The sequence below is a fragment of the Acinetobacter sp. SFA genome (assembly GCF_001647535.1).
Taxonomy (GTDB): Bacteria; Pseudomonadota; Gammaproteobacteria; order Pseudomonadales; family Moraxellaceae; genus Acinetobacter; species Acinetobacter pecorum.
In genome coordinates, this window is sequence record NZ_LSZI01000005.1 from 1 (window position 1) to 57,671 (window position 57,671).

Here is a 57,671-nt window from a genome sequence, read left to right on the forward strand (position 1 = left end):
GCAATCGCAGCTGTTAAAGTTGTTTTACCATGGTCAACGTGACCAATTGTGCCCACGTTAACGTGTGGCTTATTACGTTCGAACTTAGCCTTAGCCATGAGATCTTCCTTTTTGAACTGCTCATGCAGGATCACTGCATGAGCGCTTGGTTTTAACTATGAATTAGTTTGGGCTTATAGTAATCGAAAGATTACTCGTCGTCACCTTTTTTACCGCCAGACTGGAATTTAGAAATAATGCCTTCAGCCACGTTACGTGGAGTTTCAGCATATTTAGCAAATTCCATAGAGTAAGTCGCACGACCTTGAGACATAGAACGCATTTGAGTTGCGTAACCAAACATCTCAGCCAATGGAACTTCAGCACGGATTGCTTTAGTACCACCAGGTAAATCGTCCATACCCTGAACCATACCACGACGACGGTTTAAGTCACCCATGATATCGCCCATGTAGTCTTCTGGAGTTTCTACTTCAACTTTCATGATTGGTTCAAGAAGGATAGGATCCGCTTTCATGAAACCATCACGGAAGGCATAAGAACCCGCCATTTTGAACGATAATTCGTCAGAGTCGACATCATGGTAAGAACCATCAAATAGTGTCGCTTTGATACCCACAACAGGGTAACCAGCCAATACACCATTCTTCATGCGTTCTTGAATACCTTTATCAACCGCACCGAAGAATTCTTTAGGTACAACACCACCTACAACTTCTTCAGCAAACTCGTAGTCTTTACCAGCTTCTTCAACGTCCATAGGTTCTAAACGAACATATACGTGACCGAATTTACCTTTACCACCAGTTTGACGTACGAATTTACCTTCTTGCTCAACAGTCTTTTTGATTGTCTCGCGGTAAGCAACCATTGGTTTACCAATGTTCGCTTCAACGTTAAATTCACGTTTCATACGGTCAACAAGGATATCAAGGTGAAGCTCACCCATACCCGCGATGATTGTTTGACCAGATTCTTCGTCAGTGCGTACACGGAACGATGGATCTTCTTTAGCCAAACGACCAAGTGCGATAGACATTTTCTCTTGGTCAGCTTTAGTCTTAGGCTCTACAGCTAAAGAAATTACTGGCTCAGGGAATTCCATACGCTCAAGTGTAATGATGTTTTTCTCATCACAAAGTGTATCACCAGTAGTTACGTCTTTAAGACCTACACATGCTGCGATATCACCCGCACGGATTTCGTCAACGTCTTGACGTTCGTTCGCGTGCATTTGCACGATACGGCCGATACGCTCACGCTTAGATTTCACTGGGTTATATACTGGGTCGCCTTGTTTAAGAACACCAGAATAAACACGTACGAAGGTTAAGTTACCTACGAATTTGTCGTTCATGATTTTGAACGCTAACGCAGAGAACGGTGCTTCGTCAGATGCTTCACGAGTCGCTTTAGTTTCAGCTTTGTCATCAAGGATACCCTCGATCGCTTTAACTTCAGTCGGTGATGGCAGGAAGTCAATCACAGCATCCAACATACGTTGAACACCTTTGTTCTTGAACGCCGAACCACAAAGCATTGGTTGAATTTCACAAGCCAAGGTTTGAGCACGAAGACCAGCAATGATTTGTTCTTTCGACAAGTCACCATTGTTTAAGTATTCGTCCATTAACTCTTCAGATGCTTCAGCCGCAGCCTCAACCATGTTAGTACGCCATTCATTAGCCGTATCAACAAGGTCAGCAGGGATGTCGCCATATTCGAACTTCATACCTTGAGATGCTTCATCCCAGATAATCGCTTTCATTTCGATTAGGTCAACAACACCCTGGAAGTTTTCTTCTGCACCAACTGGAATAACCACTGGTACAGGGTGTGCACCAAGACGTGTTTTCATTTGTTCAACAACACGGAAGAAGTTTGCACCAGTACGGTCCATCTTGTTCACGAATGCTAAACGAGGCACTTGGTATTTGTTTGCTTGACGCCATACAGTTTCTGACTGAGGTTGAACACCACCTACAGCACAGTAAACCATACATGCACCATCAAGAACACGCATAGAACGTTCAACTTCGATTGTGAAGTCTACGTGTCCCGGGGTATCAATTACGTTGATACGGTGTTCTGGGAACTGTTTAGCCATACCAGACCAGAAACAAGTTGTAGCAGCTGAAGTGATTGTAATACCACGTTCTTGCTCTTGTTCCATCCAGTCCATTGTTGCTGCACCATCATGTACTTCACCAAGTTTGTGAGATACACCTGTGTAGAACAAAATACGTTCTGAAGTTGTGGTTTTACCAGCATCAATGTGAGCCGAGATACCAATGTTACGGTAACGAGAAATTGGGGTTTGACGAGCCATGATCTCTTGCATTCCTAAATTTTGTTGTTTAAAACAGGACGCTTTAAGCTGCTAGCAACTTAAAGCGTTTTGATGACAGTCTGGGCAAAACCCAAACCATCACTGTCCTGATAAGGGCCTGTTTTATTTGCTTAGAAACGGTAGTGAGAGAATGCTTTGTTGGCTTCAGCCATACGGTGCACATCTTCACGTTTTTTAACCGCTGCGCCTTTACCTTCAGATGCATCAAGCAACTCGCCAGCAAGACGTAAAGCCATAGTTTTTTCAGAACGCTTAGCAGCAGCATCTACTAACCAACGCATCGCTAGGGCAGTACGACGGGATGGGCGCACTTCCATAGGAACTTGGTATGTAGCACCACCAACACGGCGTGCTTTAACTTCGACCATAGGACGAACTTTTTCAAGCGTAGCTTCAAAGAATTCAACCGGGTCTACTTTAGATTTTTCTTGAACGCGGTCTAAAGCACCGTAAACGATACTTTCAGCAATAGATTTTTTACCATCTTGCATTACGTGGTTCATGAATTTAGCGATTGTTTGGCTGCTGAACTTAGGATCCGGAAGGATTTCACGAGCAGCGACTACGCGACGTCTTGGCATTTTAAAACTACCTATAAATATGACACTTCAGGTTTATCCAGCAGTAGCACAAAGTGTCATGTGCTTTCGCTGGCCTTACTACACGTCGCTTGAATTTCACAAAATTAAATGCAGAAATCAGACAAGCGAGACGATAAAGGATTGCAGTTCTAGCGAACTAAGAAGTTGATCTTGAAAGATTATTTCTTAGGACGTTTAGTACCGTATTTAGAACGAGCTTGGTTACGATCTTTAACACCAGCACAGTCTAAAGAACCACGAACGGTATGGTAACGTACACCTGGTAAATCTTTAACACGACCACCACGGATAAGAACAACACTGTGCTCTTGAAGGTTATGACCTTCACCACCGATGTAGCTAGAAACTTCGAAACCTGAAGTTAAGCGAACACGGCAAACTTTACGCATTGCTGAGTTAGGTTTTTTAGGTGTAGTTGTGTAAACACGTGTACAAACACCACGACGCTGTGGACAAGCCTTCAACGCAGGAACTTTAGATTTTTCAACTAAAGTCGTACGACCCTTGCGGATCAACTGATTTGTTGTTGCCATGTGGCAATTCTCCCGTTAATAAAAAGCCCCAAAAAACTACTACTTTTTGAGGGCATGCAATTGTAAGTCAAGATGCAAAATTGGTCAACCTAATCAAGTTAAGCAAATGCCGATTCTCACGACATTGCTTGCTTTTATAGCTTGATTAAAATCCGGTTATTTTTTCGAATTTTTTCCGGCTTTTTTTGTAACATTTTGGACTTCAGATTGAGGGTCGGATTTTTCCTGATTGTCTGCCTCAAGCTCTGGAGTTTCTGCAGCAGATTCTGTCTCGGCAGCTGCATCTGGATGCAGTTCAGCTTCAATTTCCGGATTAAATGAAGTTTTAGTTAAAGCCGGTTGCTGTGACTGCTTGTCTGCGGCAGGTTCAACCAATTCCTCGCTGAGCGCTTCCAGCCCTTCACTGACTTTTTCATCTTTCTTCACTTCAGCATCTTGAGCGCTTAAATCATTCTGCTCTTTTTTGACCAGTTTAACCTGACTGATCGTGCTATTACCCTCAAGTGGAATCTCTTTATCCATGATTGGCTTATCTTTTGGAGCTTCAACCGATGGAGAAGTACTTTCTAGCAGCTTGGGACTCGCCTGTTGCAACAAACTGACTGCTTTCTTATAGGCAGCATAAGGTGAAAGTTGTGAATCCTGGTGCTGAATCAGATATTGACGGGCATGGGAAAATGCTTCCTGAGCTTTCTGATTCACGTCCTCAACGAAGCGATGACTATATACAGCACCAATACCTGCACTTGCTAGAGGAGTCAGCCTGGTTAACTGCTCCAGTATCGAACTTTTCGGCAGATGATTCAGCCATTGCCATTTCGTTTCTCCCTCATGACGACTGAGCCATTGCTTGATAACACTGATATCGTTACCAGAACCTAGCATCGCCTGTAACTGGGAAATATCATGGCTTTTAAGGGTATTGCTTAACGCTTTTAAACCCAACAACAAAGTTTGCTTTTCTGCAATCAGACCGAGGTCGATCTGTTTAAAGATATGCTGGACGATTTCCTGGTCTTCTTCTTTACTCAAGTCAAAACCATAAGAACGACCAACTTGATAGATGGTACGTAATGCCATAAGTAAAGAAGCCGGAATATCGATCGCGGTACCAATCACCCCTGAAGCACCACTGACCGCCCCCTGTACAGTTGCAATCCATTTATTTTGCTCCCCCAAAGCTTGAGAAATCCGTTTGGAACGATCAACATCCTGAGTGAGTTCCTCTAAATCTTTTACGCCAGCTTCATCAAGAATGGCATCGACCGAACTGGTTTGATTACTGAATTGATTGAGACGCTCATAAAAATAATTCGATACTTTTTCGGTCAGGTCTGGCGCAACAAAGTGCGCAACATTATTTACGGTATTAAAACGGTTCCCAAGAAGTTGACGGGATACATTGGGAAGATGCTCACGGAGCATTTGCTGAGGATTGTCATATTTTTTTGAGGAAAAAACACTTTTCACCTTCGCTGAACCGTCAATCACCTGATCAGAGCCTGAAGGCTTCAGTGCTTTAGTCACTGAATCCGGTGCAACATGATTCAATAAATCCAATCCAGTTGAACTGAACTTTTTCGCCACTCCAAAGGCATTCGAAATCAGACCATTAGATTGTTTATTATTAGCATTTACCATTTTTTACCTCAGCATTCATGTGCTTGTATTTGGTATAAATACTAGGTGTAGTCAGCATTTATCTCAACTTTATTCTGTTTCATTTAGTAAAACCCGTACACGCCGACTCACAAAGTCAACCGACTGTCACACGGCATAACATTTGCCATAAGATTTCAAAAGTCTTTCTGCTATCATGTTCCCCATCATGAAATTAAGGCTGAGCGCTGGATTGGGCGATTTAAAAGCCCCTATATCTGCCGTTGAGCATAGAGCAAACTATAAGGATCTGTAGATGAAACGTGTTGTCATCACTGGCATGGGTATTAACTCGTGTATTGGTAATACATTAGAGGATGTAAACCATTCTTTACAAAACGGGATTTCAGGAACACGTTTTAATCCGACTTATGCTGAACTCAATTTCAAAAGTCATGTCAGTGCTGCAGCCGAGCAGGATTTCGACGGGATCGACCGCAAACTAAAACGCTTTATGGGTGTATGTGCGATGTATGCATATAACTCAGCGTTGGCTGCGGTTGAACATGCAGGTTTAAAGGCTGAAGACCTAGCTGGCAACCCACGCTATGGTATCGCGGGTGGTTCAGGTGGGGGTTCAACTGCTTCCGTTATTGAAATGAACGAATTATTGCAAACCAAAGGTGCGCGTAAAGTTGGTCCTTTCTTTGTACCACGTAATATGACCAACACCATTACGGCTAACGTCGGTGTCGCTTTTAAACTGCAAGGTGTAGCACATACCATTACCAGCGCATGTGCAACCTCTGCGGATGCGATTGGTTATGCCTATAATCTGATTCAACTCGGCAAACAAGATTTAATGCTGGCAGGTGGCGGTGAAGAAGATCACTGGTCACAAAGCTTGTTGTTTGATGCCATGGGCGCACTTTGCTCTAAATACAATGATAACCCGGAAACAGCCTCACGCCCTTATTCTGCAGACCGTGACGGTTTCGTGATTGCCGGTGGTGGTGGTTTCGTGGTGCTCGAGTCTTTGGAACATGCGCAAGCGCGTGGTGCCAATATTCTTGCCGAAGTCGTAGGCTATGCAGCTAATTCGGATGGTGCCGACATGGTTGCACCAAGTGGTGAAGGTGCAACGCGTTGCGTACTGATGGCTTTAGAAGAAGCAAAACAACACGGTGTCGATAAAATTGACTATGTGAATACACATGGTACTTCTACTCCAGCGGGTGACATTACAGAACTTAAAGCGATGGAACGTGCTTTCGGTGAAGGTCAGGTTCCTCCACTCAGCTCAACCAAGTCAATGACGGGTCACAGTCTTGGTGCTGCTGGTGTTCAGGAAGCGATTTATTCGGTTCTAATGATGCAAAATGACTTTATTGCGCCAAATATCAATGTAACTGAGCTAGATGAAGGCGCGAAACCGTTTGATATCGTGCTTGAAAAACGTGACGCAAAATTGAATACTGTAATGAGTAACAGTTTCGGTTTCGGCGGCGTAAATGCTTGTCTCATTTTCAAAAAATGGGAAGGCTAAGCCGCCCAATTTAGGGTGACTTGATGGATGCTCCTTCTGATGCTTTCTTGTGGGTAAAAGCATTACATATTATTGCGGTGGTATGCTGGTTCGCAGCTTTGTTCTACTTGCCACGGCTGTATGTCTACCATGCCATGAGTGAAGATGCCGTGAGTCATCAACGCTTTGAAGTCATGGAACGTAAGTTGTATCGTGGCATCATGTGGCCGGCCATGCTGGCCACTCTGATTACGGCGCACTTTCTGGTGGATTGGGGGGATGCAACGCAGCATTACCATGAAGCTTTATGGTTTTATCTGAAAGTAGGTCTGGTCGGTTTACTGGTGATTTACCATCTGGTATGTGGTTATTACCGCAAGAAGCTGATTGATAATGCACATTACAAGTCGCACAAGTTCTGGCGTTATTTTAATGAGATGCCTACCCTGATCTTATTTGCCGTGGTCATTCTGGTTGTGGTGAAACCGCAGTTTTAATGTATTCAATTTAAAAAAAAACCTCCTATTGGAGGTTTTTTTTAAATCTTTTTTTATTCAATACTTCAAAATCCTGCTTAAGCCGAATTTCCTATAAGCCCCAAGCAAGCATCTAATAAATCCTACTTTTCTAACTGAGAAATACGGAGAGAATGCCTAAAAATCACTTTAAATTAATCTTAAGCAGCGTAAAAAAGCAGAAACCTTCCAGATGACTTTAAAGAAAAATTCCAATCCGTAAATCACGGTTAATCTCATACTCTAACGTGCAATTCGAACTTCCCCTTCTAAACCATTTGGACTGAATACGATTTGCCATAATTGTAATTCTCGTGCTCGAAATGCACCAGCACAGGCATTTAAATAATAATTAAACATTCTTTTAAAGCGAGCACTATAATTGGCTTCAATTTCTGGCCACGCTTGAAGGAATCTTTCCGACCAGGCCCGAAGTGTTAAGTCATAATCGGTACCAAAATTATGCCAATCTTCCATAATAAATTTGCCACTACTAAAATGAGCAATTTTTTCAATTGAGGGTATATAACCATTCGGGAAGATATATTTCGTTATCCATGGATCAGCTCCCTTCCTTATGGTATTAGAACCAATGGTATGCAATAAAAACAATCCATCTGCATTTAAATTACGTTGTACGACTTGAAAATAGGTATCGTAATTTTTCAATCCTACATGCTCAAACATGCCTATAGATGCAATACGATCGAATCTCTCATTTAAGTTACGATAATCCATAAGCAAGATTTCAACATCAAGTCCTTTACATCGCTCAACGGCTAGTTTTTGTTGTTCTTTAGAAATGGTAATACCTACTACAGAAACTTGATAATTTTTGGCCGCATATTCGGCTAACCCGCCCCATCCGCAGCCAATATCCAGCAATCGCATACCTGGCTGCAAGTCAAGTTTGCGACAGATCAAATCGAGTTTTTGTTGCTGGGCTTGAAAAAGGTTATCGGCATTTTTCCAGTAGGCACAAGAATATTGCATATATGGATCAAGCATATGATTAAAAAGATCATTACCAAGATCATAATGTTCTTCACCCACCTGCCAGGCTCTTTTTTGAGTCTGTAAATTTTGAATTCGAGAAATTGCAATTCTAATAATATCTTTTAAATTATAGGGTATTTTTTTATCTAACTTGGCACGTAAAATTTTATAGAATAAAATATCCAGCCGATCACAGTCCCACCAGCCATCCATATAGCTTTCACCTAGACCTAATGAACCTTGCTGTAAGATACGGTTATAAAAATCATCATTATGTACCTGTATGTCATAAGGCTTGTCACCATTAACCTGAATGCCAGCTTCATCCAATAATTTTTCCAAGATCTCTCTTAGACCATCATTTTTATGCTCAACATAGATATTCATATCTACTCCTACATCTTCTATTTTTTTAGTTTTATTAAATAATTATATAATTCCAGATAACTCTACCTCTTATGGATTTCACTCCAAGCGCCAGATTATGCTTATTTTTTAGCAGCACTTCATCAGCTACTCGAGTCTCTGGACTTTGTCCTTTGAAGAGATTAGCTAATCATTGCAAAATTTTGGCTGTTAGACTGTTTTTCTAGTGTTAAGAGATAAGCTTCTATTGTAGGCAGGTCATTGTAAAAAGACCTTTATTATGAGATTCAGCATCCGCTGAAACAGGCATTCATTTTTCAAATTATTTTTTATCCATGATTCATGGTTAACTCAAATTTCAATCACCATTTAAATAGACCCTCATAAAAAAGAGAGGGGTTTCTTCCCCTCTCTTTTTAATTATTTGAACTCATAGTTACCGTATATCTAAAGACTGGATGCGCTTCTTCATCCTTGGTTTATACAACATATGGTAGGTGGCAAACAGAATAATCAACCAGAGTGGACTAATCATCAATGCTTTCATGGTATCTGCTTCCAGACTCAAAATAACCAATGCAAAGAACAAAAAGATCAGTACAAGATATGACATCCAAATACCACCTGGCATTTTGAAGGTAGAAGCTGCATGCTTTTCAGGCTGCTGTTTACGGTAACGGATATAGCACACCATAATCAGCCCCCAAATACTGATAAACAGGATCACACACAGCGAACTTGCCAGCGTAAAAGCTTCCATGGTGTTGGGTACGAAATACTGAAAAGCTGCGCCTGCCATGATAAAGGCACAGGAAAACAGCAAGCCTTTGGCTGGAACCGCACGACTCGAAAGTTCAGCTAGCGCCTGGGGTGCCTGAGAATCACGAGCCAAGCCAAAGAGCATCCGGCTGGTCGAGAATACTCCGCTATTCATTGATGACATCACAGAAGACAGCACCACCAGATTCATGATAATGGCCGAAACCGGAATCCCTGCATGCAGGAAAAGTGTCACGAAAGGACTTTGATCTGCGGGAATTTCCACCCATGGTGTTACAGACATAATCACCAGCAGAGACAGCACATAGAACAGGATAATTCGGGTCGGAATCGCATTCACTGCTTTTGGCAGGTTCTTTTCAGGATCCTTGGTTTCAGCCGCCATGGTACCGAGCAGCTCTACCCCTACGAAGGCAAACATCGCAATCTGAAAGCCTGCGAGAAAGCCCATAGTTCCTTTAGGAAACATGCCATCATAAGCCCAGACATTACTAAGACTGGCAGCAGATCCATCTGGCGTCTGGAAATTGCTGAAAATCATATATCCGCCAATTGCAATCAGGCCCAGAATGGCCAGAATTTTAATCAGGGCAAACCAGAACTCAATTTCACCGAACAGTTTGACGGTCAGCAGGTTAATTCCAAGTACCAGCAATACACAGCCAGCACTGATCATCGCCTGCCCCAATGGGGTAAAGGTCATATCCGGTGGCAACCAGAAATTCAGATAATTGATAATTGCCGCCAGATCCGCAATACCCACCAGAATCCAGCCTAGCCAATAGGACCAGCCAATATAATAGCCCGCACCCGGGCCAATCAGGTCATGCGCCATATCAATAAAAGATTTATAGTGCAGATTGGACAGCAAAATTTCGCCTAATGCACGCATCAGAAAAAAGAACATTGCACCAATAATCATATAGATAAATAAGATTGACGGTCCTGCTAATGCAATGGTTTTACCGGAGCCCATAAACAGGCCTGTACCAATGGCGCCACCAATGGCGATTAACTGCAAATGCCGGTTAGAGAGCTTACGCTGCAATTCATGGGGAGCAGACGCTGCGTCATCCTTAGAGGAGGCGGTATTCATAATCGGTTCCTTTTCTTAGCTCAGACTTTCGCTCATCTAATCGGATATCTTCCTGAAATCCTGATTGCAGATGCAGTTTCATTTAAATAACTAAATGATCAAGTCTGATGTCCTTATAAAATCAAAATAGGGAGATGTAAAAATATTCTTTAAATCAAGGTAATGCTGCTATCACTGCAATTTCAATCAGCCAGTCAGGGTTCACCAGATCCGCCTGAATCGTAGCGCGTGCGGGCGTGCCATGACCTTGCAGCCATTCCACCCAAAGCTGATTCACGGTTTGAAAATCGTCCAGATTTTTCACGAATAGCTGTGCAGAAAGCAGACGGCTTTTATCAGTATTTGCCAGTGCCAGCAACTCCTCAATCTTGGCGAACACTTCCAGTGTCTGTTTGCGTATGTCCAGATCGCTGCTGTCGGGTATTTGACCCGATAAATACACGGTTTGATGATGAATCGTTACAGCACTCATAATTCCATTGCTCTTGAGCCGCTGAATAGCTGTATTGTCCTGTGTCATGTTGATCTTCCTTGTTTGGGATATGAAATAAAAAATTAGATTAAAAATTTAAGCATCAATCTGAAAATTAACCCGGGCGGTTACCGCACACATGAGCTCATAGCCGATCGTGCCAGAACTGGCCGCCACCTCATCAATTGGCAAAAGCACACCTTCGGAAGATTGCCCCCAAAGTACCACTTCACTGCCTACATCCGCCTGCGGCAGTGCAGTGACATCCACAGCGAGCATATCCATACTGATCCGGCCCAATGTATGTGTTTTAACTGAATCCACCAGCACAGGCGTACCGGTCGCCGATAGCCGCTGATAGCCATCGGCATAGCCACAGGCCACCACTCCGATCCGCATCTGTTGCGTGGCAATAAATTTGGAGCCATAGCCAATACTATCGCCTGCCTGTACTGTCTGAATGGCGATAATCTCACTGCGCAGGCTCATCGTAGGACGTAAATTCCAGTCTTGAATACTATGTGCAGGATAATCCGGGGAACTGCCATACAGCATGATGCCGCTACGCACAATATCGCAATGAAGGGTTTGATGATGCCGCAAAATGGCCGCACTGTTACTCAGCGAGGTTTTACCCGCAAGTCCCTGAATCGTTTTATTAAAAATAAAATGTTGATGTTCAATTCCATCCAATCCAAAACGCTCGCCATCCGCATCGGAGAAATGGGTCATATGCGTGATTGAACGGACAGTATTCAGCTGATGCAGCTCCTGCCAGATTTCTGCATATTGCTGTGGCTCAAAACCCAGCCGGTTCATGCCACTGTTCATTTTTGAATACACATCAAACTGTACATCTGGTGCTATTGCAGCAAACTGTTTCAACCATTGCACTTGATGCAGGGAATGAATGGCAAAGCTCATTTCATGCTTCGCACATTCAAATAAATCCTCAAAAGCGAAAATACCTTCAAGCAACAGCAGCGGCTTCTTGCACCCAAGCGCACGTAGCCGCGTGCCCTCCCCGATATCCAGAAAGGCAAATCCATCTGCATCCTGAAGTGCCGTATAAACGCGCTCAATCCCGTGTCCATAGGCATTGGCCTTGACCACGGCAAATACCTGGCTGTCAGGCATACATTGGTGTGAAACGCTTAAATTATGCCTAAGCGCCTGCTGATGAATGATCGCAGTAATAGGACGTGGCATAAAACTCCTCCTTGAATACTGTGCCTCAGATGATCTTAGGCCGCCTGCTGATAACGCGACAATGAAAGACCTTCGGTACTGATTTCAGGATCACGAGCCAAGACCAGATCGCTGATTAACTTGCCCGAACCACACGCCATGGTCCAGCCTAACGTGCCATGTCCGGTATTCAGGAACAGGTTTTTAAAACGGGTTTTTCCAATAATTGGCGTACTGTCCGGGGTCATTGGCCGCAGGCCTGTCCAGAAGCTGGCCTGATTCATATCGCCCCCCGGGAATAAATCACGGGTCACCATTTCCAGCGTGCCGCGACGGTCTTCATTCAGACCCAAGTTAAAACCGCTCAGTTCAGCCATTCCCCCTACGCGGATGCGCTGGTCGAAACGGGTGATTGCAATTTTATAGGTTTCATCCAGCACGGTAGATTGTGGAGCGAAAGCTGGATCTACAATAGGAATCGTCAATGAATAACCTTTCACTGGATAGACCGGTAAATTCAGTTCAAGTGGTTTGAGGAAATTACGTGAATAACTACCAAAAGCCAGCACATATTTATCTGCTGTAAGCACCTGACCATTCACCAGAACTCCTTTGATCTGGTCGCCTTCTACAATCAGTTTTTCAACGTTTTGATTAAACTTGAACTCTACACCCATCCCTTTGGCATGTTCTGCCAAGGCATTGGTAAACAGATAGCAGTCGCCCGTTTCGTCATTGGGTAAATGCAGACCACCCACCAGTTTGTCTTTTGCCTGTGCCAATGCCGGTTCTACACGCGCCAGTCCATCACGATCCAGCAACTCAAACTCCACACCAGTTTCTTTTAGAACCTCGATATCGCGCTGCACCGCATCCAGCTGCGCATCTTTACGGAAAATCTGCAAAGTGCCTTTCGCACGGTTTTCATAAGAGATGCCAATATCACGACGCAAATTGCGTAAACAGTCACGGCTATATTCAGCCACACGCACCATCCGTTCTTTATTGACTGCATAATGCTGGGCATTACAGTTTTTCAGCATTTGTGCCATCCACTGCAATTGCCACAGGCTGCCATCGACATTAATCGCCAACGGAGCATGATGCTGGAACATCCATTTGACCGCCTTAAAAGGAATACCTGGTGCCGCCCAAGGAGTCGAGTAGCCCGGAGAAATCTGTCCAGCATTGCCAAAGCTGGTTTCCTGAGCCGGACCCGCCTGACGATCCAGCACAGTTACAGTTGCTCCCTGCTGCGCCAGATAGTAAGCGCTTGCCACACCAATCACACCACTACCTAAAACCAATACGCGCATTACCTTAATCCTCAAACATTTTTCCAGGTTATTTCACTAGTATATTTTTGCTTTAATAGTTAAATTCACTATATTCAGTGTATAAATTCAGTGGAATAAATATTTTTTCGGGCAGAATTAAAAAAAAGAGGGAAATATTAATGCGCAAATTAGACCGCATTGATCGCATGATTCTAGACATCCTGCAACGCGATGGCCGGATTGCCATTAGCGAGCTGGCAGCACGTGTCAATCTTTCAACCACACCCTGTTCAGAACGGGTAAAACGGCTGGAGCGTGAAGGTATTATCATGGGTTATTACGCCCGTTTAAATCCGGAAATGCTGGAGCGTAGTTTGCTGGTATTTTTGGAAATCAAACTCTCAGCCAAATCAGGTGATGTATTTGATCAGGTGGCTCGTAATCTGACAGAAATTCCAGAAGTCCTGGAATGTCATTTAATTTCTGGTGATTTTGATTATCTGGTCAAAGCGCGTTTAAAGGAAATGAGTGCTTATCGCCGTTTACTGGGGGATTTACTGAAAAAACTGCCCGCTTCTGCTTCCTCGCACAGTTATGTCGTCATGGAAGAAGTCAAAGAAAGTTTATATCTGGACCTAGGGATTTAATACCTTAACTTTATTAATCTGCCTGCAAAAACGTTAAAGCCCCGGAAGGGGCTTTATGTTCGAAAATTCATTGATTTTATTAATCCTTAAGCAGGAATACGCAGTACCTGTCCGGGAAAAATATCATCCGCATTTTTAAGCAAGGGACGATTAGCCTCAAAGATCTTATTATACTGATTGGCATCCCCATAAAACTCTTTTGAGATTTTAGATAAAGTATCGCCAGATTTGACTGTATAGAATTTACTTTCAGGTTCTGGATTAGTCACGGTTAGCTGATCATCTACTTTGGCGACATGATCAATATTTCCGACTGCCAGAATAATCTTTTCACGATCGGCCTGACTTTTTACCTGTCCGCGCACGGTGGCCAGATCAGAGGTCGAGTTATAGCTAATCGACAAACCTGTAATCGGCAAGCCTAAACTTTTGACATGGCCCAATAGCTTATTTGCCATTTCCTGGGCAGAAGGCTCTGCAGGTGCGGCTTTAGGTGCCTGCGGTGTCGCTGCCGGAGTTTGCTGTGGTTCTGCAGCAGCCGTATTTTTCTTACCGATACCTTTTACGAAATCAAAAAGACCCATGGTGAACTCCGTTCTTGTTGTTAATGTCACATCACTCCTATTTTTATAATGAAAAGAGTCTAAGGATAGTTAGTCATTGGTGACATAAAGGTAATGGATTGTAAAACCTTTATGCATGTGAAAGCGGACACAAAAAAACCACCTTACGGTGGTCTTTAGGTTCAGCAAAGCTGAAAATCAGCAATTAACCAAGTTTTTTAGTAACATAGTCGATCGCAGATTGAACAGTTGTGATTTCGTTAGAATCTTCATCAGGAATCGTGATGTCGAAGTCATTTTCGAAAGACATTACCAGTTCAACCAAGTCTAGAGAGTCAGCACCCAAGTCATCCATGAAAGATGCTTCGTTTTTAATCTCTTCGATTTTGATACCAAGTTGTTCTGCAACCGCTTGCTTAACGCGTTGTTCGATATCGCTCACAGGAATTCTCCTCATTGCTTGTGGCGTTTTTAATGCCGTTAGTTTAATTGAATCTAAAAAATTTGGAAAGTTTATACTTGAGCTTAGCTCATGTATAAGCCCCCATTTACATGAATAACTGTACCAGTAATGTAACTAGCTTTATCCGAAGCCAAGAAACTTACGGCATTGGCGATATCCTGCGGATTACCCAACCGGTTTAAAGCCACCTGTTCAGTCATCTTTTTACGAATATCTTCACTTAACTGCTCAGTCATTTCAGTCGCAATAAATCCTGGTGCCACCGAGTTTACCGTAATCTGACGACTGCCCATTTCTTTGGCCAGGCTGCGGCTAAATGCTTCAATACCTGCTTTAGCAGCAGAATAGTTGGCCTGCCCCGGGTTGGCAAAGTGTGCCACCACAGAACTGATATTGATAATGCGGCCGAAACGCGCCTTGGTCATGCCCTTCAGTACACGTTTAGATAAACGGTAAACGGCCTTCAGGTGAATATTTAAAATATCATCCCAGTCATCTTCTGACATGCGCAGTAACAGGTTATCTTTGGTAATCCCGGCATTATTCACCAATACCAGTACCGGACCATAGTTTTGCTCGATATCACTCACCAGTGCATCAATCGCAGCACCATCACGCACATCTAAAACTTTACCGGCACCATTTTCAGCAAAATGTGCAGTTAATTTTTCTGCACCAGCTTCAGAAGTCGCAGTACCTACGACAAAATAACCGTCCTGAATGAGTTGTTGCGCAATTGCAGCCCCAATGCCGCGACTCGCACCTGTTACCAAGGCAACTTTACGTTCCTGTGTCATGCAATTTTCCCTTCTGCCACTAGTACGGTGTTAAGCGCATCTTCCAGACGAGATTTGGTATCCAGTGGAAGTGCTTTTTCAATATTTGGTAAACGTTTTGCCATATTCGCCAGTACATTACCTGGACCGCATTCTACAATATACTCAATTCCTTCATCTTGAAGGAATTGTAGTGTTTTGGTCCACTGTACCGACTCATATAGCTGCGCCGTTAAGGCCTGACGAAGTTCAGTCACATCAGCCGCCGCTTGCGCGCCTACATTTTGTAATACAGGTATACGGGGCATCTCAATGGCCGTTTGTTCCAAAGCTGGCGCGAACTGCTCGGCAGCAGGTTTCATTAGTGAACAGTGCGAAGGAACTGAAACAGGCAGCGCAATGGCTTTACCGCCATTTTCTTTAGCCAGTGCCATAACAGCTTCTACACGTTCTTTATCCCCTGCAACTACAACTTGGCCTTGTGCATTATAGTTTGCTGCTTCGACAGAACCTTCGCTTGCTGCAGTTGCTTGTGCACAAAGCTCAATCACTTTGGCGTCATCCAAACCTAGAATGGCTGCCATTGCACCGACACCTTGAGGTACAGCAGTTTGCATCAGCTTACCACGCAGGTTCACCAGCTTAACTGCATCACCCAGGCTTAAAGCACCGGATGCAACCAGTGCGCTGTATTCACCCAGTGAATGACCAGCCATGTATTTTGGTGCCACCCCGCCTAACTCCAACCATACACGCCATAAGGCAATTGATGCAGTTAAGAGTACAGGTTGAGTAAATTCAGTTTGATTCAGACCTTCACCACTTTGGGCGATCTGCCACAGATCAAAGCCTACCGCTGCAGATGCCTCGGCAAATGTATCGCGGATACCACTAAACTGTTCTGCAAGTTCAGCGAGCATGCCGACTTTTTGTGAACCCTGACCTGGGAATACAAATGCAGTTTTAGTTGCTTGAGCTGCTTGTTCGAGTTGTTTAGCAGACATAAATAAAATCCTTTCATTCAAGAGGTGCGAATCTTTTAAGCAAGCCAAAGAATTGGCCAATCAGATCACCCTACCCATTGTGGAGCGCAATTTAGCACGTAATTTCGGCTTGGGTAATTGCCAAATACAACAAAAACCGCAACTTCAATATTAAGCATGCAAAACTTAGACATAAAAAATCAGCCATAAAAAAAGGGAGCTTAACGCTCCCATTTTTTCTACTAAGCTTTAACGCTTAATACATCATCAATTATTCAGCAGATGCTTTAGCGAATAATTGACGACCACGGTAGATACCATCTTTAGATACGTGGTGACGACGATGAGTTTCACCAGTAGCTTGGTCTACAGTTAATGCATTCTCAGTTAAAGCGTCATGTGAACGGCGCATGTCACGGCGAGAGCGACTTTTACGGTTTTGCTGAACGGCCATGATGGCTCCTTACAAATATCGAAAAAATGGATCAGAACAAATTCGATTGTCTTATACATATGAGTATAACACAAAAATTAGTTAAGTTTACCCTTCAGAGCTGCCAAAACTTCAAACGGATTATCCCGTTTTTCTTCAACAACTTCTTCTACGGCAGGTTGATGCTTATGTTCGCAAGCATCATGCTTAGGAGACAGCGGCATCAACAATAACAATTCATCTTCTATCAGTGCGAGTAAATCAGCGGTGGCAGGTGCATCATATGAACCTTTCATCGTTGCTTCACTTTCACCTAGGACGATGAAATCAGCATCCTCATCCAAGCGCTCTATCAGTGACTCATCATCTACAAGAGCCAGATGAAAATCTGAAACGAGTTCAATTTCAACGGTGTCCAGACAACGCTGGCATTCCATTGGAACTTTCGTTTCAACATGACCATCTAGCCATGCAATGCGATGATAGGCATCCATTGATAGCTTACAGTCTATGTTAATCAATTGATCATCAATTGATCCAACAGCTTCACGAGCGATACGAACAAAGCGAGACAATGGCAGGGTACCTGACCATGTAAAGCCTTGTTCAGCCCATTTAAACGGCTCAATCTGTGCCGGAAAGGTATTTGCTGACATAATTAAGGCGGCAATTCTACAAATTCATCAGAACTCTGTCAAAGATTAAGATACAATTTTGTACTTATTTTTAGACAGACCAATTGGGTAATTTCAGTCATGCATCTGTTGCAGCCGCAAACAGAAGTGAATATTTCATCACTCGTTAGCACACTTTCAACCTCCGATTCTGACAGCTCACTACAGCAAGTGCAACGCTTACCGTGGGCGAATTTATTATCAGAAGTGCAGCAGGTTGATTGGCTCATCTTACACTTTAATCACTGGTTTTCCCACCTAAATGTCACTTTAGTCCGCGGCGATTTTGAACCAGAATATTTCCCGGCAACTCAGGATGCTCCTGCCCGGATCCAGTTTGCACACGGTTTTTTTAATAGTGCCTTGCATGAAATCAGTCACTGGACCATTGCCGGAGACAAACGCCGCCTGTTGCCAGATCTGGGCTACTGGTATGCGCCAGATGGGCGTACCCAGGAACAGCAGGCGTTATTTGAACAGGTCGAAGTCAAGCCACAGGCGATTGAATGGATGTTTGCCCAGGCTTTTGGCCGTAAGTTCCGGGTATCTTTGGATAATCTGACTGGCGACGGTGGGGATGGCAAGGGCTTTAAAGACAATGTCTACGCCCAGGTGCAGGCTTATTTCAACGGCACGGCCAAGCTTCCACGTGATGCAATGCGCTTTATCCAATGTATCTGTGCCTGTACCAGAGGTGGTAAAAGTTTACAATCTGATGAATTTATACGTGAAATGCTTGATTAAATTACACAAATCTACCTTTTTAATGATTGTCAGACATGACTCAAGCGCCACATAATAAGCCATCAGTCCAAGCTTGGAGTAGTCTCTATGCTGCATTTACGCGTACACCCAGATAATCCACAACCCCGCTTAATCAGTCAGGCAGTGGAACGTATCCGTGCGGGTGATGTTGTGGTCTATCCCACTGATGCGGCCTATGCGATTGGTTGCCAGATCGGGAACAAGAGTGCCATGGAACGGATTGCGCAGATTCGTGGTCTGGGTCCAAAGCATCAATATGCGATTCTGTGCTGTGATTTGTCCGATATTGCCACCTATGCCAAAGTGGACAATGCCATGTACCGTTTGCTGAAAAATAATACACCGGCAGTCACGACCTTTATTTTACCTGCGACCAGTGAAGTCCCGCGTCGGTTGATGCATCCCAAAAAGAAAACCATTGGTCTGCGCATTCCGAATAATCCGGTATGCCAGATGCTGCTCAAAGAACTGGGTGAGCCGCTGTTGACCTCTACCCTGATTTTACCGGGACAGACCGATCCACTTGATGATCCTTATGATATTGAAATGCAGCTGGGCAAACGCATTGATGTTTTTATAGATAGCGGCTTAGGCACGCTGAGTACAACTTCTATTGTAGATTTATCCGGTGATCATCCGGAAGTGATCCGTCGGGGTGTCGGTGATGTGAGTGCATTTGAATAGTCGTTAAATGAAAAATGCGAAAATTGTCCTTCAGTATTGAGAGAGTTCGAATGCATGGATCTATTTTATCTCCTGCTAAATCAGCATGAATTTTCTGCACAGGATCTGATCTACGCTGAAATGCCTTGGACTCTACAATCCAAGGCAGTCATGGTCGAAGCACATTCTTCTCCCCATCCCACTGTAAATATTGATCATACTGAGTACCAATTTTTCCTGACGTTGGCTCTATTGAGACAGTTGTTGCAGATCTATTCAAGCCAGAACGTATGCCTGGCAGAGACTTGTCAGCGTCTCATTGAGTTTGCAACCAAGGAACAAAGTTACTTACGGCCCTGAAAATATAAAAACAGCTTAGGGTGAAAGGTTTTGGTTCTACTTTTTTCAATTTAACAGGTATGCAGGAGCTGCCGAAAACAGTTTAGGTATCTGAACGTTCATAATGACGAACTGCAATGAAATTTGGGCATTGCGATAGCTTCTGTTCATGGTGCATGAGTTCCTCGCCCAGTTTATTTTTCAGATACACATGAAAAACGATCTGATCTTCCTCCAGTACGTTTAGCATTGCTGTACGTGCCTTGGGTTCCATGACTTTAAAGGAATTGATTGACTCACAAGACATGGCTTGCATATCCAGCTTAACCCTTTCGTCCAGCTGGTCCCCTTCATAGGCCATATGCCGCATATAAAAACGGATCTGAGGATATTGGTCAAGGATGCTAAAATCCATTTTCATGGCCTGCATGACAGGCCGGGCCTGTTCGGCAAAAGCCGAGAATCCCCCTGATTTCAGTCCTGTGCGTGCTTCATCTTCAAGCTGCATAATCTGATATTTGGGATAAGCCCAAAATCCCCCGAATGCGATCATTCCAATAACAAGCAAAATAAGAGGCATACTTTCTTCACCTTTTTAATATTTTTTGTGAGCTTCGACTATTTTTTCAGCAGTATAGCGAAGTTTTTGACCAAAAATTATAGAAGTGCATTTTATTAATATTTATTAATTTCATGTTTCTTAATGGAAAATCCGTTTAAAATTCATTCAGCGCCTATCCACTAAATCACTTTCTCTTTTCAGTAAGAAGGACAGCCTTTATCCAGCTTTTTGCATGCATCAACCGATGTTTACCCTTCGGTCTCTTAATTTTTAAACTCGTATTAACATGAAGATCATCGTATATTTTCTACCATACTCGGTCTTTTGCTCTGGGCTTTTTTTAAAGAGCAGTTAAATTCCATTATTTTTTTAAGTTTTTATTGCTTTGAGTGTTTATTTAATTTATTTAAAGTTACTTTTCCAGTACAATGCCACTGCTAAATCCTGTGCTTTTGTTTCGATCAGATACCGAAAATCAAGCCTTTGCATGCCTTTGAAAATTCGCGTGGCCTATAATTGTAATGACTCAAATTATCCATAACATTAGGGAATCTGCTCCGCACATTCGGGTTCTGGATGAATGGCAGGAGACAATCCCGGAGGATCTGTATATTCCTCCAGCAGCATTTGAAATTTTATTAGAACATTTTGAAGGCCCGCTCGACTTTTTAATTTACCTGATTCAAAAAAACGGTTTTGACCTGTTACAGGTCGATATTGCACCGATTGCAGCCCAGTACTTGTCTTACATGGACGCAATGAAATCCCTGAATATCGAACTGACAGCAGACTATATGGTGATGGCCGCATTACTGGCAGATCTGAAATCACGCTTGCTATTACCTAAACCGAAAAGTCTGGCTGCAATTGAACAAGATCCAAAACAAGAACTGATTGACCGTTTAGAAAATTATTTAAGAATTAAACAGGCAGCAGAACGTCTGGGCCAGATGCCGATTCTGGAACGTGACACCTTTACCGCCAATGTCACTCTGGGAGACATCCAGCAGCCGAATGAGGGCTATTCAAGCGATTTACTGCGTGATGCCTTGCTTTGTATATTTAACCGTCCTGAACCGGTGATTCATCAGGTACAACAGGAACCGGTACTGCTGGAAGAACGGATTGCCTATATTGAAAGTTGTATTGAAACTGGCGCAGTACTCAGCTTTAAGGACTTGTTAAAACCGAGCCAAGGCCGTATGGGTATGGTGGTCACCTTTATGGCAGTGCTGGAACTAACCCGGCAACAAAAAATTCAGATTATTGCTACAGGTATTGAAGCCCCGCTCGCGATTCAAGGAGCCAACCAATGACACCCAATCAGAATATGCTGTTATCTGCAGAAGATAATCTGCATGAAGTCCTGATGCAGCTTGAGGCAATTATTTTTGCCAGCGACACTGCGGTTTCATTGGCTCGTCTGAAAGAAGCTTTTCAGGATCGTTATAGCAAACAGGAATTACGTCAGTATTTACAACAGCTTTCCATGCTGATGCATGGCCGCTCAATTGAACTGGTGGAAACAGCACAAGGTTATCGTTTTCAAGTACGTGCAAAATATCGTAATATTATTGCACAGACCTGGCCTGAACGACCGGCTCGCTTGTCGCCTTCCTTACTGGAGACGCTTGCAGTGATTGCTTATCATCAGCCTGTGACTCGAGCGGATATTGAACAGATTCGTGGTGTTACGAATAACAGTCAAAACCTGCGTACGCTGTTTGACTGGAACTGGATTAAAGAGTCCGGATTTCGTGAACTCCCTGGAAGACCTGCGTTGTTAATGACAACGCCACAATTTTTAAATGCGTTTGGCCTGAATAGTTTGGGCCAATTGCCTCCCCTGCAGGATGCCAAGGAAGCTTTTATGGCCCTCGATGCAAATGCACCGAAGTCATAAATAGGTGAACTGTTGATAATTATTTCTAAGGTTATGCTGTCATGAGTGAAAAGTTGCAAAAGGTGCTTGCACGCGTTGGTTTGGGTTCTCGCCGTTATATGGAAGAAGTCATTGCCGCAGGTCGTGTAAGTGTCAATGGGCAAATTGCCCAAGTGGGTGAACGAATCGAACCAGGTGATGAGCTTCGCATCGATGGTCGTAAAGTTGCGTTCCAGATTGAAGACGAAATCCGTCGTCGTGTCATTATTTATTACAAACCTGAAGGCGAAATCTGCTCACGTAGCGATCCTGAAAACCGTCCGACTGTGTTTGAACAACTGCCTGCTATTCCGGGCGATCGCTGGGTAATGGTGGGTCGTCTGGATATTAACTCGACCGGTCTGCTACTGTTTACCAATGATGGCGAACTTGCGAATCGTCTGATGCACCCATCGAATGAAATCGAACGTGAATATGCGGTTCGTGTCATGGGCGAAGTAACACCACAACTGAAAAATAACATGTTGAAAGGCGTAGTGCTGGATGATGGTCCTGCGAAATTTGAATCTTTCTCTGAACTTGGCGGTGACGGGATCAACCGCTGGTATCAGGTGGTGGTAAAAGAAGGGCGTAACCGTGAAGTTCGTCGTATCTTTGAATCACAAGGCCTGAAAGTCAGCCGTCTACTGCGTACCCGTTATGGTAGCGTGATTTTGCCACGCGAACTGCGTACCGGTCGCTGGATTGAACTGGATAAAAATGATATCGACAACCTGACCAAATCAGTGGAATTGAAACCACGTCAAGGTACTGGCTTGTTTGGTATGGCAAAACGCCGTAATGAACGTATGCAGGACAAGCCGATGGCTGCACGCCGTGGCGGTTTCTTGCGTCAGCAACGTCGTGACAGTGATGAGCAACCACAAAACAACACTGGCCGTGAGCGTCGTGATGACAATGCTTATGGTCGTCGTGACAGAAGTGAAAACCAGAATGGCACTCAGTTCGTTCGTCGTGAAAACCGTCCGGGTCAGGGCTTTGGTCGTCGTGAAGAGCGTGATGAAAATGCGCCGCGTCGTCCATATGGCGTCAACAAAGGCTTTAAAAAGTTTTAATAATTAAGATAAATAAAAAAAGTCAGGCACATTGCCTGACTTTTTTATGTCTTATGCATCAGGCACTTTGTGGAATCCCTTGCGGGATAGCCCCGAGTAAACGCTTGGTATATTCATGCTGTGGTGATTGATACAGTTCATCTGAATTGGCGATTTCTACCAGCTCCCCATGATTCATCACCATGATCTGATCAGAAATATATTTCACTACCGATAAATCATGCGAAATAAAGATATAGCTCAGACCAAATTCATCCTGTAAATCTTGCAGTAAATTCAGCACTTGCGCCTGTACTGATACATCCAGCGCCGAGACCGATTCATCACAGATTAAAATCTCAGGTTTTAAAGTCAGACAACGTGCAATTGCAATCCGCTGGCGTTGACCCCCGGAAAACTCATGCGGATAACGATAAAAAGCCTGTGCAGGCAAGCTGACCCGCTCCAACAGGTCTAAAGCCATTTGTTTGCGTTCGGCATCATCCTGACCAATCTTGTGAATCTGCATCGGTTCCATCAGGATTTGTCCAACAGTAAAACGTGGATTCAGCGAAGCATAGGGATTCTGGAAAATGATCTGGATTTTACGTTGATACTGGGTAAACTCCTGTTCCGACATGTCCAGAATGTCCCGACCCTGAAACAGTGCCTTACCACCCGTAGCCTGTTGCAGACGCATCAGCAATAAACCGATGGTAGTTTTACCTGAACCGGATTCCCCGACCAGCCCCAAGGTCTTGCCTTTGGCTAGCTGGAAAGAAACCCCTTTTACTGCCTGAAATTCATCTTTGCCAAACAGTCCTTTACGACTATAAAAAGATTTTTTCAGATCCCGTACATCCAGAATAATTTCCTCTCCGCCCTTTAGTCCACGTGAACGTTGCGGAAGCTGAGTATTCAGACGGATATCTTCCAGCCAGGTTGAGCCATCCTGTTTCATAAAATCGCTGATCATCGGCAAACGTAACGGACGTTGCGATAATTGTGGACGGCAGTGTAACAAGGCTTTGGTATACATGTCCTGAGGCCGGTCCAGCACCTCCCGAACCGGACCCTGTTCACGGATTTCCCCATGCCGCATCACAATCACCTGATCAGCAATTTCACCAACCAATGCCAGATCATGGGTAATAAACAGCATCGACATCTGGCGACGTTGCCGCAGCGATTCCAGCAAGTCCAGAATCTGCTTTTGAATAGTCACATCCAGAGCTGTGGTCGGTTCATCTGCAATCAACAGTTTAGGTTCACAGGCAATGGCCATGGCAATCATGACCCGTTGTTGCTGTCCACCGGAAAGCTGCCCCGGATAGGCATCAATTTTAGTTTCTGGCGCAGGGATCCCTACTTCTTTGAGCAGCTCCAGAGTACGTTGCCGCGCCTGTTTTTTATTCATGCCCAAATGTAGTTGCAGGATTTCTGCAATCTGCATGCCTACCGTAAATACCGGATTTAGCGAAGACATTGGCTCCTGAAAAATCATGGCAATGTCTTTGCCGCACATCTGGCGCATTTCTCGTGTTTTAAGCTTGAGCAGGTTTTTCCCTTCAAAGATGATCTGGCTATCTTCTGAAATACGTGCGCTTTCTGCCGGAAGCAGGCCCATAGTAGCGAGAGAAGTAACCGATTTGCCACTCCCCGATTCACCTACCAGTGCAACCGTGGTATTGGCCGGAATCTCGAAAGAAACCCCTTTTACGGTCTCAATATATTCTTTATTTTCACCTTTAAAACTGACTCGCAGATTTTCTACGCGAAGTAGCGCAGGTACTGTGCTTGGATTGATTTCAGACATCGTTGCGCTCCTATTTCAGTTTTGGATCTAATGCATCACGGAGTGCATCGGTAAACATCGAGAAAGCAGTCACCAATACCGCCATGGCGATTGAGGCTGCTGCCAGTTGCCACCATTTACCCAAAATCAGCTCGCTTTGCGCTTCGTTTAGCATACTGCCCCATGACACTACCCCGATAGGCACACCGAAACCAAGAAAGCTCAAAATGACTTCGGACTTGATAAATGCCACCACCAGAATAGACATCTGTACCAGAGCAATATGGCTGACATTGGGAAAAATATGGACAAACATACGACGCATATTACTCACGCCAATCGCCTTGGCAGCCAGCACATATTCACGTGCCGTATGTTTCATGTATTCGGCACGAACCAAACGGAAAACCCCGGTCCAGCCAGTCAGACCTAAAATCAGGATAATTGATAAAATACCTTTCTGCTGTAACACTGCGGCAATCGCCAAAACCAGCAACAGATAGGGAATCGAAGTAAAGATATTATAAAACCAGTTTAGGACATCATCGACCCAACCACCAAAGTAACCTGCTATTGCACCCAGTGCAGTCCCAATCAGTACAGCGACAAAGGCTGCAATCAGTCCAACCAGAATCGAGGTTTCAGCCCCCTTAATGGTTTTCTGTAAAACATCCTGCCCCCATTTATCGGCGCCGAAGACCAGACTTTGCTTGAGTTCCCCACTTTCATCCATCAGCTGGCCGCCGAGCTCCTGATTAATGGCCTTCATGTCTTCTGCCAGCGGATCGACCACTCCATAATAATCGATGCCTGCACCAGCACCCTGCTCAGCAGCAATTTCAGCATTCAATTCAGCAATGACATCTTTTAAGGGATCAACTGGATTGACCGGTAGAGGCACAGATTCTGCGCTCTGCTCTGTATCAGATGCAACCGGAACTGGCGCTGCATTGATAAAACTCGGCGGTGCATAGCTGACCGCCACTTCTTTATTCCAGTCTTTGGCAATCAGGCCGCTCATTGACAGCACCAGCAACAGCAGATAAAACAGCACCACATACAGGGAAAACATGGCAATCCGGTCACGTTTCAAACGGCGCATAGCCAGTTGCCATAAGCCTGTTGAAGCCGACTCAGGTGCTGCTTCAGCCGCTTGTTCTTTTTTAAATATCGCACTCAGCATAATTCACCTACTTCAACTGTACACGCGGATCGACCCATTTATAGATCAGATCGGCAATCAGGTTGAATATCATGGTCGCAGCAGCGACATAGACCGTAATGGCTTTAATCACAGGAAAATCGGAACGTTCTACCGCAATAATAACTTCACGGCCAATTCCCGGAATACCAAAAAAACGCTCAATCAGGAAAGCACCGATCAGCAGTGCGGGAAGTCCTGCCATCACATCGGTAATAATCGGAATGGAGGCATTGCGCAGGACATGCACGCCCATGATACGGTTTTCACCTAGGCCTTTGGCACGCGCAGTACGTACATAGTCCTGATTGACTTCATCCAGTACAAAACTACGGTATAGACGTAGTGTTGGTGCAATACTCACCACCAACATAATCAGCACAGGTAGCAAGGCATATTTGAAAAGGTTGTCAGCGAAATTATCGCTCCAGCCCTGTACCGGGAACCAGCTCAGTTCATAGGCTAGGAAATACTGGAACACGATGATGTACACCAGAATACTGATCGACATACCGATCGTACATAGCATCATGATCATGCGATCAGTCAAAGAACCACGAACCGAAGCCACACCCAAAGCCAGAATGATAGAAATAATAGTTTGCAGAATGGTCAGTGGAATCAGAATGGTTAGTGAGGGTCCCAAACGGGTGGTGATAATCTGTGCCACCGATTCCCCGGTACTCCAGCTCACCCCATAATCAAAGGTTAAAATCTGCTTGATAAAGATCCAGAGTTGTACGTAATACGGTTGATCCACACCCAGTTGCTGACGGATGTTCTCAATCTGTTCCGCATTGGCCATTTTACCGGCCAGAATATAGGCAGGGTCTCCACCTACCCAGTTAAACAGCAGGAATATCAGCAAAATCACCCCGAGCATGGTCGGGATCATTTGCCAAAGCCGTCGAATAATATATGCCAGCATCGCTTGCCTTCCTTAATTTTTTCCAGAGATTTCATTAAAGAAAGCTTTGCTGTCCGGATCACGACCCAAGAAGTCTTTCACCATTTGCTCGCCATGCTTTTGACCACCTTGAGCCAAGACCGTATTGCGATAATGTGCACCGACTTTCTTGTCCATCAGCTGATCACCAAAGGAGGAAAGCATATCCAGGGCAATGACCTCAGACCACATATAGCTGTAGTAACCTGCCTGATAGCCGCCCATCAGATGCCCGAATTGTCCCGGGAACTGCTGACCGTTGACATAACCCAAGGCGGTTTTACCTTCCATATCCTGCCAGAGTTTTAAAGGCTCAATGTTTTTTGCATCTTTACCATGCAAGGCCATATCATATTGGGCATATAAAGCCTGACGGGCATAATGCAGGCCTCGACCGTAATTCTTCACATTCTTTAAGCGCTCGGTCATGGCAGCATCCACCCGAGGACATGCCGGCTCACAGTAATCCGCTACTTTTGACAAGGTTTCCAGACGGCGTGCCCACTCTTCATACATCTGTGACGGCGCTTCTACAAAGTCACGCTCTACCGAGGTACCAGACTGTTCTGTATAGCGGGTTTTCGATAGAATCCCGTGCAAGGCATGCCCCATTTCATGCACAAAGGTTTCCAGTTCGTTGCTATTCAAGCCCTTACGGTTAAAATTGGTTACCAGTACCGATACCGGACGACGCTGATTCAGGGTACTGCCGCCATAAGCTCCCCAGACAGCTGCATGCCCATATTTGCCTTCACGCGGGTATTTATCGACATATAATCCGCCCAGGAATTCGCCCGTAGCCTTGTCATGTACCGCATAATATTCCACTTCATCATGCCAAGCCTTGACTTTCACCGGCTTGAACTCAATGCCATAGAGTTCCGAAGAAATAGCGAATAACCATTTTTGCGATGCTTCTGTCGGGAAATAATCCCGCAATTTTTCCTGGTCTACCTTGTATTTGGCCTGACGCAGTTTTTCACTCCAGTAACCCTGATTCCAACGTGTAATTTCTGCTTTCTCTACTGGAACTTTTAAAGTTTCAGCCTTGAACTGGCGTAATTGTTCTACATCCTGCTTTTCTAGAGGTGCAACTTTGGCATAAACCTCATCCAGAAAACCGTTCACTGCTTCCGGAGTTTTGGCCATGCGGAATTCAAGCGCAGAATGGGCATAGCTTTCCTTGTCAAAAAGTTGTGCCATTTCATAACGCAGATCAATGGCTTTTTTCATGAATTGCAGGTTTTGTTCAGTCCCGCGACGCGTGTAAGCGGTCTGGTAGCGTTTGCGTGCTTCATCACTTTCTGCCAGCTCCATAAAAGGCTGGTATTCCGGATAATCAAAGCCAAGCAGATAATTGCCCTTTTCATTTTTCTTTAAATTTGCGATGTAACTTTCTGGCAGACCTTTCATTTCAGCTGGAGTAAATTCAACTTTTTCAGGGTTATCCCGCACATTTTTGGAAAAATCCTGCCCCAGTTTGGTACTTTCTTCAATAATTTCTTTCAGTCGTTTCTGTTTTTCTGCACTGAGTTGTACCCCGGTGTTCTCAAACTGCTCCAGAATATCTTCTAAAAATTTCTGATCAATCGGATCACTGGCTTTCAGTTTCTTGAACTGAGCATACAGTTTAGGATTCTGATACAGGGTGGTCTGGTATTTGCTGATTTTAAGTTCACAGTCATCGGCTGCCTGACGCAATGCAGGATCCGGATCGACATTACTGTACAACCCTACTGCAGCACCGAAATCACGGGCTTTGGCATGCAATTCATCCCATTCAGCCAGATAAGGTCCTGCCTTGGCATTATCTTTAATTTTCTTATTTTCAAATATCTGGATATCTTTTTGCATGGAAGCCAGGCTGGCATCACATAAAGACGGAATTTCTGCAGCCTTGAACAATGGCAGTAGCTGTACTTGGGTATCTGCCGCTACACCTTGATACCCCCCCATTATCATTAAACATAAGGTACTTAATTTTAAAGGCTTTAACTTCATATTCATCTCCATATTTTTTCTTACTTTTTCGTATTAATATCGATATACATCCATTCTGAAGACAGAATCGGATGGGACTTATGTCCGATAATTTGGGGTTGGGTCAAGGCGTTACGGTAGGTGCTATAGAGCATCAGGGTCGGCATATTGACTTCCAGAATCCTGGTCATTTTGCGATAGAGCAGATCACGCTCTGGACCTGGCGGCATGCTCTGGGTTTGCTCGTATAGACGATCAAATTCAGGATGCTTGAAACAGGCATTGTTGGTGACATTGACATTCTTGCCGTAGAACAACTGCATAAAATTGTCAGCGTCTGGATAATCGGCAATCCATGCAGAACTCTTGAACATGGTTTTACATTGCTTTTCCAGCTTGATGCCTTCAGCGAATGGCATGGCCTTACTGGTCAGCTGAATATGGATACTGTCCAGGGTCTTTTTCCAGAATTCACCCTGCTGCTGGCCCCGACTGGTATTCCCAGTAATCAGTTCAATCACCAGAGGTTTACCTTCAGGCGTCTTTCGCCAGCCATCTGCACCGATCTTGTAGTTATAGCGGTCGAGTAACATGTTGGCTGCTTTGACTGAATAGGGAATACTGCTTTTATAGGACGGTGAATAACCTGCTACTCCTGGGGGAATAGGCATGTGCAGTTTTGCTCCATCTCCCTTAAGTAATACATTGATCATGTTTTCTACAGAAAATGCCATTGCCATGGCTCGACGTAAGGCAATTTTTTCTGGCGCGAAACCACCCACGACCGGATTTTGCATATTCCAGTAATGGTAACTAATGGAGGGCTCTAAAATACGTGACAGCTTCACCCCCTGCTGGGCCAGCTCAGGCTTTAATTTATCGCCATCGAGCGCCTGTACGACGATATCGCCCTCAATTTCGAGCAGGTCCAGTTCATTTTTCTTAAATGCCAGCATCCGGGATTGCGCTTCTTCAATAACACGCACATCAATAGTGCCGATTTGAGGCATTTTTTTGCCCTGCATGGCTTTTACAATGGCCTGATCTTCTGCACCACTGGCTTTAAAGTCCCAGACAAAACCACGATAAGCTGGATTTGGTTTTAAGATAATCCGTGAGCCTGGTGTCCAGCGGCTGAGCACATAAGGACCAGTTCCCACTGGCCTATTCATGACCCACCCCGCCTTGTCTTTATATTTTTCAATCACTTCACGAGCTACTGCAGCGGCAGGCCCATGTGCCAGCAACATCGGAAAGTTCTGATCCGGATTATTCAGCTTTAATACCAAGGTATAGCGGTCTGGGGTCTGAATACCTTCAAACGGATTTTCATAGGCTTTGCCATTCTTTTTGGTTAGGGCCATCCATGCGTCCAGCCCTTTAATTCGGCCATCCAGCAACCAGCTGTTCGGTGAATGCAGCTTTGGGTCCAGTAGACGTTTCAAGCTATAAGCATAGTCATACGAGGTCAGTTCACGTTTTTTACCGCCAAAGACCGGATCATCGGCAAAGTAAATACCCTTTTTGATTTTGATGGTATAAGTCAGGCCATCCGCACTCACTTGAGGCAGACTGACTGCAGTCAATGGCACTAATTTTGCCGGTGAGGCCAGATAATCATAGGTATATAAGGTTTCGAAAATCGCCGAGTTAATCTTGGCCGAATAACGGTCATGGATATAGCCCGGATCAAAACCGGTTTCAGCTGCCAGAAATACTGTTTTTAAAACCTTATTCGGGTTGGCAGGATTGCTGGCCCATGTCGATGCACTCCCTGCCATCATCAAACCGGCCACTAACACCCCACTGGCCAGTTTTTTTAAAGTATTTTTATTCACATTCATACTGGTTCTTAATCTTCTCAAGTTATTTTTTAACAGGTTCAATATCCATATATTGCCAAACTGCTCTGGTCACCGGATGGGCTTTAAAGCCCTGTACATGCGGATGAATCAACCAGTTACGTATCCGGGTATTGTGCAGAATCCATGGATTATCGGCCTCCATCTGACGGTTCATCTGCTCATAATATGGCATCCGCTGCTGCGGCGGCAGTTTCATCGCGGTCTGGTACAACGCGTCATAGGCTTTTGAGGTATAGCAACTCAGGTTGCCTTGCTGCGCATTTGGCCCATACAGTAACTGGGCAAAGTTTTCCCCTTCCGGATAATCCGCAATCCAGGCTCCACCCCACATCATATGTTTGCATTGGGTGGCTTCTTTTAAATTGTCAGCAAAATTACTGACCTTGAACTCAATTCGTACCCCGATCGCATCCAGATTCTTTTTCCATAACTCTGCAGAAATCACCGAAGAGCTTGAGCTGGTCGAATTCATTTTTAGTATCAAAGGCTTTCCATCAGGCAAGGTTCGGTAACCATCAGCACCTTTCTTATAGCCAAAGCGGTCAAGCAGTTTATTGGCCAATAATGGGTTATAAGCAATACTGCTTTTATACTTCGGGTCATGTCCACCCACTCCCTCTGGCAAAATCATTTCAGCTTTATCGGCATGACCTTTGTACAACTGCTGGATAGCTTCTTTCTGGTTATAGGACAAGGCGAGAGCACGACGTAAGGCAATTTTTTCCAGTGAATTCCCACCAATTAACGGATCACGCATATTCATGATGGTATAGGTAATTTCCGGTTCTTTATTCGGATAATGCAGGATGCCTTTTTTCTTGTATTCGCTTTTCAGCTGCTTATTTTCCAGGGCCTGTTCGGCGCCGCTCGCAGTGAGTTTGTCATAGTCCAGTTGTCCAGACTTTAAAGCCAGCCAGCGAGACTGTTCCTCTTCAATAATACTGATTTTGATCTTGCCAATTTGCGGCATCTGCTTGCCTTGCATGGCTTTGACAATACGTTGATCCCATTCAGAACCATCACCCTTAAAGTTCCAGACAAAACCACGATAATTCGGGTTGGCAGTCAGTTCAATACGGCTACGCGGCACATATTTGTGTAATTGATACGCCCCTGTTCCAACCGGATGCTGACCTGCCCGATGACCATAATGTTCGATCGCTTCTCGTGCGGTACCACTAAAAGCCACATAGGCCAGAATATATGGAAAATTCAGGTCGGAACGGGTCAGGGTAATTTGTAAAGTATATTTGTCTAGTGCTTTTAAACCGGGAATAGCTGCATCGTAGTTGAACTTGCCAGTTTTTTTAGCCTGCTGGATGACCTGATCTGCCCCAAGGATTTTTCCCTCGATAAAAGAAAAAGAAGGAGAATGATTTTTGGGATCCATGATCCTTTGCATGGAGTAGATATAATCACGCGCCACCAGTTCACGCTTCTTGCCCTGAAATGCCGGATCTGGGCTGAAGTAGATTCCCGGCTTGACTTTAAAGGTATAGACTTTCCCATCCTGCTCAACCTTGGGTAAGGATTCGGCGGTATTTGGTACCAGGATTGCCGGCCGCGCCAGATAGTCATAACGTAACAAAGGTTCAAAAATAGCCTCGGCAACGCTACCACTATAAAAATTATAAGTTTTGACCATATCAAAACCATCATCAGGTGCTTCGAAAGCCAGGTTTAAAACCTTATCTGGTTGTGCAGGTGATTTTGCTAAGGTTATTTCCCCGGATACCACTGCCAGCGCTAAAACTGTCATCCTTATAATTGCTGATTTCAAATTCATACCTATTTTTGTTTATTTAAGCTATTTAAACGATTAAGTTTTTTTGAAAGCATCTATCTTTTTTTGATTGGCTGCATGTTTTTTATTTTTCAACACTCAGCCTATCTTATGACTCCAGCGTTTGAAAGCTAATTTCATGCCACTCTAAGTTTCAAGCAGTAATTAAGTTCTTTTTACAGCAAAAAACATATTTTTATTAATTATTTAAAATAATAATGATTTAGAAAATTATTCAGATAAATTCCGAAATATTTATTACATTAATCCTACAATGACTTTCATTATATTGCACAAAAATAATTCACCCGTGAGTCATTTTATAGCACATCTCAACTTTTCAATTTATAACTAAAAAAATAATCCTTTATATTTTAATAACTAAGAGCATGATCAATAATTGATCAATTATTCTCTACAGCCCATTTCATATCTATGTTACAGAATTTTTAAATGTGAACTATTTCACATATTTTCTAAATAACACTTACTAGAAAACAATTAATACTGATTTTCAATATCATTTTTTCTTATATTTTCCAATACAGCCTGTCTGCTTTCCATGACGCACAAGTTCTTTCTTTATAAATCCTTATAAAGTAAACATTTCTCAATATATTCAATATTTTTATAAGAATTACAGCTAAGTTGGCACTTGCTTTGCTTAAAAAGAATACAGCATTATCTTCACACAACAAGAAAGGTGAACTTTACGATGAAAATAAACAAACTAGTCGGATCTATGGGGGCTCCAACAGTTGGCAAAACAATACTCAAGTTAAGTACGCTTACCTTAAGTATGATGTGTTTGTCTTTGGCACATGCAGCCGATGAACCAGAAAACTCCGCTACGCAGCCGACCAAGGTGCAAAAAGTGACAGTAACGGGTTCATCTATTAAAGGGGTAGCTGCACAGAGTGCATCACCAATTACTGTACTTAAAGTTGAAGATCTGGTGAATCAGGGGGTCACCACTGTTGAGGAAGCACTGAATAGGGTCAGCGCCAATCAGGCCGGTTTTGCTGTATCCCAGAATATTGGTAAAAGTAATACTTCAGGCTCTTCTGCCAACCTTCGTGGTATTGGTACCGATAAGACCCTGATTTTATTAAATGGTCGCCGTCTGGCCAACAGTCCTTTCAGTACATCTGAAGTTAACTTAAATATTATTCCACTCGCTATGGTTGAACGTATTGAGGTGCTACGCGATGGTGCTTCTGCCGTGTATGGTGCAGATGCTATTGCCGGGGTAATCAACTTCATTCTCAAGAAAGAATACCAAGGTTTTGGCATATCTGGTGGACTTCAATTACCTGAACACAAGAATGGGGATGAATATGATGTTTCCATCTTCGGTGGCTATGGTGATCTGGACGAGCAAGGATTCAACGTCTATGGGGTAATCGATTATCGTACGTCCGACATGATCATGGCGAAAGACCGCAAAGTCAGCCGCCGCGGCGGTCTGATTCCTGAACTAGGGATGGCGATCGGTTCGACTGCTGGCTTTCCAGCAAATATTTCAAATCCAGGCGTGGGTATAGTTAACCCTTATATCAACCAGAACTGTAATAATGCTCCAAATACGTTTATCTCTGGCACACGCTGCCTGCTGAATACACAGGCATTAATTGGTATTACTCCGGATGAAGAAGCCTTCTCCGCTTTAGCGAAAGGTACCTTAAAACTTACCGATTCATTAAACGCGGTCGCGGAATATGTTTACACTAAAAGCGAAGTGACCACTTCTATTGCACCTGATGTATGGGGTGGTAGCCTGACTATTCCAGACAGCAGCAAATACTATCCTGGTCAAGGAATCACTCCAGATATTCCCGGCTTGACAGGCACATCCTCAATACTTTATTTACGTTCCCAGGCTGGCAACCGTGTATCTAAATCAGAGAATGAATCCAACCGGATCTTTGCTGGAATCGAAGGTGAAGCCTACGGCTGGGACCTCAACGGTGGTGTAACTTATGCCAAAGGCGAAGCGACTGATAATTTCGTCAGCGGTTACTTAAACCAAAGTAGAGTCCAGGCAGCCCTGAATGACGGCACACTCAACCCGTTTGGCCCTCAAGCACCGGAAGATGCCGGAAAATGGTCTACTTTTGATGTCGCAGGTCCGACAAATCAGGCAACGCTAGATTCAACTACCGTGGATTTCACCCTAAGCCGTCCTATCTATGAATTGCCTGCAGGTGAGGTCGGTTTTGCCGTAGGTGGTAGTTACACTACCCAAGACTGGGAAGCCAAAATAAATTCCGATCTTGTCCGTCAGGTGCCAGGCAGTGGTATAGACCCGGACAAACCAATCAGTAAAGGTGATCGCGATATCACTGCAATATTTACTGAATTTCACATACCAATCGTAGCCGGGTTAGAAGCTCAACTTGCTGCACGTTATGATGACTATAGCGACTTTGGCGATTCTTTCAATCCGAAAGCCTCGCTACGTTGGGAGCCGGTAAAAGAGCTCATGTTCCGTACTTCATATAGCACAGGTTTCCGTGCACCGAGCTTATGGGAAATAAACTCTCCGCAAAGCGAAACCTATACCAGTTCACCTTTCAATAACCCGCGTTTCTGTAATGCTGATGGCACACCGAACAACCTTCAGTTTGCCGATCAGTGCGGTATGCAGTTTAAACGTAAACAAGGCGGTAACCCGGACTTACAACCTGAAGAGTCAACTTCTTATACTGCCGGTTTTGTCTACGAGCCAATCAAGAACCTGGTTTTCACAGCCGATTATTACAACATCAAGATTGAAGATCTGGTCGGTACAGTCTCTCCAGATATGATTTTTGATGATCTTGATCGCTATGGCAACCTGATTGTTTATGCACCAGATGGCCGTATCCAGTATTTAAATACGACCTTACAAAATATGGGTGGCCTAAAAACTCAAGGGATCGACCTCAGTCTGAACTATTTAAGTCCAATGACAGCGACTGGCCGTTTTGGTTTCGGAATTGATGGGACTTATGTCATCAAAATGGATTACCAAATAGAACCAGGTGGTGAATGGGAAGATTACGTAGGTATTTATGATGATCCGGCAGTCGTTCGCTGGAAACATATTGCCAATGTGAACTGGACTTATGAAAACTGGAGAATGTTGCTGGAGCAACAATATATCCGTGGATATAAAGATTTTTCAGAAACACGTGATGTAGGTGCATGGATGGTTTACAACTTTGCAGGAACATATAAAGGATTCAAGAACCTTGAATTGACTGCAGGGATCAAGAACATGTTTGATAAAGAACCACCTGCGTCTGATGCAACCAACAATGCACAATATGGCTATGACCCTCGTCATGGTGACCCTACAGGCCGTAGCTACTTCTTACGCGGTACTTATAAATTCTTTTAATTAATCACTTTGCAAACACTGCTGCCAAGCGGTGTTTGCAGTTTTCCCCGTTTAATTTTGGCCAAACAAAAAATAATGCAGCCTGTAACTAAAAATAATTTTCTCATCAGTGCACTATTTCCTGTTTGTCTTAAATTCTAGGAGTCATGATGGGCACAAAGTTTGAAGACTTAGAAAAAAACTCCGCCAAAAAACTGACTGGTATTGGGGTGGTAATTTTATTGCATATTCTGGTGGGCCTGGTGCTGATAGCTGGTATGGCAAAAGAAATAATAAAGCCGTCAGAACAGCCGGTAGAACTGATGATCATTCAGGATATTAAGCCGCCTGAACCTGAACCACCAAAAGAAACACCACCTGAACCACCCAAAATAGTGGAGAAAGTGGCACAAGTGCCTGAAGTGAAACCGGTTGAAAAAGTCGTTCCTGTACAGAAAACACTTCCAACGCCGACTCAACCGACAACTGTTGCAGTACCTACCCCTGTTGCAGCCAGTCCTTCGCCAAGTCCAGTAGCAGCCCCGGCTCCAGTTGTTGCAGCCGCTCCAGCACCAGCTCCACCTCAACCTTCTGGAGTCACTCGTGGTGTTTCTCAAGGTGAAGCGGGTTGTAAACGCCCAGACTATCCACGTGATGCACTAATGAATGAAGAACAAGGTGAAGTGCTGATCTCTGTATATGTAAATACTGCTGGCAAGGTCCAGGATGCGAAGGTGAAAAAGTCGAGCGGGAGCCGTGCATTGGATCGTGCAGCATCGAAGGCCTTCAGTTTATGTACCTTTAAGCCGGCAATGAAAAATGGCGAACCGCAAGAATCTTGGTATGACATTCCATATGAATTTGTCCTTGACTAACAGATACAACAGATAAAGAAAAAAATCAGGAGATCTATGATGAAAAAATCACTAAAACCTTTAAAAAATATGACTGCTGCCGGCGTAATTGCCATGAGCACTTTATTGCCTTTACAAGCAGTTTTTGCAGAACAGTCTGCTACACCCAATACCAGTGCTGTCACTGAAACAGCGGTAACAACACCAGCAACAGCGGCTACACCGACCCCGCCGCCATTATCAGCTGAAGCTAAGGATGAAAAGGCTGGATATAATCCTTATGGTCTGGAAGCCATGTGGAAAGAAGGTGATATTGTTTCGAAAATTACCCTGTTCATTCTATTGATTATGTCGATTGGTACCTGGTACATCATGATCAGCAAATGCCTGCAACAAGGCAAGATTCGTAAGCAAGCCAAGGAAGCTGAACACCAGTTCTGGGAATCGTCTTCTCTGGATAACGCAGCCCAAAACCTCAATGAAGCCAGCGTTTACCGTTTTATTGCAGAAAAAGGTATCAAGTCGACCCAAAATCATGGTGGTAATTTACTTGAACGTATTGATTTCAATACTTGGGTCACCATTTCGATTTCCCGTGCAATCGACAAAATCCAGAACCATCTGAGTGGTGGCCTGGCCTTCCTTGCCACAGTCGGTTCTACTGCACCCTTTGTTGGCCTGTTTGGTACGGTTTGGGGTATCTACCACGCGCTTACCGCGATTGGTGTTTCTGGTCAGGCTTCGATTGATAAAGTAGCAGGTCCAGTGGGTGAAGCACTGATCATGACTGCAATCGGTCTGGCCGTCGCTGTACCGGCAGTACTGGGCTACAACTGGTTGACTCGCCGTAATAAAGCGGTCATGGAAGAAGTGCGTACTTTTGGTTCTGATTTACACGCAGTATTACTCAGCGGTGAAATTACAACCAATAATCCTGTTAATCGTGACGTGAAATAAGAGTGAGGCATCAGCCATGGGAATGATGGTCAATTCAAACGACAGCGATGATGAGGTAATTGGAACCATTAATACCACCCCTTTGGTTGATATTATGCTGGTTCTGCTCATTATCTTCCTGATTACTGTACCGGTTGCCATTCATACCGTACCTGTCGATCTACCCGAAGAAAGAAATGTACCGTATGAAACCAAACCGGAAAACATCCAGCTGGCAGTCAACAAAACAGGTGATATTTTCTGGAACGAAATCTATATCGCAGATAAATCAGTTTTACTGACCCGTTTACAGGCAGAAGCCCAGAAACGTCCGCAGCCTGAAGTGCATATCCGTGGTGATCAGATAACGCCTTATGAGGCAATTGATCAGGTGATCAGCACGACCCAGCAAGCGGGTATTGGCAAAATTGCTTTTGTCACCACTCCGCCCGCTACACCTTAAGCACAAAGAGGGATTAAGTTTATGGGTATGAATGTTGGTTCAAATCAAGATGATGATGTGATGCTAGATGTCAACATGACACCACTGATTGATGTCATGCTGGTCTTGTTGATTATGTTTATCATCACAATTCCTTTACCAAACAACTCGATTAATATTGACCTGCCAAATGGCACACCGCCTGTAACCGAAGAAAAACCGCCTGAGCTGGTGGAATTACGTCTGGATGCACAAGGTAAGATTTTCTGGAATGATCAACCAGTAGAGAATACCCAGGCTCTGGAAAACTTATTCAAGACAGTAGCGCAAAAAGCGGATCAGGATCAGATTAAAATCAAGGCAGATCGTGCGACAGAATATAAGCATATCGCCATGGTCATGGCGGCAGCTCAACGGCTGGAAGTCAAAAAAATCGGGATCGTGAGTAATAATAATTCTTAAGTCATCAGTTATAAAAAAACCCAGCAAATGCTGGGTTTTTTTATAACTGCATATTTTACATTTGTGACTGAATATAATTTTGCAGACCAATCAGCTCGATCAAGCGTAACTGTTTTTCTAACCAGTAGGTATGATCTTCTTCAGTATCCGACATTTGCTGGCGCAGCATGTCACGGGTTACATAATCACCCTGCTCTTCGCAAAGTTTTACCCCTTGAGCCAGTTTTTCACGCACATGATATTCAAGCTTGAGGTCAGCTTTCAGACAAGTCACAACATCTGCACCCACTTCAATATCATCTCGCTGCATATTCGGCGTACCTTCCAGGAACAGGACACGACGGATCAGGGCATCTGCATGCTGTGCTTCTTCCTGCATTTCATGATCGATGCGTTCAAAGATTTTAGTCAGACCCCAATCTTCATACATACGAGAGTGAATCAGGTATTGGTCACGAGCAGCCAGTTCGCCACCGATCAGCATATTTAAATAATCTACGACTTCTGGATTACCGCGCATTTGCATTACTCCCTGCTTTTATCTTGCTATTATGGAGAAAAGATTTTTGATTTGCAAAATTAAAATTATTGTAAATATATGATTTTTATATAATTAAAATGAGAAGCACTTGCATTTACGCTCTCTGTTAGGCCAAATCCCATTTATAAAACAAGGTGTTGCATTTTTTGTACCCGCTTTATTCAGATGAACTGGCTGGAATATTCAAACGTTTATTTTTGTAAATATTAATAAGCACTTATCTTGTTACTTATTTTTGTCTTGGACTCACTAGTTTGGTCTGGTTCGTGCATAATTGTGACGACGATGCGAAGTTAAAACAACAATGGTTAAAATATGACATTACAACACAGTACAGCACCTGTTCTGGTGACCGGTGCATCTGGCTATATTGCCAGCTGGGTGATCCAGAAACTTCTGACACAAGGTTATACCGTACATGCCACGGTACGTGATCTAAACAAAAGCCAGAGTTATACGCATTTGGAACAAATTGCTGACAGCAGTCCGGGCACACTTAAACTGTTTGAAGCCAATCTGCTCAAGCCAGGTTCTTTTGATGCAGCCATGCAAGGCTGTGAGATTGTCTTTCATATGGCTTCGCCTTTTGTGGTGACCAATTATAAAGATGCGCTCAAGGATATTATTGAACCTGCGATTTTGGGTACGCAAAATGTGCTCAACAGTGTCAATAAAACCGAATCGGTCCGGCGTGTGATCGTGACGTCAAGTATTGCTTCAACTTATGGTGATGCGATTGATATTTTGCCAACCGAGCACACCAGCTTTGATGAATCACACTGGAATACCACCAGTTCAGAAACCCATCAGCCTTATCCATACTCCAAGGTTATGGCAGAACGTAAAGCTTGGGAAATGGCTGAAGCACAGGATCGCTGGGATCTGGTCTGTATCAATCCTGCACTGGTTTTTGGGCAATCCTTAACGCCAAATACCCAGTCTGGCAGCGTAGAAGTCCTGCAACAGTTTGCCAACGGCATGACCCTGCTTGGCGTTCCACCGATGTGGAATGGCGTGGTCGATGTTCAGGATGTCGCTGAAGCACATATCCGTGCTGCGTTTAACCCACAAGCGCACGGTCGCTATATTGTCTGTAGTGAGACTTTAAGCCTGCTGGAAATGGGTAAAATCCTGCGTAAAGCGTTTGGTCCTAAATTCCCGTTCCCGCGCAATCAACTGCCGAAAACTGCCTTCAAGCTGTTTGGTCCTGTGGCAGGCTTTAGCCGCAAGTTTGTTGAATTAAATATGGGTTATCCAATTTTCTTCAATGCACGAAAAAGCAAGGATGAGCTCGGCATCGAATACCGTCCTGTGAATGAAAGTCTGGTCGAACATTTCCAGCAGCTGCTGGATGATGGTCTGGTCAAAAAATATATTCCTTAATTTTTTCTTCTATTAATAAAAAAGCCACCTTCTGGTGGCTTTTTTATGAACTAAAATTCTAAGAAATCTCGGAAAAATCAGCCCTCAAGCTGGCCATAGTTCTGCATCAAGGCAATAAATTGTTCTTCATTAATTACCGGTACGCCAAGCTTTTCTGCTTTGTCCAGTTTTGAGCCGGCTTTTTCACCCGCAACTACACATTTGGTTTTGCTAGACACACTCCCGCTAACCCGGGCACCTAATGCCTGTAATAATTGAGTCGCTTCATCACGTCCCATCGAACTTAAAGTGCCAGTCACGACCCAGCTTTCACCATTCAATGGCTGGCGCGTTGGTGCAATTGGTGCATCCCAGTGAATGCCTGCTGCCAGCAAACGATCCAGAACTTCCAGGTTATGTGGGGCCTGGAAGAAATCCACAATCCACTCAGCAGTAATATCACCGACATCCGGGGTTTTCTTTAATGCTTCAATATCAGCATCGCGTAATGCTTCCAAGGTCTGGAAAGTATTGGCCAGCATACGTGCCGTAGTTTCTCCCACGCCACGAATACCGAGTGCATAGATGAAAGCTGCCAGTGTGGTTTTCTTGCTGTTCTCGATAGAATCAACTAAATTCTGGACCGATTTTTCCCCCATTTTTTCGATCTGGAGTAACTGCTCACGGTGCTCATGCAGATGATAAATATCTGATACATCTTTCAGAAGATTTAGATGTAGCAGTGACTCTACCCAGCGATCACCCAGCCCTTCGATATCCATGGCCTTACGCGACACAAAGTGACGAATGGTTTCGATCCGCTGCGCAGCACAATAGAGTTCGCCAGAACAGCGAGCCAATGCTTCACCTTCCGGCATCACTACTGGCGAATCACATACCGGACAATTGGCCGGTAAATGCACTTCTACCGCATCGACTGGGCGAAATTCCGGCCAGACCTTTTCGACTTTGGGAATCACATCACCACTGCGGTATACGCTGACTGTATCCCCGATTCTTACGTCTAAACGGTGAATTTCACCGATATTATGCAAGGTCACATTGGAAACCGTAACGCCACCGACTGCAACCGGATTTAAACGTGCGACCGGCGTCAGGGTCCCGGTACGGCCTACCTGCCAGTCAATATTTTCTACTGTGGTCAGTGCAGCCACTGCAGGGAATTTATAGGCAGTGGCCCAGCGTGGTTCCCGGCTCAGAAAACCTAATTTTTGTTGCTGTTTCAGATCATTGACCTTGATTACCATGCCATCAATTTCAACGCTCAGCTTCGGACGTTTCTCCATGACCTGCTCGTAAACCTGCTGCACTTCTTCAATGCTGCTACAGACAAAATGGCACTCACCTACAGCAAAGCCAAATTGTTGCAGCCATTCCAGACTGCCCGACATGGTGCTTTGACCATGAGGCGGTATACACTGGGCAATACCATACGCATAAAATGCTAATGGTCGTGAAGCAGCAATATTCGGATCTAGCTGACGTAAACTGCCTGCAGCAGCATTTCGCGGATTGGCAAAGGTTTTTTCGCCCTTGGCGGCATTGGCAGCATTCAGACGTTCAAATCCAGACTTGGGCATCAATACTTCGCCACGTACCTCCAGAAGCTCTGGAATAATTCCATTGACTGGAGGCAGGAATTTTGGCAGGTTACGGATGGTTTTGACATTCTGGGTAATATCTTCACCCGTTTCGCCATCACCACGCGTGACACCGCGCACCAGTACGCCATGTTCATACCAGAGTGAAATCGCCAGGCCATCAAATTTCAGCTCAACATCATATTCAATTTTTTGATTTGGCAAACGTTCTTCAATACGGCGGGCAAAAGCCAGCAGATCTTCCTGATTAAACACATTCCCCAAAGACAGCATCGGCACGGCATGCGTGACAGTTACAAATTTTGCAAGTGCCTGCCCCCCCACCTTGATAGTTGGTGTATCGGGCTGTTGCAAGTGTGGATATTGTTCTTCTAAGGCTTTGAGCTGATGAAAGAGCTGATCATATTCACTGTCTTCAATGCTCGGTTGATCCATCACATAATAAGCATGATTATGCTTGGCAAGCAGTTGAATCAATTGACGCATTTGCGCAATCACAGTGGCATCTTGGGTCATAATTTCACCATAAAAAAGGGCGGAAAATCCGCCCTGTAGAATATTCAGCTTTTGGCTATTATAAAAATTGCAGTCTACAGATTCAACTTGGAGATTGAACAAAGCAACCTGCGAATCAGGTGGCCTGTCCCGGGCGATAATCAATTGCCTGATGGCGCCAGAATTCACGTAATTGCGGCGTGAATTCCTGCTGGTTCTGATCATAGACCAGACCATCCACTTCACGAGCAATTAACCGCGAAATACTGTCCATGGTATCAAAAGCATTTTGTACATCACTATGCGGTAAAGCCAGGAAGAATGCCAGACCTTTGACTTCCTGAGTCGACAGGGTTTCCAGATCAAAGCCTTCCATACCTGTATCAGTCATTTGCAGTACCGAAAACAGCAGTTTTGAACCATCTTCACTATAACGGTGAAAACAGGCCAGCTCGCCATAACGCAAACCATATTTCAGTAAAACTTTCAAAGTTTTATCACCTGAAAGTACACGACCTTGCGGATAGATATGCAAAGAAATAATGGTCTCAGCACTGGATAATGCACTTTCTTCATCCACTATTTTCTGTTCATGCAGATGTGCATCCAGAATACTGCTTTCATCATTAAATTCAGAAATTTCAGCTTTTTCAATATTGCTGTTCAGACTGAATTCGGCAGCTTTATCTTTATTTTCGAGGTGATTGTTTTCCTGTTCTGTTTCAGCCGGCTTTTGCTCTATTGCTGTGTCGGCTGCTTCTGTCGCGACCGACGTTGCCACCACTTTAGCCTCTGTCACATCGCCTGACTGGGCAGATACAGGAGTTTCAACCGCTTTTGGCTCAACCGGAGTTGATCCAGCCTTACGAAAGGCGGAAGGCTTTTCAGGAGCCGGTTCACCTGCACTCAGGCTGGGCTCTATGCGTTGTGTTGAATCTGCGTCCTGCTTTGCCAGTTGCGATCGTACATGCCGAGGAATGACAGGGGTCTGGCTATCCGGGTCGATATGCAGGCTGGCATCCAATGAAGGAGCTGCCTCGACAGGTTTTTTGAGCAACATTCTGATGCCCAACAGCATGATGATAATTGCAATAACAATCCCGATAATGGTGGTGATTTCCATATTATACCTCCGCAGCTAAGCCGTATTCTTTTGCCTGTTCCAAATTTACTGTCACTAATTTTGAGGTTCCCGGTTCAGGCATGGTTACACCTAAAAGATCAGTCGCCATCATCATTGCAAGTTTGTTATGGGTAATATAAATAAATTGCACTTGTTCAGAAAGCTCTTTGACTAAATTACAAAAACGTCCCACATTGGCATCATCCAGGGGTGCATCGACTTCATCCAGTACACAAAATGGTGCCGGATTTAAGCGGAAAATTGCGAAGACCAATGCCAAGGCAGTTAAAGCCTTTTCCCCGCCAGAAAGTAACGCGAGTGAACTGTTACGCTTGCCTGGTGGTCGGGCCATTAGTTTTACACCCGATTGCCATCCATCTTCAAGACTTAAACTCGCTTCACCGCCCTCAAATACTTTCGGAAACAGGTTTTGCAGCTCGGCATTGACCTGATCAAAAGTGTGCATAAACAGTTTACGGGTTTCCTGATCAATACTTTTCATCGCAGCCTGTAGCTGTTCAACCGTATTTTCCAGATCCTGCATCTGGTGACTCAGTTCCTCGTAACGTTTTGATACTTCTTCATATTCTTCAGAAGCCGCCAGATTGACTGCGCCGAGTTTATCGAACTGGGTTTGGGCTTTTTCCAGCTTCGCCTGATGGGCCTTAATATCAATATTTAAGCCGCTAATGACATCATGGTTCAGTTCTTTCAGCTGTTCTGAATAATGCTGCAAATCAGATTTGGCTGCCTGCCAAGCTAAACGTTTGGCTTCCAGCTCACTACGCAGCTGTTCATCCTGCTGCTGGAAGCTGTGACGCTGTTCGGTCAGCTGCTGCTGCTTGCTCTGCACCTGATTTAACTCAACCTGCCAGTCGGACCAGGTCTTTTGCAGCTTTTCAGTGATCTGCGCCTGTTCATTAAACTGACTCTGTAAAGCAGGCAATTCTAGCTGTACCGGATCGACAAATTTCTTGGCCTGTTCGATTTGTGCAGTAATTTGCTGAAACTGTTCTTTCAGGAATACCTGATCTTTTTCCAGTAATTCGATCTGCTGCTGGCTTTGCACACATTGACGGCGTAGCAATTCCAGTTCCTGCTGCGCTTGCTGGCTAAGCTGCTGCGAGTCATCTAACTGAGCACTCAATTCTTCTAGCTGAAATTGCAGGGTTTTATAATTCGGTAAAGCCTGTTCCAGCTTTAGATTCAGGGCATGCAGATCAATTTCCAGATCGTCTTTTTGCATGGCATCTTCTTCAAGCTGCTCATCCAGTTGTTGCAGCTGATGCTGTAATTGCTGCTTTTGCAATGCGAAAGCCTGCGCACTGCTTTGTACTTTGGCAATCTTGACATCGAGCTGCTGCAGCTGTTTTTGAGCTTGTTTCTGCTGCTCGCTGATACTCTGAATCTGGCTTTGCAAAGTTTTAACCTGATCGGTGAGTTCAGGTAACTGCTGCTCCAGCTGCATAAACTCAGGTTCAAGTTTCGCAAGCTGCTGCTCTATTTCATCCAGTCGAATTCGATGGCTTAAAGCACCTTGTCCGGCCTGACTGGCTTCATCATAATCCAGAGCAATGACCCAGTCTGCACCAATATGATAGCCATCTAAACTCAGTAATGTCTGGCCTTGTAATAACTCAGTTTGAAGCGGTAATGCTTGTGCTAATGTATCTACGACCGCGACTTGTTGCCACAGTGAATAATGTGGAGATTCAATCCAGTCGGCCAGACACATCGTATTGGAAATCTGAATTTTATCCTGAACAGCCTGTTGTTTTAACTGACGTGCACAATCTTCAAGGAAGTGCTCGCCCTCGGCCAGAATCTGGGCAGACAGCCATTTTGCCAGAAACTTTTCGATCAGGCTGGCATGTGCCTTGCCTGCATCATTGAGCTTAAGTACATGCATCAGCTGGACCGCATCACTCTTGCTATTCGGGTTGGCTTTGGTCAGTAATTGGCTCAGGTTTTTCTGTTCTGAATGTAGCACCTGAATTTCAGATTTGAGCTGCATCAAGCGCTGTTGTTGGGTCGCCTGCTCTTCCTGAATCTGCTCGAATTGAGTTCTTAAATCTGTTAATTGAATTTCATAGCCAACGATTTGCTGTTCAGCCTGTGCTTTATCTGTCTGATACTGCTCCAGCTCATCTTGCTGCGCCTGTTGCTGAATCTGTGTGCTTTGCTGTTGTAGCGTCTGTTTCTGCTGTTCAATCCGTTCAATATTCTTTGCCAGTTGCTCGCTTTGAGCCAGCATTTGCAATTTACGCTGTTGCTGCTGTTCGACCTGAGTTTTAATCTGTGCGAATTGCGCTGTAATTGTACTCTGCTGGGATTTGAGCTCACTCAGATTCTGACTATGCGTCTGACTCTGGCCATCTTGTTGCTGCAATTGTGCCTGCTGATCTTCAAATTGCTGCTGTAAAGTATCGAGTTGCAGTTCAATCAACTGCAAACGCTCTTTGGTCTGGGCTTTTTGCTGTTCCAGTTTAACCAGACTTGTAGAATTCTGCTCCAGCAAAGACTGCTTTTGCTGCAGTGTCATTTCCAGTTCAGCCAGTTTTTTCTCGGCCTGTTGCCATTCGCTTTGCAAAGGGGTGGATTGCTGAATCAGACGCTGGAACAGTTCACTGGTACTGCCTAAATCATGTTCTACGGTAGTCAGTTCAGAACGCACCAGCTTAAACTTTTCCCCGAGCGTATTCATCTCAAGGGTATATTCTTCCTGTAAGCGCTGGCTCTGCTCACATTGAAAAGACAGAATTTCAATCTTGATCGTACGGATCTGCCCTTCCAGTTCTTTATATTGAATCGCACTTTCCGACTGACGTTTCAGGGTTTTTAGCTGGGATTTCAGTTCAGAAGCAATATCTTCCAGACGCGACAGGTTTTGTGTGGTGTGATCCAGATGCAGCATGGTTTCACGGCGACGCGCCTGATAGCGCGATACCCCAGCCGCTTCTTCGATATAAACCCGCATTTCCTCTGGCTTGGCATCGACCAGACGGTTAATCATACCCTGCTCAATAATCGCATAGGAACGCGGACCCAAACCGGTGCCAAGGAAAATATCGGTAATATCACGACGACGGCATTTGCTGCCATTCAGGAAATATTCGGACTTGCCATCGCGGTTGACCTGCCGGCGTACCGCCAGTTCATTATAGGCATTATAGGCACCGCCGAGCTTGCCATAAGTATTGTCAAAGCGCAGTTCCACACTGGCCATACCGACCGGTTTACGCTTGGCAGTTCCGGTAAAGATGACATCCTGCATGCTGCCACCACGCAACTGACGCGCACTGGACTCGCCCATGACCCAGCGTATGGCATCAATGACATTGGATTTACCACAACCATTTGGTCCCACGACCGCAGTACGATTATCTTTAAAATGTAAGGTGGTACTGTCGGCAAAAGATTTAAAGCCTGAAAGTTTTAAACTGCTTAAACGCATAATGTCCTGATTTAACGTCGTGAGCGTCTGGCCCACGCGAGTTCAATTTGTTTCATCCGTGTCAGAGATTCCAACACAAGGTTGCGCAAGTGTCGACAAAAATCTTCCATAAATAAAGTGGCCTGATGGGTTTTTCGTATCAAAATTGCTTCAGTGACCAGTTTAAACAAGTCAAAAGATTCTTGTAACTCGCGTCTGGAAATATTCAGGGTCAGAAAATAGCTCCGACGTAAAGATGGCAGCAGTTCCTGATAGTAGCGTATCAGATAAGGATTCCCCACCATCTCATGCTGCTGGGCCATGCCCTGAAAGATCAAATCATAAAACTTTTCAGTGTGTCCTTGGCGGGTTTCTGCTTCTAATTGCTCTAATAATAGCTGAATGCGCTCAGCTTCATGCACCCGCCAGGTCTCCGCCATGCGATGCACCATCTGCCCGAGCAATAACGAGGTCATGTCAAATAAGGCACGCACCTGCAAGGCCGACATTTCTGAAACAATTGCTCCCCGGCGTGGAAAAATTTCAATCAGTTGGGTGCGTTCCAGCAACAACAGTGCTTCACGAACCGAACCCCGGCTGACATCAAGCTCCGAGGCAATCCTAAGTTCCTGTATACGTTCGCCTTCGACCAGTTCACCGCGAATAATTTGTTCGCTAATATGCTTGGCAATCTGCTCAGACAAACTTTGCGCTTGTTCTAATGGCATACCGTTCCTGTGTTTATTTTTATGAATAATGGTTTAACCCTTTATTTGGGCTATGTTGCTATTAAACGGCTTTTTTTTAATGATTACTTTGACATTGTCAGACAATCTTGTGTCTATATAGCCAACTCCCACTTACAAAAAAGGAGAATAGTGATCTATTCTCCTGCAGCGACGCATTGATTTAACCTGAACATTTGAATCAGGCAATGAAACCCTGATAAATAAAATACAGGCCGACGGTAGTCAGCAAGGCCGCAAAACATTTTTTCAATACAGCCGGTGAAAGCAGATGTGCCACTTTTGCGCCCAGTTTCGCAGTAAAAAAGCTCATCGTGCTGATACCGAGAAACGCATAAATATGAATATAACCGATAGTATTTGGTACGGTGACCTGCGCCTGTTTACCAAACCACATAAAACCTAATGCACCCGCGATTGCAATTGGCAAGCCACAAGCGGCAGAGGTCGCTACTGCTTTTTGCATGACAACCCCACAGCGATTCAGAAATGGGACCGTCAAACTGCCCCCGCCAATCCCAAAAATGGCCGATGCCACACCGATCCCGCCACCCGCAGCAATTTGTAGCGGTGTTGAAGGTAATTTTTGGTTTGGGTCGACCTGAACATTCGCACCTTTAAACATTCGAAATGCCACCCAGACTGCAAAGAACCCGATCAACAACTGCAAACCTCGACCAGATAAATAATCGGCAATCCCCGCACCCACAAATGACCCTATAACCAGACCTGGCGCCAGATTACGAAACACGGGCCACAGCACTGCCCCTCGTTGATGATGTGCCATGACCGAGCTGATAGAGGTCACAATAATCGTCGCCAGGGAAGTACCCACCGCCATATGCATAATCACGTTAGGATCGTACTGGAGTTGGGTAAAAACAATGTAGAGGATGGGTACAATGATCAAACCTCCACCGACCCCAAACAGGCCTGCGGCAAATCCGGCAATTGCACCAATCAATAAATATATGATTAACTCCATAACGATATTTACCACGTTTAGATTCAAATGGATGTAGAAACTCGTGAACTGCAACAACGATTAAGCGATGCAGGCCAACTCCCGGAAGTATTACTCATTAAACCGATTACCACATCGACCAATGATGATGTGCGCGAATTGGCAACGAAAGGGGTACAGCAGGTTCTGGTATGCAGTCATGTGCAGACCCACGGCCGTGGACAGCGTCAACGTCAGTGGATATCACCTGAAGGGAACATCTATTTAAGCACATTGCTGCATACACAAAAACCCATTGATGGTCGTCTGGCGCTAGAAATTGCGTTAAATATCCTGCAAATGCCAAGTCTAAAAGGCCTGGAATTACAGGTGAAATGGCCGAATGACCTGTATAGCCTGCATGGAAAATGGGGGGGTATTCTGGTCGAGCCGGTTTCAACCACGCAGGTGGTGGTCGGGGTCGGGCTAAATATTGATCCTCTGTCCACCGATCTTCCAGACCAGCAGGTCAGCTCCTTGAGCGAGCTGGGATTATCGCATACATCAAGAGTCGAGCTAATTGCCCAGTTATATCTGGCGATTCAGCAAGCCGGGCAATGGTTTAATTATGGCAGTCAAAACCTGGCGGCGCGTTTCAATCGATCGGCTGCATTTATGCAACAAACAGTTGAATTTACCGATGTGCAAGGGCAATATTCCGGTACTTTTCTCGGAATTCAGGATGATGGTGCAGTCAAGATTTTGACCGATCAGGGAATCCAGACTTTTTATCAGGGACAGCTCCGCCTTCAACACGGTGGACGAACAGGCATACAGCAATGAAAAAATTATGGTTGGATATTGGCAATACCAGGCTGAAATACTGGATTACCGAGCATGATCAGATTATTGAACAAGCAGCGGAATTACATTTACAGTCTCCTGCTGATTTATTACTGGGCCTAATCCAGCATTTTAAAACACTGGGGTTGCATCAGGTGGGGCTATCTTCGGTCCAGGATAAAATCAGTAATGAGCGTATTCTCAGTATTTTAGAAAGTCTGCATATTCCAGTGATTTTTGCTCAGGTACAGGCGGAATATGCCGGTCTGATCTGTGGCTATGATGAACCTTCTCAGCTGGGCATTGACCGCTGGTTACAGGTACTTGCAGTGGCGACTCAAGCGCATGAAAATTACTGTGTAATTAGTTGTGGTACGGCACTGACCATTGATCTGGCGCAAGGACAACAACATTTGGGGGGATTTATTCTGCCGAATCTGTACTTGCAACGTGATGCACTGATTCAGAATACCAAAGGCATTAAAATTCCGGATGGTGCTTTTTCTGAACTTAATCCTGGCCGCAATACCCTAGATGCTGTGCATCATGGCATTCTGCTGGGCCTGCTCAGCACCATTGAAAAAGTCCTGCATGATTTCCCAGCACAGCTGGTTTTAACAGGTGGAGATGCTCCACTGTTTGCGCAGCATCTCAGCCATCACCATCCCCGGATTGAACCTGATCTTTTACTTAAAGGCCTGCAGCATTTTGCAGCTCATTTGCCAGACACTGTTTGATGATATCCAGCAATTGAGGGAATTCGGCAAAGCTATCAGATTTATTAAAATGCCCGGCTTTTTTAATCTCAAAAATTTGTGCATTCAAGCTATGGGCTAAACGCAAGGAAATCGGTGCAGGCACATAGGGATCATTACTGGAGATCAGCATCACCGCACGTTTATAGCTATAGGGCAAGTTTTTCAGATCGAGTCGCACAGCCTGCAGTATTTTATTCAGTTCTGACCAGGCAACCAAGGGTGTATCAAAGGCTGAGACCAGAATTACTCCACCAATCTTGCGTTGCTGCTGAATATAATGTTCCTGTAAAAAGTTTAAAATACTGACGCAACTCAGGCCATGTGCAACTAAAAAGGTATGTTCATCCATGTGCGGAATGTGCAGTTTCAGATTCTGCTGCCATTCTTCTAAATCAGGCTGAAAAGGGTTGGCCAGCATAATCCGCTTGGACTCAAAACCGGCATTTTTAAGCTGGCGACTCAGCCAAGGGTACCAGTGATCATTGGAGGTCGCCTGATAATCCGGCACGATATAGACTTTTTTTATTATATTTTTCATAGTGCATTACTTATAATTATTGAACGCAAACGGCGTCGATAAAAATCAGTTTTAAACAGTCTGGAGATGGAATTCAAGTACCTTTTTGAACACCATCTCATATTAAATTTTAAAATTTAGCGAATACAATAACATGCCTAAATTTAAGATTTAATCAGATAAGGCTCGATCACTTTCCAGAGCTCCGGCAGATCAGTACAGCCTTGTGAATCAATAAAATGTCCGTGATGCTTGGCATTCACCACAATTGCATCAAGACTGTCCGCCTGTTCCAGGCTAAATTCTGGTGCAACCCGGTCATCTCCTTCGGAGTAAATCACCACACGCTCTGCAACCTGTTGTTTGAGTAAATCGAAATCGATATCCGCGGCATCAATAAAAGGGTTTACTTCATCCAGGCGACCCAGCCGGCCATTAAATCCCGCGATCAATACCAGTTGCTGAATTTTCTGCTGTCTTAATTCTCTGGATAGGTAATGCAATGCGGCTACAGTTCCCAAGCTATGTGCAATAAAGATACTGTCCTCATCAATTGCATCAATCTGTTCACGCATTTGTTGATCCCAGGTGTCCAGTGTCGGTGTAGTTGATGGATCCAGCCGGAGGACTTTTAAACTGACATTTTCCTGTTGGGCTTTTTCCTGAATCCATGGGTACCAGTTTTCTTCCGGGCTTGCAGTATAACCATGTACGACAATTACTTGGTTCATTTGAAATTTCTCTTTATTTTGTGCTGATATTCCCGAGTCTGCCTGATTAGATTTTTATTTTGGGTAAGTAAATGTTGTTTTGTTTAAACCGGTTTGACCATTTATTCGCAATAAAAAAAGGCGCATATTGCGCCTTTTTTTAAACAAAACTTATTTCTTGTCGTTGCCGCCGAACAATGGACCCATACCACCGCCGCCGCCAAACTGTTTCTGCAAGCCACCAAGTGATTTCATCATTTTTGCCATACCCGATGGATTGGCAAATTTTTTCATCATCTTGGCCATCTGCGCATGTTGCTTGATCAGCTTGTTGACTTCTGCCACTTCCATACCACAACCTGCTGCGATACGTTTTTTACGGCTTGGGTTCATCAAGTCTGGATTACGGCGCTCTTTCAGGGTCATCGACTGGATAATCGCTTCCATTTTCTTGACCTGCTTTTCAGGATTGGCTTGCGCCAACGCATCTTGCAGACCGGCATTGCTCATGCCAGGAAGTTTGTCCAGAAAGCCCATCATGCCGCCCATCTTGTTCATCTGCTCAAACTGCATCAGCATGTCTTCAAAGTTGAAGCTGCCGCCTTTTTGCAGTTTTTTCGCCATTTTTTCGGCTTTTTCTTTGTCGACCTTGCGTTCAAGTTCTTCGACCAAAGAAAGTACATCACCCATACCGAGAATACGCTGTGCGACACGCTCAGGATGGAATGGCTCCAGGGCATCGAGTTTCTCACCCATACCCAAGAATTTGATTGGCTTGCCGGTAATCGCTCGTACTGACAGTGCCGCACCACCGCGTGCATCACCATCAGTTTTGGTCAGGATCACACCAGTTAAAGGCAAGGCATCGTTGAATGCTTTGGCGGTGTTTGCCGCATCCTGACCGGTCATGGCATCGACCACGAACAGGGTTTCAGTCGGGTTAATCGCTGCATGCAGCTCTTTGATTTCACCCATCATGTCATCATCGATATGCAAACGGCCTGCCGTATCGACAATCAGCACATCGGCAAACTGGATTTTTGCCTGTTCAATCGCGCGATTCACAATCGTAATCGGTTTTTCGTCTGCGCTGGATTCCAGGAAAATCGCACCAACTTCACCCGCGACAGTCTGTAGCTGTTTGATCGCAGCCGGACGATATACGTCGGCAGAGACCATCGCTACTTTTTTCTTTTGACGTTCTTGTAAAAAGCGTGCAAGTTTCGCTGCAGTTGTTGTTTTACCTGCACCTTGTAGACCTGCTAGCAGGACAACTACAGGTGGTTTTGCAGCGAGGTCGAGGCTTTCATTGGCCTCGCCCATCATTTTGGTCAATTCGTCATGAACGATTTTGACAAAAGCCTGCCCAGGAGATAACTGAGTCATCACTTCCTGGCCCAATGCTTCTTCCTTAACTTTCGCGATGAATTCACGAGTTACAGGTAACGCAACATCGGCCTCAAGAAGCGCCATACGCACTTCACGTAACGTATCTTTAATATTGTCTTCGGTTAGCTGCCCTGAGCCAGTAACATTTCTTAAACTCTGCGTGAGTCGTTCTGTTAAGGTATCAAACATTGCAAAATCCGCTTAAAATAGCCATGAGCAAAAAATTGTTTCTTAAAATAGAAAATTTATGCATAGAATGCTATAGGATACTGTAGTTCGCAGCGAATTTATATAAATGAATATTCATCACCCTTAAAAAGGTTTGACATGGTTAGCCTCCCCTTGGTTTATACGATCTTAGCATTAGTCGCTTATACCGCTTCCTTCTGGTATCTGTTCATTCATTTAATGTCTAAACGTACTCCTAATCAATGGTTTGTTTCGCTAACTGCACTGCTTGGCCTGAGCCTGCATGCACTGGTGTTATATGGTGATATGCATACTCCGCTAGGCATCAATTATGATGTCTTTTCCCTGTTTTCTTTTACCTCGGGTTTGATGCTGCTGCTCAGTATTATTTACAGTACTTATCGTCCGATTATTGCCCTGAACCTGATCGGGATTCCGGTGGCTGCAACAGGTTTGATCCTCGGTTTTGTCTTTACCCAGCCAGCTAAAATTATTATCCAGAACTCTCTAGGCTTGGACATTCATATTATTTTGTCTTTGTCTGCTTATGCAGTATTGCTCATGGCAACCATTCAGGCCGTAATTTTACGTTTTCAGGATCGTGAGCTGAAAAAAAAGCATAAACGCCGGGTCTGGGTCAGTTTATTACCCTCGTATCAGGACATGGAATCACTGCTGTTTGATATGCTGATGACCGGTTTTGTTTTACTTACCCTCGCTTTGGGCTTTGGCTTCTTTACCATCGACAATTTCTTTGCTCAGCATCTGGCACATAAAACTGCGTTCAGTATTATTTCCTGGCTGGTTTACGGTTCACTATTAATCGGACACTGGAAGTTTGGCTGGCGTGGCCAGAAAGCCGTGCACTTTACCCTGCTCGGTTTTGGCTTGCTGGCACTGGGTTTTATTGGGTCTAAATTTGTGCTGGAAATGATTCTGGGGCGATAATTCTGAGCCTTGGATATTCAATTCATTGTCCAATAAACAGGCTTTAGCTTGAATATTCTTTAAACGGTTATACGCCCCACCCGCACCGACAATGGCCAGCTAATCACTCTAGGCAATTCTGGATCTTCCCATTCTGGCAATAAGGCATCTGCCAGTACATTCAGTGGATTATGTCCGAGTGCTTTAGTGGCAGCTTTCACGGCTGACCAGGTACTCATATAACCAATTAACTGATAAAAGTTCCATTCAACCTGTAATAGAGGTAGCTGAATCACAATTTCCTGAAAGGGAAATGGTAGATTTTTATATCCTTCATCTACATGGCGACGTTCAGGCGGCCAGTACGGTGCAAGCGTGACTTCATAAAAATGCTTAAAATAATGATTCAGATGTGGCTCATCCACATTGAACACGCCATAGCTAATTAAAGCCAGAATGGCTTTAGGTTTCGCGATGCGTCGAACTTCTGCGTAGAATTTTTCCAGATCGAGCCAATGCGCTGCTTGAGCCACTGAAATCAGATCAATACTCTGGTCAGCACACGGGACCTCTTCAGCAAATGCCTGACCATACTGAATTTTTGGATGCGGTTTGGCTTGGGCAAGCTGTTCAGCACTCGCATCAATAGCAATCACCTGATCAAAATAATTCGCCAAAACTTCTGAAAGCTGTCCAGAACCACAGCCGACATCTACAGCCAATTTGGTACTTGGTGATAGCTCTGCCAATAGCTTTCCCAATGTATCCGGATAATGCGGACGAAACAAGGCATAATCCTGTGATTGCTGGGAGAAATGATCCTTGAAATGAGGCTGTTCCATACTGCCACCTGATATATTTATGATTCTTTTCAATATAGCTATTCATCTTTAAAACTCTATTATTTTATTGTGCTGAAGACAGCTGTTTTATTAATATTTCCTAAATCCCTTCTCACCCTCTCTCCCCTTTATGAAGCGTAAAATTTAGACTGCCTGGACATTCAGGCTAAAAAAACGTATAACACCGTTTTAAATTTACAGGTGTGCACCGTTGAAACTTGTGCTTGCTCCCATGGAAGGCTTAACCGATCCGATTATGCGTGATGTGCTGACATCCGTAGGTAGCTTTGACTGGTGTGTGACCGAGTTTATCCGTGTCACCGACTCGATTTTGCCCGACCATATTTATCACACATATTGTCCAGAACTGTTGAATGGTGGCAAGACGGCGGCAGGTACACCAGTACATGTGCAGTTTCTGGGAAATAATCCGGAGATGCTGGCAGCGAATGCCGCCAAAGTGGCAGCCATGGGCGCACCGGCAATTGACATGAATTTTGGCTGTCCGGCCAAAACAGTGAACCGTCATCGCGGTGGCTCAGTCCTTTTAGATGAACCTGAAGTCGTACATGAGCTGGTTAAAGCCGTGCGTGATGCAGTGCCTGCACATATTCCGGTTTCCGCCAAAATGCGACTGGGTTATATGGACCGCAATTTCATGCTGGAAAATGCCCATGCCATTGAAGATGCCGGGGCAGCGTGGATTACCGTTCATGCACGCACCAAAGCCGATGGCTATACCCCGCCCGCTTTTTGGGACCAGCTACAACCGATTCGTGAAGCACTCAAGATCAATGTAATCGCCAATGGTGAAATCTGGAACAATGCCGATGCCAAACATTGCCGTCTGGAATCTGGTTGCGAAGACCTGATGATTGGCCGTGGTGCAGTAACCACACCCGACCTGACCCAATGTATCCGTCAAAATTCGGATGCACCTTTGATGAACTGGAATGAACTGCTGCAACTGCAAATTCGTTTTATCAACGGCCCAGCCAAAACTGAGATCGGTATGGTCGGTCGTTACAAGCAATGGCTCGGCATGATGTCGAAACATTATCCTGAAGCCAAAGCATTATGGGATGAAGTAAAACGAATTAAAGTTCTAGCCGAAATTACCAAAAAACTGAAAGCTTCAAATATTTAAAACCCAAAAGCCTTTGAATCATTCAAAGGCTTTTTTATGGGCTCATAAAAGCTTATGACTGCTTACGCTGCTTTAAACTTTCTACGTGATCCCGATTGGTTTTCCAAGATTTTTCTAAAACTTCTTTTTCTAGCCGCAGTTGTATCCGTTTTAATTTCATTTCAGAAATCATCTGCTGATCAAAACTTTTCACATAGTCGGTCCAGCCTGCCCCCCGAAATACATGATTTGGCATCGGGGTTTTAAACACGGCATCCGGCATAAATACAATCACAAAATGCAATAGATCTGGTTCCAAAATATCTGCTAACAGCTGCTCCAATACTTTGATGTGCTTATAGTTCTGATGAATCGGATTCTGAAATTTATAACTGTTTCTATAGATTTTCTGGGTCCAGGTTTTTTGTCGCTCGTTTCCAAATATCCAGCCTTTATAGTTTTTGGTCTCAATCACAAATATTCCGTAAGGACTTAATAACAGATGATCGATCTGCGTGGTCGCGCCCATTCCGTCTGGAAGAGTCAAATCATTGAGCAGAATATATTGAGGATCTTTTAAATACAGTTTGACATGAGCAGCAACCGCAAATTCTCCTAATTTCCCTTTTAAAAATGGCTTGAATAATTTAAAAATCATCACGCCAAAGAAAAGCAGAAGAATCCACCCTAAGCTGGACCAGAGTGGACTTAATAGCTGTATCGTAGAATGCTCCATATTCTAATTTTCATTTATTTTAAGTATTTAAATATTAATGCGTTCGCTCAATATTTAATAGGATTTCTTTTTTATCCAAACCACCGGCAAATCCTACCAGCTTGCCACTGCGACCAATCACCCGATGACAGGGTGCAATAATCGAAATCGGGTTTTTGCCATTGGCTGCACCCACGGCACGTACCGCCTTGATATTACCCACCTGTTCAGCAATGTCGCGATAGCTTCGTGTTTGTCCGTAGGGAATATTCAGTAGAGCCTGCCAGACTTTTTTCTGAAAATCAGTACCGGCAAAGTCCAAAGGCAGGTCAAAAACATTGCGCTGACCAGCAAAATATTCCTGAAGCTGACGTCTGGTTTCAATCAATACCGGGTGCTGCGGATTTTCAACCAGGGTCGCCAGTTTCACCCGATTCGGCTGTTCACAATCCCAAAGCACAGCTACCAGCGCGGTTTTATTCGCGACCAGTCGTAACTGTCCTACCGGAGAATCCATATAGAGATAACTTAAGTTCATGATGGCGCCCTGTCCCAATCACTATAGTTCATTTTCTATATTAACCCAGTTCACCGAGATAGACAGAAACAAATTATGAAGAGG

General features: G+C 44.5%; 55 protein-coding genes (1 of these 55 running past the window's edge). 19 read left to right on the top strand and 36 right to left on the bottom strand.

Annotated features, from left to right (window positions below; all coding sequences use genetic code 11):
* The 5 genes from AY607_RS14790 to AY607_RS03520 all read right to left on the bottom strand — a co-directional run.
* Positions 1-98, bottom strand: a 98-nt coding sequence (locus AY607_RS14790) for a GTP-binding protein (RefSeq protein ID WP_009586195.1), incomplete at its 3' end; no start/stop codon positions are given.
* 92 nt (positions 99-190) lie between these two features.
* Positions 191-2,329: an elongation factor G gene (fusA, locus tag AY607_RS03505; protein WP_064096977.1), complete on the bottom strand. Its 2,139-nt coding sequence runs from the start codon at positions 2,327-2,329 to the stop codon at positions 191-193.
* A 131-nt stretch (positions 2,330-2,460) separates the two neighbouring features.
* A complete protein-coding gene (gene rpsG, locus AY607_RS03510; protein ID WP_064096978.1) occupies positions 2,461-2,931 on the bottom strand; it encodes a 30S ribosomal protein S7 in 471 nt (156 codons plus the stop codon).
* 179 nt (positions 2,932-3,110) lie between these two features.
* A complete protein-coding gene (rpsL, locus tag AY607_RS03515) occupies positions 3,111-3,485 on the bottom strand; it encodes a 30S ribosomal protein S12 (protein ID WP_004783283.1) in 375 nt (124 codons plus the stop codon).
* Positions 3,486-3,641: 156 nt separating this feature from the next.
* On the bottom strand, positions 3,642-5,126 hold the full coding sequence (locus AY607_RS03520) for an EcsC family protein (protein ID WP_064101787.1): 1,485 nt from the start codon (positions 5,124-5,126) through the stop codon (positions 3,642-3,644).
* A 274-nt stretch (positions 5,127-5,400) separates the two neighbouring features.
* On the opposite strand from AY607_RS03520, the gene AY607_RS03525 reads away from it, so the two are divergent.
* Positions 5,401-6,630: a beta-ketoacyl synthase N-terminal-like domain-containing protein gene (locus tag AY607_RS03525; RefSeq protein WP_064101788.1), complete on the top strand. Its 1,230-nt coding sequence runs from the start codon at positions 5,401-5,403 to the stop codon at positions 6,628-6,630.
* 23 nt (positions 6,631-6,653) lie between these two features.
* The gene (locus AY607_RS03530) at positions 6,654-7,106 is read left to right on the top strand and encodes a CopD family protein (RefSeq protein ID WP_064096981.1); all 453 of its coding nucleotides are present in this window, start codon (positions 6,654-6,656) and stop codon (positions 7,104-7,106) included.
* Between the two features lie 261 nt (positions 7,107-7,367).
* Here the strand turns inward: AY607_RS03530 and cfa are convergent, their stop codons facing one another.
* From cfa to AY607_RS03555, 5 genes are all read right to left on the bottom strand, one after another.
* Positions 7,368-8,507 carry a cyclopropane fatty acyl phospholipid synthase gene (gene cfa / locus AY607_RS03535; RefSeq protein ID WP_064101789.1) on the bottom strand — a complete coding sequence of 380 codons (1,140 nt, stop codon included), beginning with the start codon at positions 8,505-8,507 and terminating at the stop codon, positions 7,368-7,370.
* A 415-nt stretch (positions 8,508-8,922) separates the two neighbouring features.
* Positions 8,923-10,362: an amino acid permease gene (locus AY607_RS03540; RefSeq protein WP_064096983.1), complete on the bottom strand. Its 1,440-nt coding sequence runs from the start codon at positions 10,360-10,362 to the stop codon at positions 8,923-8,925.
* A 154-nt stretch (positions 10,363-10,516) separates the two neighbouring features.
* On the bottom strand, positions 10,517-10,882 hold the full coding sequence (locus AY607_RS03545; protein WP_064096984.1) for a RidA family protein: 366 nt from the start codon (positions 10,880-10,882) through the stop codon (positions 10,517-10,519).
* 48 nt (positions 10,883-10,930) lie between these two features.
* Positions 10,931-12,043: an alanine racemase gene (gene alr, locus AY607_RS03550; RefSeq protein WP_064101790.1), complete on the bottom strand. Its 1,113-nt coding sequence runs from the start codon at positions 12,041-12,043 to the stop codon at positions 10,931-10,933.
* A 35-nt stretch (positions 12,044-12,078) separates the two neighbouring features.
* The gene (locus AY607_RS03555) at positions 12,079-13,338 is read right to left on the bottom strand and encodes a D-amino acid dehydrogenase (protein ID WP_064101791.1); all 1,260 of its coding nucleotides are present in this window, start codon (positions 13,336-13,338) and stop codon (positions 12,079-12,081) included.
* Positions 13,339-13,478: 140 nt separating this feature from the next.
* On the opposite strand from AY607_RS03555, the gene AY607_RS03560 reads away from it, so the two are divergent.
* The gene (locus tag AY607_RS03560; RefSeq protein WP_004279232.1) at positions 13,479-13,946 is read left to right on the top strand and encodes an Lrp/AsnC ligand binding domain-containing protein; all 468 of its coding nucleotides are present in this window, start codon (positions 13,479-13,481) and stop codon (positions 13,944-13,946) included.
* Between the two features lie 86 nt (positions 13,947-14,032).
* Here AY607_RS03560 and lysM read toward each other — a convergent pair whose 3' ends face one another.
* The 6 genes from lysM to AY607_RS03590 form a co-directional block, all read right to left on the bottom strand.
* The gene (lysM, locus tag AY607_RS03565) at positions 14,033-14,530 is read right to left on the bottom strand and encodes a peptidoglycan-binding protein LysM (RefSeq protein ID WP_064101792.1); all 498 of its coding nucleotides are present in this window, start codon (positions 14,528-14,530) and stop codon (positions 14,033-14,035) included.
* Between the two features lie 184 nt (positions 14,531-14,714).
* Positions 14,715-14,951, bottom strand: a complete 237-nt coding sequence (gene acpP / locus AY607_RS03570) for an acyl carrier protein (protein WP_064096988.1) — start codon at positions 14,949-14,951, stop codon at positions 14,715-14,717.
* 83 nt (positions 14,952-15,034) lie between these two features.
* Positions 15,035-15,769: a 3-oxoacyl-ACP reductase FabG gene (gene fabG / locus AY607_RS03575; RefSeq protein ID WP_064101793.1), complete on the bottom strand. Its 735-nt coding sequence runs from the start codon at positions 15,767-15,769 to the stop codon at positions 15,035-15,037.
* A complete protein-coding gene (gene fabD, locus AY607_RS03580) occupies positions 15,766-16,752 on the bottom strand; it encodes an ACP S-malonyltransferase (RefSeq protein WP_064101794.1) in 987 nt (328 codons plus the stop codon). Before fabD ends, fabG begins: the two co-directional genes overlap by 4 nt.
* A 250-nt stretch (positions 16,753-17,002) precedes the next feature.
* Positions 17,003-17,185: a 50S ribosomal protein L32 gene (gene rpmF / locus AY607_RS03585; RefSeq protein ID WP_004279227.1), complete on the bottom strand. Its 183-nt coding sequence runs from the start codon at positions 17,183-17,185 to the stop codon at positions 17,003-17,005.
* A 77-nt stretch (positions 17,186-17,262) separates the two neighbouring features.
* Positions 17,263-17,820 (bottom strand): YceD family protein, encoded by a 558-nt coding sequence (locus AY607_RS03590; protein WP_064101795.1) that lies wholly within the window; start codon positions 17,818-17,820, stop codon positions 17,263-17,265.
* A 99-nt stretch (positions 17,821-17,919) separates the two neighbouring features.
* Here AY607_RS03590 and AY607_RS03595 point away from each other — a divergent pair, with 99 nt between their 5' ends.
* The 3 genes from AY607_RS03595 to AY607_RS03605 all read left to right on the top strand — a co-directional run bounded on the left by AY607_RS03595 (position 17,920) and on the right by AY607_RS03605 (position 19,626).
* Positions 17,920-18,582 carry an elongation factor P hydroxylase gene (locus AY607_RS03595; RefSeq protein WP_064101796.1) on the top strand — a complete coding sequence of 221 codons (663 nt, stop codon included), beginning with the start codon at positions 17,920-17,922 and terminating at the stop codon, positions 18,580-18,582.
* A gap of 87 nt (positions 18,583-18,669) precedes the next feature.
* A complete protein-coding gene (locus tag AY607_RS03600) occupies positions 18,670-19,287 on the top strand; it encodes an L-threonylcarbamoyladenylate synthase (RefSeq protein ID WP_064096993.1) in 618 nt (205 codons plus the stop codon).
* A gap of 54 nt (positions 19,288-19,341) precedes the next feature.
* Positions 19,342-19,626, top strand: coding sequence for a hypothetical protein (locus AY607_RS03605; protein WP_064101797.1), 285 nt, complete (start codon positions 19,342-19,344; stop codon positions 19,624-19,626).
* An 82-nt stretch (positions 19,627-19,708) separates the two neighbouring features.
* Here the strand turns inward: AY607_RS03605 and AY607_RS03610 are convergent, their stop codons facing one another.
* Positions 19,709-20,185 carry a hypothetical protein gene (locus AY607_RS03610; protein WP_064101798.1) on the bottom strand — a complete coding sequence of 159 codons (477 nt, stop codon included), beginning with the start codon at positions 20,183-20,185 and terminating at the stop codon, positions 19,709-19,711.
* A 503-nt stretch (positions 20,186-20,688) separates the two neighbouring features.
* On the opposite strand from AY607_RS03610, the gene AY607_RS03615 reads away from it, so the two are divergent.
* From AY607_RS03615 to rluB, 3 genes are read left to right on the top strand one after another with little or no spacing between them, the layout of a single operon-like run.
* The gene (locus AY607_RS03615; RefSeq protein ID WP_064101799.1) at positions 20,689-21,483 is read left to right on the top strand and encodes a segregation and condensation protein A; all 795 of its coding nucleotides are present in this window, start codon (positions 20,689-20,691) and stop codon (positions 21,481-21,483) included.
* A complete protein-coding gene (gene scpB, locus AY607_RS03620) occupies positions 21,480-22,070 on the top strand; it encodes an SMC-Scp complex subunit ScpB (RefSeq protein ID WP_064096997.1) in 591 nt (196 codons plus the stop codon). Before AY607_RS03615 ends, scpB begins: the two co-directional genes overlap by 4 nt.
* Before the next feature lie 41 nt (positions 22,071-22,111).
* On the top strand, positions 22,112-23,164 hold the full coding sequence (gene rluB, locus AY607_RS03625; RefSeq protein WP_081408793.1) for a 23S rRNA pseudouridine(2605) synthase RluB: 1,053 nt from the start codon (positions 22,112-22,114) through the stop codon (positions 23,162-23,164).
* A gap of 58 nt (positions 23,165-23,222) precedes the next feature.
* On the opposite strand, the gene AY607_RS03630 is transcribed toward rluB, so the two are convergent.
* From AY607_RS03630 to AY607_RS03655, 6 genes are read right to left on the bottom strand one after another with little or no spacing between them, the layout of a single operon-like run.
* Positions 23,223-24,959 (bottom strand): ABC transporter ATP-binding protein, encoded by a 1,737-nt coding sequence (locus AY607_RS03630; RefSeq protein ID WP_064096999.1) that lies wholly within the window; start codon positions 24,957-24,959, stop codon positions 23,223-23,225.
* A gap of 10 nt (positions 24,960-24,969) precedes the next feature.
* Positions 24,970-26,121 carry an ABC transporter permease gene (locus tag AY607_RS03635; RefSeq protein WP_064097000.1) on the bottom strand — a complete coding sequence of 384 codons (1,152 nt, stop codon included), beginning with the start codon at positions 26,119-26,121 and terminating at the stop codon, positions 24,970-24,972.
* A 7-nt stretch (positions 26,122-26,128) separates the two neighbouring features.
* A complete protein-coding gene (locus tag AY607_RS03640) occupies positions 26,129-27,067 on the bottom strand; it encodes an ABC transporter permease (protein WP_004279216.1) in 939 nt (312 codons plus the stop codon).
* Between the two features lie 12 nt (positions 27,068-27,079).
* Positions 27,080-29,086 carry a M3 family metallopeptidase gene (locus tag AY607_RS03645; RefSeq protein WP_064097001.1) on the bottom strand — a complete coding sequence of 669 codons (2,007 nt, stop codon included), beginning with the start codon at positions 29,084-29,086 and terminating at the stop codon, positions 27,080-27,082.
* Between the two features lie 20 nt (positions 29,087-29,106).
* Positions 29,107-30,909 (bottom strand): ABC transporter substrate-binding protein, encoded by a 1,803-nt coding sequence (locus tag AY607_RS03650; protein WP_064097002.1) that lies wholly within the window; start codon positions 30,907-30,909, stop codon positions 29,107-29,109.
* A 22-nt stretch (positions 30,910-30,931) separates the two neighbouring features.
* Entirely contained in the window at positions 30,932-32,689 is a 1,758-nt protein-coding gene (locus AY607_RS03655) for an ABC transporter substrate-binding protein (RefSeq protein ID WP_064101800.1), read from the bottom strand.
* Positions 32,690-33,428: 739 nt separating this feature from the next.
* On the opposite strand from AY607_RS03655, the gene AY607_RS03660 reads away from it, so the two are divergent.
* The 5 genes from AY607_RS03660 to AY607_RS03680 all read left to right on the top strand — a co-directional run bounded on the left by AY607_RS03660 (position 33,429) and on the right by AY607_RS03680 (position 38,768).
* The gene (locus tag AY607_RS03660) at positions 33,429-36,095 is read left to right on the top strand and encodes a TonB-dependent receptor (RefSeq protein WP_064097004.1); all 2,667 of its coding nucleotides are present in this window, start codon (positions 33,429-33,431) and stop codon (positions 36,093-36,095) included.
* Between the two features lie 149 nt (positions 36,096-36,244).
* Positions 36,245-36,949, top strand: a complete 705-nt coding sequence (locus AY607_RS03665) for an energy transducer TonB (protein ID WP_064101801.1) — start codon at positions 36,245-36,247, stop codon at positions 36,947-36,949.
* A 36-nt stretch (positions 36,950-36,985) separates the two neighbouring features.
* Positions 36,986-37,885: a MotA/TolQ/ExbB proton channel family protein gene (locus tag AY607_RS03670; RefSeq protein ID WP_171255270.1), complete on the top strand. Its 900-nt coding sequence runs from the start codon at positions 36,986-36,988 to the stop codon at positions 37,883-37,885.
* Between the two features lie 16 nt (positions 37,886-37,901).
* Positions 37,902-38,327: an ExbD/TolR family protein gene (locus tag AY607_RS03675; protein WP_064097007.1), complete on the top strand. Its 426-nt coding sequence runs from the start codon at positions 37,902-37,904 to the stop codon at positions 38,325-38,327.
* A 21-nt stretch (positions 38,328-38,348) separates the two neighbouring features.
* On the top strand, positions 38,349-38,768 hold the full coding sequence (locus AY607_RS03680) for an ExbD/TolR family protein (RefSeq protein ID WP_064097008.1): 420 nt from the start codon (positions 38,349-38,351) through the stop codon (positions 38,766-38,768).
* Positions 38,769-38,823: 55 nt separating this feature from the next.
* Here the strand turns inward: AY607_RS03680 and ftn are convergent, their stop codons facing one another.
* A complete protein-coding gene (ftn, locus tag AY607_RS03685; RefSeq protein WP_064097009.1) occupies positions 38,824-39,288 on the bottom strand; it encodes a heteropolymeric bacterioferritin subunit Ftn in 465 nt (154 codons plus the stop codon).
* A 336-nt stretch (positions 39,289-39,624) separates the two neighbouring features.
* Here ftn and AY607_RS03690 point away from each other — a divergent pair, with 336 nt between their 5' ends.
* Positions 39,625-40,692, top strand: a complete 1,068-nt coding sequence (locus tag AY607_RS03690; RefSeq protein ID WP_064101803.1) for an SDR family oxidoreductase — start codon at positions 39,625-39,627, stop codon at positions 40,690-40,692.
* Positions 40,693-40,769: 77 nt separating this feature from the next.
* On the opposite strand, the gene ligA is transcribed toward AY607_RS03690, so the two are convergent.
* The 5 genes from ligA to AY607_RS03715 form a co-directional block, all read right to left on the bottom strand.
* Entirely contained in the window at positions 40,770-42,809 is a 2,040-nt protein-coding gene (gene ligA / locus AY607_RS03695; RefSeq protein ID WP_064101831.1) for an NAD-dependent DNA ligase LigA, read from the bottom strand.
* A 115-nt stretch (positions 42,810-42,924) separates the two neighbouring features.
* Positions 42,925-43,911 (bottom strand): cell division protein ZipA C-terminal FtsZ-binding domain-containing protein, encoded by a 987-nt coding sequence (locus AY607_RS03700; RefSeq protein WP_064101804.1) that lies wholly within the window; start codon positions 43,909-43,911, stop codon positions 42,925-42,927.
* Between the two features lies 1 nt (position 43,912).
* Positions 43,913-47,365, bottom strand: a complete 3,453-nt coding sequence (gene smc / locus AY607_RS03705) for a chromosome segregation protein SMC (RefSeq protein ID WP_064101805.1) — start codon at positions 47,363-47,365, stop codon at positions 43,913-43,915.
* A gap of 11 nt (positions 47,366-47,376) precedes the next feature.
* Positions 47,377-48,072, bottom strand: coding sequence for a GntR family transcriptional regulator (locus AY607_RS03710; RefSeq protein WP_064097014.1), 696 nt, complete (start codon positions 48,070-48,072; stop codon positions 47,377-47,379).
* Positions 48,073-48,271: 199 nt separating this feature from the next.
* Positions 48,272-49,075: a sulfite exporter TauE/SafE family protein gene (locus AY607_RS03715; RefSeq protein WP_064097015.1), complete on the bottom strand. Its 804-nt coding sequence runs from the start codon at positions 49,073-49,075 to the stop codon at positions 48,272-48,274.
* 27 nt (positions 49,076-49,102) lie between these two features.
* Here AY607_RS03715 and AY607_RS03720 point away from each other — a divergent pair, with 27 nt between their 5' ends.
* On the top strand, positions 49,103-49,876 hold the full coding sequence (locus AY607_RS03720) for a biotin--[acetyl-CoA-carboxylase] ligase (RefSeq protein ID WP_064101806.1): 774 nt from the start codon (positions 49,103-49,105) through the stop codon (positions 49,874-49,876).
* On the top strand, positions 49,873-50,613 hold the full coding sequence (locus tag AY607_RS03725; protein WP_064101807.1) for a type III pantothenate kinase: 741 nt from the start codon (positions 49,873-49,875) through the stop codon (positions 50,611-50,613). The genes AY607_RS03720 and AY607_RS03725 overlap by 4 nt, the downstream gene beginning before the upstream one ends.
* Here AY607_RS03725 and AY607_RS03730 read toward each other — a convergent pair.
* The 3 genes from AY607_RS03730 to ffh form a co-directional block, all read right to left on the bottom strand.
* A complete protein-coding gene (locus AY607_RS03730; protein WP_064101808.1) occupies positions 50,567-51,172 on the bottom strand; it encodes an RBBP9/YdeN family alpha/beta hydrolase in 606 nt (201 codons plus the stop codon). The genes AY607_RS03725 and AY607_RS03730 overlap by 47 nt on opposite strands.
* A gap of 143 nt (positions 51,173-51,315) precedes the next feature.
* Positions 51,316-51,882: an RBBP9/YdeN family alpha/beta hydrolase gene (locus AY607_RS03735; RefSeq protein WP_064101809.1), complete on the bottom strand. Its 567-nt coding sequence runs from the start codon at positions 51,880-51,882 to the stop codon at positions 51,316-51,318.
* Positions 51,883-52,032: 150 nt separating this feature from the next.
* Positions 52,033-53,439, bottom strand: a complete 1,407-nt coding sequence (ffh, locus tag AY607_RS03740) for a signal recognition particle protein (protein ID WP_005247147.1) — start codon at positions 53,437-53,439, stop codon at positions 52,033-52,035.
* A 138-nt stretch (positions 53,440-53,577) separates the two neighbouring features.
* Here ffh and AY607_RS03745 point away from each other — a divergent pair, with 138 nt between their 5' ends.
* Positions 53,578-54,387, top strand: a complete 810-nt coding sequence (locus tag AY607_RS03745; protein WP_064101810.1) for an inner membrane protein YpjD — start codon at positions 53,578-53,580, stop codon at positions 54,385-54,387.
* Between the two features lie 59 nt (positions 54,388-54,446).
* On the opposite strand, the gene AY607_RS03750 is transcribed toward AY607_RS03745, so the two are convergent.
* Entirely contained in the window at positions 54,447-55,208 is a 762-nt protein-coding gene (locus AY607_RS03750; RefSeq protein ID WP_064101811.1) for a class I SAM-dependent methyltransferase, read from the bottom strand.
* 211 nt (positions 55,209-55,419) lie between these two features.
* Here AY607_RS03750 and AY607_RS03755 point away from each other — a divergent pair, with 211 nt between their 5' ends.
* The gene (locus AY607_RS03755; RefSeq protein WP_205630796.1) at positions 55,420-56,355 is read left to right on the top strand and encodes a tRNA-dihydrouridine synthase; all 936 of its coding nucleotides are present in this window, start codon (positions 55,420-55,422) and stop codon (positions 56,353-56,355) included.
* A 52-nt stretch (positions 56,356-56,407) separates the two neighbouring features.
* Here AY607_RS03755 and AY607_RS03760 read toward each other — a convergent pair whose 3' ends face one another.
* The 3 genes from AY607_RS03760 to sugE all read right to left on the bottom strand — a co-directional run.
* On the bottom strand, positions 56,408-57,070 hold the full coding sequence (locus AY607_RS03760) for a nuclease-related domain-containing protein (RefSeq protein WP_064101813.1): 663 nt from the start codon (positions 57,068-57,070) through the stop codon (positions 56,408-56,410).
* Positions 57,071-57,104: 34 nt separating this feature from the next.
* On the bottom strand, positions 57,105-57,587 hold the full coding sequence (locus AY607_RS03765; protein WP_064101814.1) for a methylated-DNA--[protein]-cysteine S-methyltransferase: 483 nt from the start codon (positions 57,585-57,587) through the stop codon (positions 57,105-57,107).
* 73 nt (positions 57,588-57,660) lie between these two features.
* On the bottom strand, positions 57,661-57,671 hold the 3' end of the coding sequence (gene sugE / locus AY607_RS03770; protein ID WP_064101815.1) for a quaternary ammonium compound efflux SMR transporter SugE. It continues 307 nt past the right edge of the window; the window shows 11 of its 318 coding nt (coding positions 308-318); its start codon lies off the right edge, out of view; it ends in the stop codon at positions 57,661-57,663.

What these genes read in the sequence shown, in the direction of transcription:
- fusA (WP_064096977.1), bottom strand. Translation starts at nt 2,329, where the DNA reads ATGGCTCGTCAAACCCCAATTTCTCGTTACCGTAACATTGGTATCTCG.
- rpsG (WP_064096978.1), bottom strand. Translation starts at nt 2,931, where the DNA reads ATGCCAAGACGTCGCGTAGTCGCTGCTCGTGAAATCCTTCCGGATCCT.
- rpsL (WP_004783283.1), bottom strand. Translation starts at nt 3,485, where the DNA reads ATGGCAACAACAAATCAGTTGATCCGCAAGGGTCGTACGACTTTAGTT.
- AY607_RS03520 (WP_064101787.1), bottom strand. Translation starts at nt 5,126, where the DNA reads ATGGTAAATGCTAATAATAAACAATCTAATGGTCTGATTTCGAATGCC.
- AY607_RS03525 (WP_064101788.1), top strand. Translation starts at nt 5,401, where the DNA reads ATGAAACGTGTTGTCATCACTGGCATGGGTATTAACTCGTGTATTGGT.
- AY607_RS03530 (WP_064096981.1), top strand. Translation starts at nt 6,654, where the DNA reads ATGGATGCTCCTTCTGATGCTTTCTTGTGGGTAAAAGCATTACATATT.
- cfa (WP_064101789.1), bottom strand. Translation starts at nt 8,507, where the DNA reads ATGAATATCTATGTTGAGCATAAAAATGATGGTCTAAGAGAGATCTTG.
- AY607_RS03540 (WP_064096983.1), bottom strand. Translation starts at nt 10,362, where the DNA reads ATGAATACCGCCTCCTCTAAGGATGACGCAGCGTCTGCTCCCCATGAA.
- AY607_RS03545 (WP_064096984.1), bottom strand. Translation starts at nt 10,882, where the DNA reads ATGACACAGGACAATACAGCTATTCAGCGGCTCAAGAGCAATGGAATT.
- alr (WP_064101790.1), bottom strand. Translation starts at nt 12,043, where the DNA reads ATGCCACGTCCTATTACTGCGATCATTCATCAGCAGGCGCTTAGGCAT.
- AY607_RS03555 (WP_064101791.1), bottom strand. Translation starts at nt 13,338, where the DNA reads ATGCGCGTATTGGTTTTAGGTAGTGGTGTGATTGGTGTGGCAAGCGCT.
- AY607_RS03560 (WP_004279232.1), top strand. Translation starts at nt 13,479, where the DNA reads ATGCGCAAATTAGACCGCATTGATCGCATGATTCTAGACATCCTGCAA.
- lysM (WP_064101792.1), bottom strand. Translation starts at nt 14,530, where the DNA reads ATGGGTCTTTTTGATTTCGTAAAAGGTATCGGTAAGAAAAATACGGCT.
- fabG (WP_064101793.1), bottom strand. Translation starts at nt 15,769, where the DNA reads ATGACACAGGAACGTAAAGTTGCCTTGGTAACAGGTGCGAGTCGCGGC.
- fabD (WP_064101794.1), bottom strand. Translation starts at nt 16,752, where the DNA reads ATGTCTGCTAAACAACTCGAACAAGCAGCTCAAGCAACTAAAACTGCA.
- rpmF (WP_004279227.1), bottom strand. Translation starts at nt 17,185, where the DNA reads ATGGCCGTTCAGCAAAACCGTAAAAGTCGCTCTCGCCGTGACATGCGC.
- AY607_RS03590 (WP_064101795.1), bottom strand. Translation starts at nt 17,820, where the DNA reads ATGTCAGCAAATACCTTTCCGGCACAGATTGAGCCGTTTAAATGGGCT.
- AY607_RS03595 (WP_064101796.1), top strand. Translation starts at nt 17,920, where the DNA reads ATGCATCTGTTGCAGCCGCAAACAGAAGTGAATATTTCATCACTCGTT.
- AY607_RS03600 (WP_064096993.1), top strand. Translation starts at nt 18,670, where the DNA reads ATGCTGCATTTACGCGTACACCCAGATAATCCACAACCCCGCTTAATC.
- AY607_RS03605 (WP_064101797.1), top strand. Translation starts at nt 19,342, where the DNA reads ATGGATCTATTTTATCTCCTGCTAAATCAGCATGAATTTTCTGCACAG.
- AY607_RS03610 (WP_064101798.1), bottom strand. Translation starts at nt 20,185, where the DNA reads ATGCCTCTTATTTTGCTTGTTATTGGAATGATCGCATTCGGGGGATTT.
- AY607_RS03615 (WP_064101799.1), top strand. Translation starts at nt 20,689, where the DNA reads ATGACTCAAATTATCCATAACATTAGGGAATCTGCTCCGCACATTCGG.
- scpB (WP_064096997.1), top strand. Translation starts at nt 21,480, where the DNA reads ATGACACCCAATCAGAATATGCTGTTATCTGCAGAAGATAATCTGCAT.
- rluB (WP_081408793.1), top strand. Translation starts at nt 22,112, where the DNA reads ATGAGTGAAAAGTTGCAAAAGGTGCTTGCACGCGTTGGTTTGGGTTCT.
- AY607_RS03630 (WP_064096999.1), bottom strand. Translation starts at nt 24,959, where the DNA reads ATGTCTGAAATCAATCCAAGCACAGTACCTGCGCTACTTCGCGTAGAA.
- AY607_RS03635 (WP_064097000.1), bottom strand. Translation starts at nt 26,121, where the DNA reads ATGCTGAGTGCGATATTTAAAAAAGAACAAGCGGCTGAAGCAGCACCT.
- AY607_RS03640 (WP_004279216.1), bottom strand. Translation starts at nt 27,067, where the DNA reads ATGCTGGCATATATTATTCGACGGCTTTGGCAAATGATCCCGACCATG.
- AY607_RS03645 (WP_064097001.1), bottom strand. Translation starts at nt 29,086, where the DNA reads ATGAAGTTAAAGCCTTTAAAATTAAGTACCTTATGTTTAATGATAATG.
- AY607_RS03650 (WP_064097002.1), bottom strand. Translation starts at nt 30,909, where the DNA reads ATGAATGTGAATAAAAATACTTTAAAAAAACTGGCCAGTGGGGTGTTA.
- AY607_RS03655 (WP_064101800.1), bottom strand. Translation starts at nt 32,689, where the DNA reads ATGACAGTTTTAGCGCTGGCAGTGGTATCCGGGGAAATAACCTTAGCA.
- AY607_RS03660 (WP_064097004.1), top strand. Translation starts at nt 33,429, where the DNA reads ATGAAAATAAACAAACTAGTCGGATCTATGGGGGCTCCAACAGTTGGC.
- AY607_RS03665 (WP_064101801.1), top strand. Translation starts at nt 36,245, where the DNA reads ATGGGCACAAAGTTTGAAGACTTAGAAAAAAACTCCGCCAAAAAACTG.
- AY607_RS03670 (WP_171255270.1), top strand. Translation starts at nt 36,986, where the DNA reads ATGATGAAAAAATCACTAAAACCTTTAAAAAATATGACTGCTGCCGGC.
- AY607_RS03675 (WP_064097007.1), top strand. Translation starts at nt 37,902, where the DNA reads ATGGGAATGATGGTCAATTCAAACGACAGCGATGATGAGGTAATTGGA.
- AY607_RS03680 (WP_064097008.1), top strand. Translation starts at nt 38,349, where the DNA reads ATGGGTATGAATGTTGGTTCAAATCAAGATGATGATGTGATGCTAGAT.
- ftn (WP_064097009.1), bottom strand. Translation starts at nt 39,288, where the DNA reads ATGCGCGGTAATCCAGAAGTCGTAGATTATTTAAATATGCTGATCGGT.
- AY607_RS03690 (WP_064101803.1), top strand. Translation starts at nt 39,625, where the DNA reads ATGACATTACAACACAGTACAGCACCTGTTCTGGTGACCGGTGCATCT.
- ligA (WP_064101831.1), bottom strand. Translation starts at nt 42,809, where the DNA reads ATGACCCAAGATGCCACTGTGATTGCGCAAATGCGTCAATTGATTCAA.
- AY607_RS03700 (WP_064101804.1), bottom strand. Translation starts at nt 43,911, where the DNA reads ATGGAAATCACCACCATTATCGGGATTGTTATTGCAATTATCATCATG.
- smc (WP_064101805.1), bottom strand. Translation starts at nt 47,365, where the DNA reads ATGCGTTTAAGCAGTTTAAAACTTTCAGGCTTTAAATCTTTTGCCGAC.
- AY607_RS03710 (WP_064097014.1), bottom strand. Translation starts at nt 48,072, where the DNA reads ATGCCATTAGAACAAGCGCAAAGTTTGTCTGAGCAGATTGCCAAGCAT.
- AY607_RS03715 (WP_064097015.1), bottom strand. Translation starts at nt 49,075, where the DNA reads ATGGAGTTAATCATATATTTATTGATTGGTGCAATTGCCGGATTTGCC.
- AY607_RS03720 (WP_064101806.1), top strand. Translation starts at nt 49,103, where the DNA reads ATGGATGTAGAAACTCGTGAACTGCAACAACGATTAAGCGATGCAGGC.
- AY607_RS03725 (WP_064101807.1), top strand. Translation starts at nt 49,873, where the DNA reads ATGAAAAAATTATGGTTGGATATTGGCAATACCAGGCTGAAATACTGG.
- AY607_RS03730 (WP_064101808.1), bottom strand. Translation starts at nt 51,172, where the DNA reads ATGAAAAATATAATAAAAAAAGTCTATATCGTGCCGGATTATCAGGCG.
- AY607_RS03735 (WP_064101809.1), bottom strand. Translation starts at nt 51,882, where the DNA reads ATGAACCAAGTAATTGTCGTACATGGTTATACTGCAAGCCCGGAAGAA.
- ffh (WP_005247147.1), bottom strand. Translation starts at nt 53,439, where the DNA reads ATGTTTGATACCTTAACAGAACGACTCACGCAGAGTTTAAGAAATGTT.
- AY607_RS03745 (WP_064101810.1), top strand. Translation starts at nt 53,578, where the DNA reads ATGGTTAGCCTCCCCTTGGTTTATACGATCTTAGCATTAGTCGCTTAT.
- AY607_RS03750 (WP_064101811.1), bottom strand. Translation starts at nt 55,208, where the DNA reads ATGGAACAGCCTCATTTCAAGGATCATTTCTCCCAGCAATCACAGGAT.
- AY607_RS03760 (WP_064101813.1), bottom strand. Translation starts at nt 57,070, where the DNA reads ATGGAGCATTCTACGATACAGCTATTAAGTCCACTCTGGTCCAGCTTA.
- AY607_RS03765 (WP_064101814.1), bottom strand. Translation starts at nt 57,587, where the DNA reads ATGAACTTAAGTTATCTCTATATGGATTCTCCGGTAGGACAGTTACGA.